The sequence below is a fragment of the Raineya sp. genome, assembly GCF_053497555.1.
The window spans coordinates 57672-115342 of sequence record NZ_JBRCWE010000060.1; the positions used below are offsets into that span (position 1 = coordinate 57672).

Below are 57671 nucleotides of genomic sequence, written 5' to 3' on the forward strand. Positions count from 1 at the left end.
TTTCTAAAAAACGAAATTTTACGGAAATGCAAATTTAGCGAATTTCAATAAGAAAAAAAGTTGGGCAGAGAAAGAGTAGTTTATTTTTTGCGTTTTTCTTTTCGCCATTGCTTAATGCCTTCATACACACGCAAAGCACGTAAGAAGCTGTAAGCTATCATTACCCAGCCCAAAACTTCGGCAGGGCGAGGCTTTTCCATTAGCTTTTCGGCATACATAATCACAAAAACTCCACCAAAAAGGTAGATAAGCACCATTGTAGAGCCAAAAATCAAATTTACTTTTTCGTGAGGACGCATAGGGGCATAAACGATTTTGCAAGTATAAGCAAATTTCTTGGTTTACTGCTCGCCCTATTAAGCCCAAGTTAAAAAAAGTTTATTTTTTGAATTTAGTGAGAGCTTAAAATATTGAAAAAAAGCTACTTGTGAAGATACTTTTCTAATTTAGACAAATTTTTCAAAATTTTATGCTTACTTTTGCTTTCGGTTTTGTATAAAACGAAAAAAATGTATGAAAAAACTTTTACTTTTCTGCTTGATTGTATGCTCTTTTACAGCATACGCCCAGCCTCCTGCGGGTTATTATAGCACTGCTACAGGTACAGGTTATACCCTGAAAACTCAGCTTTACAACATTATCAAAAACCACACGGTAATTCCTTATAGCTCGTTATATGCGTGTTTTGAAGGAACTTACAATGGTAATGCTACCGATAAGAAATCTAATGGTAAAGTGTGGGATATGTACTCAGACATTCCGAGTGGCACGCCACCCTATGAATACAACTGGTCGCAGAAATGCGGCTCTTATAGTGCCGAAGGACAATGTTTCAATAGGGAACACTCTTTTCCGCAGTCTTGGTTCAATTCCCAATCGCCAATGCAGTCGGATTTGTTTCATATTTATCCTACTGATGGCTATGTAAATGGAAAGCGTAGCAATTATCCATTTGGTACGGTTTCAGCACCTACTTGGACAAGCCAAAATGGTAGCAAGTTGGGCAACTGCTCTTTCCCTGGCTATACAGGCATTGTTTTTGAGCCCCGCGATGAGTACAAAGGTGATTTTGCAAGAAGCTATTTCTATATGGCAACCCGCTACGAAAATGTGATAGCTTCTTGGCAAAATAATGGCAATGCCGATAATGTACTCAATGGTACATCTACGCAAGTTTTTGATACTTGGCACTTAAATTTGCTTTATCAATGGCATATCCAAGATCCTGTGAGTGCCAAAGAAATTGCACGCAACAATGCTGTGTATTCTATTCAAGGCAATAGAAATCCCTTCATAGACCACCCCGAATGGGTTGCGGTGATTTGGGGTTTTGGACCTGTTAGCCCACAAGTGAGTTTTTCTGTACCTAACTCTACGGTACAAGAGCCCAATTCAGGTACTATTACTCATACGGTAAATGTAGTGGTCAATACCACAGCTAATAATCCTTTCAGCGTAAATGTTTCTGTAAGCGGCACAGGTACTACTGCCACTTCGCCTGCGGATTTCACTTTGCTTACTACTTCACTGACTTTCACAGGTACAGAAACCATTAAACCTGTACAAATTACTATTCAAAGCGATGGTACTGCCGAACCTGATGAAACCATACGTTTGGTGATTTCTTCACCGACCAATGGCGTAGGTTTGGGAACTTCTACCCACAATATAACCCTCCGAGATGCCTCGGCTTCGTCTAATGTTACAGAAACTTTTGACCCCTGCAACAATCTAAACACTTGGACACAATTCAGTGTAACAGGTGCCCAAACTTGGCAATGTACTACTTTTGGGCGTAATAGCTCCAATGGAGTGCAGATGAATGGCTATGCAAGCGGTCCCGTAGTAAATGAAGATTGGCTTATTTCGCCACCACTCAATTTGAGTGCTACTTCTAAAATGTCTTATTGGTCAAGGACAAAGTTTAGTGGAAATACTTTGCAACTGAAAGTTTCTTCCAATTATACAGGAACAGGCAATCCTAATGCCGCTACTTGGGTAAATGTATCAGGAGCTACTTTCCCTGCTATCAATTCTGACGTATGGACAGAAACGGCAAATGTTGATTTATCGGCTTATGCAGGTAGCAACCGCTATGTGGCATTTGTTTATACTTCAACGGCAACAGCGGCGGCACGCTGGACTTTGGACGATATTTCTTTTACTGCGGTATCGGCTCCGCCTATCACGCCGCCTGCTATCAGTGTTTCAGGTTCGCTTGTGCCTTTTGGGAATGTAAATTTTGGTGGTGTTTCAGCTACGCAGACCTTTTCAGTGGCAGGTAGCAACTTACAAGGTAACGTTACGCTGGAAGCCCCTGAAAATTTCCAACTTTCCAAAGATGGCTCTACGTATGCCAGCACCATTTCTTTTGTGGCAGGTACAGATTTTACCCTTCCTACAATGACCTCCAAGACCGTTTATGTTCGCTTTGCTCCTAATTCAGGAGTAGATGGCGATAAAGACGGCGACATTGTAATTACTACTCCGCAACTTGCCTCGCCTGTGGGTGTGTATGTAGAAGGTGCTGAAATAGGCAATGGCTTTGCCTTGATTGAATTTACGGGTATTTCTTCGCAAGTTCCCAAAGGAGAAAATACTTTTATCAAAATGAATATCCAGCCTGCTACCAAACGCCTGACTTTTGTAAATTTGAAAGCTCGTTTGCTCAACGCTACTGCTCTTGCCGATTTTTCGCAAAGCCCCGTATTGCAAGCAGACACAACTTTCCGTATCAATATCCCTGCGGGTGCTACCGAAACAGCCTTTTTCTTGCAACCTATTGCTGAAAACATTACAGACAAAGGTGTTGAATTTACCATTACCAGTACGGGAGCGGGGCTGGGCATAGGCTCGCAAAAGGTGCATAGAGTAGATTTTACAGAAATTTCGGCTATTTCAGGTTTTGATGTAGAAAATACAGTGCTTTATCCTATGCCTGCTCAAACTGAAATTTTTGTACGTACTCCTTTACAAAATTATGATTTGAGCATTACTGATGTTACAGGCAGAGTAGTGAAAAAATTGGGGAATTCCCCTCGTACTATTATACTAAACGATTTGGCAAGTGGTGTGTATTATGTGAATTTTAGAAATGCACAAGGTTCTATTACCAAAAAAATAGTGGTAAGTAGATGATATTTAGTGTAAGCAGTGGGCAAAAATGATGGCTCACTGCTTTTTTCTTAACAATACCTTAACAGGCTTTCAATGAAAAATTTTTACCTTTGCAATGTTTTTGGTTGAACAATAAACTTTGGATTTTATGAAACAAAATTTTTACACAAAAATATTTTTCCTATTGCTCTTGTTTTGGGGTGTAGGAGAGCGTGTGATGGGGCAAGTTACACTACCTCATTATGAGGCATTTAATTATACGGCGGGTACTCCATTACAGACACAAGTTGGTTGGACGGCAATAAATACTGGAGATAACATTGATGTCTTATCTGGTAATTTATCGTATACAGGTATGCCCGCCCCAATAGGTAATAAAATTGGTTTTGCAGGTATAGGCATTGATGCATACAAATCTTTTACAAATCAAACTAGTGGTTCTGTTTATTACTCTTTGCTATTGAATGTAAAATCTATGGCAGGCGTAACTGATCCTAATGGTGGTTATATTGTTGGATTCATAGACAATGCTTCAACTACAAACTATGGAGGAACGTTATGGACAAAGCGAGTAGATGATAACACGTATAATATAGGAATAGAAGTAAGAACTGCAACAGGTACAGCTACGACTTTTACAACAACTAATTATACGACAAATACAACATACTTAATTGTTGTAAAATATACTTTTGTTACTGGTACCAATAATGATGAAGTTAGACTTTGGGTAAATCCTGCTATTTCACCAACAGAGCCAACACCTACTTTATTAGATACTCATACGGGAACTGATTTGGTAGATATTGCAAAATTTTTAGTTAGACAGGACTCTAATACAGAAACACCTGATTTAGAAATAGATGAGTTAAGAATAGGTACTTCTTGGAGTGATGTTATACCTACAACTCCTTCTTTATCTGTTTCTCCTGCTTCTTTATCGGGCTTTTCTACTACTGTGGGTTCGGCTTCCAGCTCACAAAATTATACTTTGAGCGGAGCTAACCTTACTCCTGCTTCGGGTAATATTACAGTTACAGCACCTGCCAATTTTGAAGTTTCTACGGATAACTCAACCTTTTCGGGTAGTGTGAATGTGCCTTACAACAGCGGTACATTGGCTTCTACTACCATTTATGTACGCATAGCAGCTTCGGCACCTGCGGGACCAGTGAGTGGTAATGTAACCCATTCGGGCGGAGGTGTTACAAGCCCTCCTACGGTAGCGGTGAGTGGTACGGTAAACCCTCTTACGCCATTACTAACGGTTTCGCCTGCTTCGCTATCAGGTTTTAGTACAACAGCGGGTACGCCATCTAGCTCACAAACTTATACTTTGAGCGGCACAAGTCTTACTCCTGCTTCAGGCAATATTACGGTTACAGCACCTACCAATTTTGAAGTTTCTTTGAATAATACAACCTTTTCGGGTAGTGTGAATGTACCTTACAACAGTGGTACTTTGGCTTCTACTACCATTTATGTACGCATAGCGGCTTCTGCACCTGTGGGACCTGTGAGCGGTAATGTGAGCAATGCAGGTGGCGGAGCTACTACACAAAATGTGGCAGTAAGCGGTAATGTTTCTGCTCCTTTTTCACCTATTTACGAGCCTTTTGCTGGAACAGGCAATCTCAATGGGCAAAATGGTTGGGCTACCCATAATGGTACGGTTGGGCAAGTACAACGTATAGCAGGAAACTTGAACTATACAGGACTTGAAACAGCCACAGGAAACAAAATTCAGTTGCTTTCAACACAAAGCGAAGATTTGAACAAAGGATTTAGCTCTGTAACCAGTGGTAATGTATATGCTTCTTTTATAATTCGTGTGAGTGATGTTTCTAAATTTCAAACCAATACCAATGTAGGGGCATATTTTATGCACTTTGCAGAAGAAGCAGGAGCAACCTTTTCTACGTTCAACTATGTAGCAAGGGTTTATGTTCGTCAGGGTAGTGCTTCCAATACGTATCAGTTGGGTATATTGACCAAAGGAGGTGGCTCGCCAACAGCGGCTGATATTTATGGTACTTCTCCTCAGGACTTGGCAATCAATACCAATTATTTTGTGGTTATTAAGTATAATATTGCTACTCAAGCCTCAAGCATTTTTATCAATCCTGTACCCGGCTCACCTGAACCTACACCTACATTTACTTCCACTTTTGGAACTTCTACACCTACCGATTTAGAAAGTATTTGTCTTCGCAATGCTAATACCAGCGGCGTAGGTACGGGTGATATGGAAATAGACGAGTTGCGTGTGGGTATTACTTGGGCACAAGTTACGCCTGCCAATACCAGCCCTGTGATAAATGTAAATCCTGCTACGCTCAATCTATTTACTACCAATGCCAATACGGCTTCTGCTGTTCAGGATTACATTGTTTCAGGTAGTAATCTTTCTTCTAATCTCGTAATTACCGCTCCTGCGGGTTTTGAAATCAAACAAAGCACCTCTTCTACATATGGCAGTAGCGTTACGCTCACCCCTGTAAGTGGTAATGTTCCGAATACCACTATCAATGTTCGTTTGGCGGCAAGTAATACAAATGCTAAAATATTGATAGCAAACATCACCAATACATCAGGAACAGTTTCCGAAAACGTTGCAGTAAGAGGGGTTGTAAATGCGACACTCGCTAATTTCCCTGATACACCCAAAGACCAACTCGCCACTCCTCAAACTTATACTTTCTCGGCGGTAGGTCTTACTGAAAATGTATTGATAACCAATAGCGATAACCAAAACTTCTCACTTTCCAAAGACGGCACAAACTTCGCTTCAAGCATTTCTTTCACACCTGCCGAAGTAAATAACAACAATGTAACGATTTCGGTACGCTTTGAGCCTAAATCTGATGTGAATGGCTTAAAACCTGTAAATCTGCAACATTCAGCCAACTTGCTTACAGCAATTGTAAGCACCGAAGGCAGACAGCTTGCACCACTTTCTATTGCTGATGAACTTGCCGCTCAAACGATTGTGTTCCCCAATCCTGCGAGCAAATTCGTACAAGTTCAGACAAGTGGAGTATATCAGGTAGCATTGCAAGATGTAACAGGTAGAAAAATAGGACAATTCACAAGCAACGAAACCCTCAATGTAGAAAACTTGCCCAATGGCTTGTATTTCTTGCAATTCAGTAACGAAAATGTAAGATTTGTAAAACGTTTGGTGCTTCAAAAATAATTTACTTCTTTATCCCCTCTCTTTTATTCTTTTTTCGGAATAGAGAGGGGATAGGAGATAGGCAAAAAAACAACCGATATGAAAAAAATCTATCTATTTCTCACGCTATTTATTGCAAATTTTGCACTATCGCAAACCATTGAGCCTATCGGTACGGCTCGGCTGAAAGCCAATGGTGAAACTGTTACGGTTACAGGTATTGTAACCAATGATGCTCTTTTTGATAACCGTAATCGTACGCGATGCTTTCAAGATGCCACAGGAGGTATGAATATTTTTGCTCAAAACTCTCCTTCGGCTCCTGCCTTGCAGGCTCTAAAACCCGGTGATAGCATCGTGATTACAGGGGTTTTGGCAGAGTTCAATAGCTTAAAACAACTCGTTGAACCTTTGAATATTCAAGTGGTAGCAACCAATCGCCCTGTGCCTGCTCCTATTGTGGTGAGTTTTGCAGATTTGCAAAACCCTGCGGTTGCCGAACCATTGGAAAGTATGCTGGTGCGTTTGGAAGATGTACTCATAGATACAGGCGATAGAATTTTTGGCAGTGGCTCTGCGGGCAGAAGTTATGATATTGATGAACCCAATAACAGAGTGGCAGGAAATTGTTTCCCCGTATCAGCAGATTGTAATGCGGGACCCGTAATGCGTATCAACCCTGGAAATAGCTTAGTGGGTGTGGAAGTGCCTCGTGGTCTAGTAAGTATTACAGGAAATTTGGGGCAGTTTGCCGCCGCTTATCAGATTGTAGTAAGAGGCATCAAAGATTTTGAAGTAGGTTTGGCTTTGGAAAAAGTAGAGCAAACAAACATTCAAACTACTTCTTTTGAACTCAAATTTTCTACAAACCAAAGTGCGAAATCGCGTGTGCGTTGGGGTAATATTTTCTTGGTAAGTGTTAATACCTCTGACCCTAATAACTTCATCGCTGATTACGACACTACTTTTGTGGGCGAAATTGTAGATAACAATTTCAAATTAGACCACATTGTTCGCATTACAGGTCTGAATGTTGCCACACCCTATTTTGTGGAAATTTACTGCGAAAACCAAAGAGGAAAAAGTGTAACCTATACTGATGTGTATTCTACTGCTTCAGAATCTACGGGAGAAATTAAAGTGTTTTTCAACAAGCCTGTTGATGCTTCGCTTTCTCGTAATGGGGCAGTGGCTACCGTAGTAAATAATATAGACGAGATTATCGCAAGCTACATTGATAGGGCAAATACTTCTGTAGATGTAGCCATTTACAACTCCAACATAGCAGGAGGAGCAAAAATAGCTACTGCCCTGCAAAATGCTAGAGCCAGAGGCGTTCAGGTGCGTTATATCTTTGGTGGAGAGCTTGCCAATTTAGTTCACCCCTTGCTCAATAATATTCCAAGAATGAGAGATAGAAACGGTACCACAGGAGCTTTGGGTAGAACAGGTACAGGAAATCACAATAAATTTGTGGTAATAGACCCCGATAGCCGCTTGAACTCTTTTGTTATTACAGGTTCCGGAAACTTTACTAACAATGGGCTTTTTGACGACCCCAATAATTTCCTCATTATCCAAGACCAAGCACTTGCAAGAGCTTACCGAATAGAATTTGATGAAATGTGGGGCGAAGGTCCTGTAAATCCGAATAGTACGCAGGCAAGTCCTAGCCATCCTGATTTTGATAGACAGCCTCGTTCTCGTTTTGGTGGGCAGAAAATTAAAAATACTCCTTCTAAATTTTTAATAGGCGATAGACTCGTAGAGCTATTTTTCTCGCCTACCGATGGACCTACCAATGCTATTCGTAATGCCATTTATAGCACCGATAACGATTTGCGTTTTGGTTTGCTTATTCTTACTGCTGATGAATTGAGAGTACCCATAGACTCTATGCAAAATGTAGGCTGGGACGTAAAAGGCTTGATTGAAGATGAAAATGCTGTAGCGGATAATGTTGTTTCGGGAAGCGATTTTATTTGGCTTCGTGATAGAGGTGTAAATGTTCAATCGTACCCAAGCGGAGTTACACGTCAGTTCCACCATAAGTACGCTGTAATTGATGCAGTACGTACCACCTCCGACCCTATGGTAATTACAGGTTCATTCAACTGGACAAGTTCTGCAGAAAATAGCAACGACGAAAACTTGCTCATTATTCACGATGCCAAAATTGCCAATATGTTTCGACAAGAATTCGGAGAGCGTTGGTTTGAAGCTACCAACTTCCGTGATGCTTATCTGCTGGCTCTTGATGAACCCAACGACATCAGTGGAGCAGTAGTCTATCCCAACCCTTCGCAAGGTAAATTTACCATTCGTCTGAGTGATAATCTTTATACTTCTGCACAAATGCGTATTGTAGATTTGCAAGGAAAGGTAGCGTGTGAGCAAATGCTTGAAATCAATGGTAAAAACTTGCAAGTAGATACTCGCTTGCCCAAAGGAATGTATATTTTGCAACTAAATATGGAAGGAAAAACCTTCACAAGAAAGTTAGTTATCACTGAATAAACCTAAAACCTGTGAGTTTTATAGAAAACTCATCGGTTTTTCAAAAATAAAAAATTGATTTTCAAAATTTTAAGGCTTATGAAAAAAAATATTTTGCTGATTCTGCCTCTTTTTGGATTACTTTTTGCTTGTAAAAAGTATGAATTTGTAGAACCTGTAAGTCTGCGAGAAACTATCCAAAATCTTTGGATTTTGCAGAAAGTAGAAGTTACTGAAAACGGCTTGCCCGCCGATGATGTAGCCAAATACAATGGTTTTACGATTGCTTTTGAAGGAGAAAAGTATTTTGTAAGCAACGGATACGAGGCTTTCCCACTTCCCGAAGGGCGTTGGGGATTTGATGATGCGGCGTTTTCTATTATAGATTTTGATGGACAAGTGAAAGCTACCGTAACCAAATTAGACGCAAGCAACCTACATTTTACTTTCACTCGCAAAGGAAGAACCATCAATGGCAGAATACCTGATAGAACTTTTAAGTTTGAACTTGTTGCGTTCAGATAATACAAAGTGCCTTCCAAGAAATAAATGACGGGTTTTGTAAAAAAAATCAAAATTTTTTTTGGTAGTTTTCAAAAAAATCGCTTATATTGCACTAATAATTTGTTCAAGTAAAACCTTAAAACTGGTAATTTTATGAAAAGCACGAAAATTCTACTCTTTGTAGCTCTCTTGGGGATAGTTTTCTCAGCTGGAAAATGTAAAAAGAAAAATGGAGAAGACCCTACTCCTAGCCTTAGAGGAAACTGGAAAATTGTTTCTGTAACTAACTCTGCGGGCAATACACCTGCTAACCTTGCCGATATGGTAAATGGTACAGCTATGTTTGGCGATACCAATTATGAGTTCAAAAATAATAATAATACAGGTGCTAACGCAGAAACAGGTACTTATGTATATGATGCTTCTGCTAAAACTTTGACTGCTACGCCTTCTGGCACTTCTAAATTTACCAATAGCAATGCTCCTTATACTTTCCAAGCAGATTTGGCTTCGCCTAATCTTACTTTGAGAGTAAATATTGCTGCAGCAGGTAAGCCTGAAAACATTATCACAGTTCAGTTGCAAAAGCAAGAGTAATACGCTTGTTGCAAATAATCTTTCAAAAAAGGCAGAACTACACTTGTTCTGCCTTTTTGCCTATTAGATAGCTTAAAAACAAAAATTTTATGAAAAAACTATTACTTCCTTTATGCTTTTTTTCCCTTCTTTTTCGCTTTTCCTTTGCCCAATTTGGCAAGTTAGGCTCGCAAGTGATTAGCTCACCAAGTACGGTGCTAAATCAGTACGCTATTCTACAAGTAAATGCTCCTTCGGGTAGCACACAAATTACGGTTACCAATGTTGCAGACCTTAATAGCCCTCAACCACTTGAAAGAGGCGATTTACTGCTGATTATCCAAATGCAAGGAGCTACCATAGATAACACCAATACGCTCAACTACGGCAATATCATTAGCCTGAATGGAGCAGGAAATTATGAGTTTGCTTACGTTACACAAGTAGTAGGGAATGTCATAAGTCTTTCTTGTCCTTTGAGCCAAAGCTATACCACAGCAGGAAGAACACAAGTTGTAAAAGTTCCTCAATACCAAAATCTGACTATTTCAATAGGTGCTTCTATTACTGCCCCTGCTTGGAATGGCACAAGAGGGGGAATAGTTGCCATTTATGCTGAAAATTTACAACTCAATGGAAATATCAATGTTTCCCATTTGGGTTTCAGAGGCGGGGCTTTGGATAATAGCACCGCGAATAACCAAACCATTTACTTTTCGCCCAATGCTACCGCAGGAGCAGAAAAAGGTGAAAGTATTGCGGGTTATCAGACAGAATACACCGCTTTGGGAGGACGTTTCGGGAGAGGGGCACCTGCCAATGGTGGGGGTGGAGGTAATGGAAACAACGCAGGTGGTGGCGGTGGTGCAAATGGAGGCACCCCTACAAATTGGTTTCGTGGAGCGGGGGTAATGTGTAGTGCTTGCGTAGGCAGTGCCGCTTGGAGCTTAGACCCCGATTATATTGCTAATGGCAATGCTCTTACCAATTCATCAGGAGGAGGGAGGGGCGGTTATACTACTTCTACTTCTAATCAGAACGCTTTGGTAGTTGCTCCGGGTACAACCTCTTGGGCAAGCGATAACCGCAGACCTCACGGAGGGCTTGGGGGCAGACCTTTGAACACTAATCCTGAAAATAGAATATTTTTGGGTGGTGGCGGCGGTGCAGGCGACCAAAATAATAATGCAGGGGGCAGAGGTGGAAATGGAGGAGGCATTGTGTTTTTAGTTGCTAACCAAATTTCAGGAAACGGACAAATACTCGCTAATGGCGAAAATGGCGAAAATACCCGCAACACACACGCCGATGGTGCGGGTGGAGGTGGTGCTGGGGGTACCGTAATCGTGAAAGCAAATAATGTAAGCAATATCAACATTCAAGCAAGAGGCGGTAATGGGGGAAACCAACTAATTACGACCAATCAAGCCCAAGGACCAGGCGGTGGTGGTGGCGGTGGAGTGATAGCGGTTTTAGCTACTTCAGACCTTTCAAGCAAAAATGTTGCAGGAGGTAACAACGGAACAACTACTTCTACTGCCCTTACCGAGTTTCCTGCGAATGGAGCTACATTGGGCAATACAGGAAGCCTTTTTTCTGCTATACCTAATTTTATTCTTTCTTGCAATTTGCCCCCAACACCTCAAAATGATAACTTTACTACCCCTGAAGATACTCCTTTGAGTGGTAGTGTAGCAAGCAATGATAGCGATTTGGAAACGATAAACCTTGCGTATCAGGCGGGTACATTTACCACTTCGCAAGGTGGAACAATTGTCATCAACACTAATGGCACTTTTACCTACACACCTTTACCCAATTTCAACGGAACAGATACCTACCTTTACACGGTTTGCGATAACGGACAGCCCACTAACCAGTGTGCAACGGCAACGATTACAATTCAGGTTTTACCTGTAAATGACCCTCCCATAGCCCAAAATGATAGCTTTACAATGAATGAAGATGAAGTTTTGAATGGTAATGTGAGTTTGAATGATAATGGCGGCGACCCTGAAATTGTACAAACATTAACATATACACTGGTAAGCGGTGGCACAGCATCGGCAAATGGCACTTTGGTACTCAATGCAGACGGCACATTTACCTATACGCCCAATTCAAATTTTAATGGTGTAGTGGGTTTTGTGTATCAGGTTTGCGATAACGGCATACCTGTACTTTGTGCAACAGCAACCGCCACCATTACCATAAATCCTGTAAATGATGTCCCCATAGCCCAAAATGATAGCTTTACAATGAATGAGGACGAAGTTTTCAGTGGCAATGTAAGTTTGAATGATGATGACGGCGACCCTGAAATTGTACAAACCTTAACCTATACGTTAGTAAGCGGTGGCACGGCATCGGCAAATGGTACTTTGGTACTCAATACAGACGGCACATTTACCTATACGCCCAATGCCAACTTTAATGGTGTAGTGAGTTTTGAGTATCAGGTTTGCGATAATGGCACACCTGTACTTTGTGCAACAGCAACCGCTACCATTACCATAAATCCTGTAAATGATGCCCCTGTGGCTCAAAATGATAACTTCACCACACCTGCCAATACACTTTTGAACGGAAATGTAGCCCTGAACGATACAGATGTAGATAATACCCCTGCTGAACTGACTTTTTCGCTTGTAAGTGCATCCTCTGCGGGGGCAAATGGTACGCTTATTTTTAATGCAAATGGTACTTTTTCCTATCAGCCCAATGCTAATTTTACAGGGATTGTAACTTTTGTTTATCAAGTTTGCGACCCCAGTAATGCCTGCTCGCAAGCAATGGTTACTATCAATGTACAAAGCCAGCCACCGGTGGCAAATGCCGATAACTTTACAATGGACGAGGATACCCTTTTGCAAGGAAATATATTGAGCAATGATACCGACCCCGATAGCCCTCCAAACGAACTATCTTGCAGTTTGGTAAATGGAAATACTGCTGTGCAAAATGGTAGCCTGACATTGCTACCCAATGGCAATTTTACATACGTACCCAATCGCGATTTTAATGGTGTAGTGCAGTTTGCTTACAGAGTTTGCGATTTACAAAATAATTGCTCACAGGCTAATGTGAGTATTACGATACGTCCTATCAATGATGCTCCTGTGGCTCAGAGTGATGAATTTACCACTACACAAAGTCAGCCTGTTTCTGCTACTTTGGCTGTAAATGATTTTGACGTAGATGGTGATAGGCTCAGCTATCAGGCAGGTACTTTTACAACACCAGCACAAGGTACTATAAAAATTGAACCTGATGGCTCTTTTACCTACACGCCTGCTTATGGTTTTGCAGGCACCGATTGTTTTGAATACGGCGTTTGTGATACACAAAATGCTTGTGCCAAAGCTAATGTTTGTATTGTAGTACAAAGTAGTGATAAGATTTTTATTCCCGAAGCCTTTTCGCCAAATGGGGACGGCTTGTACGATACGTTCAAGATAGAAGGCATTGAAGGCAAAAAAGTAAGTGTAAAAATTTACAATCGTTGGGGGAATTTGGTGTATCAGAACGAAAATTATAGAAACGATTGGAACGGAACAGCTAACATAGGCTTGCATACAGGCGAAAATTTGCCTGATGGCACTTATTATTATGTGATTGACTTCAACGATGGCTCAAAGCCTGTAAGTAACTATTTGGTTATCAAGCGATAAAGTTTTAGATTATGCCTCAAAATGTATAAAAGTCTATTTCAGATAGCTAATACTTAGAGGCTTCGGAATGGGCTAGCCTAAGCAAAATGAAATTAGCAATTCAGATAAAGAAAGTAAAGTCAATAAAATTTTACACCATATTTTTACACCCAAATCATTTTTTTTACATTTGCCAAAGCAACCACTCTGTTTATGAACGAAGTCATTAGCCATTTATTTACTACCGAGTCGCTCATTGCGATTATCTCCCTTACACTTATGGAAGTGGTGCTGGGGATTGATAACATCATTTTTATTTCTGTGATTGCCAATAAGCTGGAAAAATCGCAACGCAAGAAAACTACCAATATCGGGCTAATCATTGCGATTGTTCCTCGTGTGCTTTTACTTTTTTTACTTTCTTTTATTATAGGGCTTACCAAGCCGCTTTTCCATTGGCAAGTGCCACTTATTGGCTACGATTTTCACCCCAGTGGCAGAGATTTGATTCTTTTGGCAGGTGGGCTTTTCCTTATCTATAAAGCAACTTCTGAAATTCATCACAAGTTGCAAGGACACGAAGAGGTTATCAAGGCAGATGGCAAAGGAACTTCTCCTATTGGTGTGATTGTGCAGATAGCCCTATTGAATATTGTCTTTTCTTTTGACTCTATTCTGACAGCTATCGGTATGGTAGATGCTTCCAAGCCCGAAAACTTGTGGATAATGATTATAGCCGTAGTGCTTTCTATGGTGGTAATGATATTTTTTGCCAATCCTGTCAATGATTTTGTAAGCCGAAATCCTACCGTAAAAATGCTTGCTTTGGCATTTTTAGTAATGATTGGCACGGTACTCATTATGGAAGGATTGGAAAAAGAAATTTCCAAAGGCTATGTGTATTTTGCTATGTTTTTTGCCTTGCTTGTAGAAATGCTGAATATGCGAATGGTAAAAAAAGCCCAAGCCGTTCGCTTGCGTATGCGATACGTAAAAGATATTGAAGACGATAACGCCGCCGAATCGCAACTGATAGATACAGAAATGACACGTAAGCATCTCAATGTGAAACATCTCAAAGGCAAACCCAAACAAGAATGAATAAATTAGCTTTTCTTTTAGCTCTTTTTCTTCCTTGGGTGGCAAAAGCCCAATTTTCTCGCAAAGATAGCCTTTTGGGATATTTGTCTTCGGCTCGGGCTTGTTATGATGTAAAGCATTATGATTTGCACTTACGCATTCACCCTGAAAAAAAGTTTATTTCGGGGCAAAATACGATTACTTTTTTACTCAATGCCGATACGCAAGAAATACAAATTGATTTAGCCCCCGAATTGCAAATCAAAAAAATTTTATGGGGAAAAAAATCTTTATCTTTCAGAAGGGAAGAAAGAGCGGTTTGGGTTCGCTTGTCTAAAAAGCAAAAAAAAGGTAGTACAGAAAAAATTACAATTATCTACGAAGGAACGCCCCAAGAAGCAAAAAAAGCTCCTTGGGACGGTGGCTTTGTATGGCAAAAAGATAAACAAGGCAACCCTTGGATTGGTGTAGCCTGCCAAAATGTAGGGGCAAGCATTTGGTTTCCGAACAAAGACCACTGGTCGGATAAGCCCGATAGCGTAAAACTTACTTACGAAGTTCCCAAAGGGCTTGTAGCAGTGGCTAATGGCAATTTGCTAAAAACTGAAAACCTTTCTGATAACTTTACCCGCTACATTTGGAAAGTAAGCTACCCCATCAATAATTACAACATAACGCTGAATGTTGCCAAATACGCTCATTTCACTGATACTTATACTGCTCAAGATGGCTCAAAACTTGCACTGGACTATTACGTTTTGCCCGAAAACGTAGAAAAAGCCCAAAAGCAGTTTGAACAGGTCAAGCCTATGCTTGCCTGTTATGAAAAACTTTTTGATAAATATCCTTTCTGGAATGATGGCTTCGCACTGATAGAAACGCCTTATTTGGGTATGGAACATCAAGGGGCGATTGCCTATGGAAATAAATATCTGCAAGGATATTTGGGCGGCGACCTTACGGGTACAGGCATTGGCAAACTCTTTGATTTCATTATTATTCACGAAACAGGACACGAGTATTGGGGTAATAGTGTTTCCGCTGACGAGCGTGCCGAAATGTGGATACACGAAGCCTTTTGCACTTATACCGAAGCTCTCTACGTAGAATGTATGTGGGGAAAAGCCAAAGCCTATGAATATGCCAATGGCTGGAAAAAAATCATTCAAAACGACAAACCTATTTTACCGCCTCGTTATGTAAATCAGGAAGGCAGTGGCGATATGTATTTCAAAGGGGCTTTGATGTTGCACACTTTGCGAAATATGATTGCTAATGATGAAAAGTGGTTTGCTTATCTGAAAGAGTTTTATCAGAATTTCAAAGGGAAAAACACAAATACCGATGAAGTGATTGCTTTTTGGAATAAAAAAACAGGTATGGACTTGCTACCTTTTTTTATGCAATACCTCAAATTTACGCAGATACCTACTTTTGAATACAAAATAGAGGGCGGAAAATTTCAGTATCGCTTCAAGGCTGATGTAAAAGATTTTCGTATGCCTATTGTGGTAAAATTTGGCTCTACCGAAATGACGCTCAACGCTTCAACAGATTGGGAAACTATTATTTTTGATGCCCGAGGTGGAAATAATTCGCTCCTCAATGAACCTTTTTCCGTCAGAACAGATTTATTCTTTGTGAATGTGCAAAAAAAATAATTCTTTAAGGCTATGAAGTTGCGTTTTCTTTTTGTTTTAGCAAGTTTATTCTGGAATATTCAGCTTTTCGCACAAAACAATTGTGCTACTTGGCAAGTAGAAGCTTTACCCAAAGAAGCTAAAATTGGTGATGTAGTTACCATTAGTTTCTTTGTAACGCCCAAACCTGATTGGTATGTATATTCTTCCGATTTTGAAGAGGGAGGTCCCCAAGTAACTAAATTCAAATTCAAGCCAAATGCTTCGTATGCGTTGGTAGGCAATTTGGAAGCTATTGGTGCAGAAAAAAAATACGATAATATCTTTGAAATGGAAGTTCGTTTTTTCAAAAAGAAAGGCGAATTTCGGCAAAAAGTAAAAATTCTAAAAAAAGATTTCCAGCTTGCCGGCACCGTAGAATATCAGACTTGTTCGGATAAAACAGGGCAGTGTATTCCTTGCGAATATGATTTCAATTTTAGCAACCTGACTATCAAAGCCGAAAACACCTCTGAAAAAAAAAATGACGATACCCAAGCCCAAAACCAAACCAAGCCAGAAAATAATCCTGAAACAAAGCAACAGCTAAACCCTGATAGCACAGGAAAAACTATTGTTCATACTTCAAATACGGAAAATCAGGCAAGTAAGAATAATCTGAAAACGGAAAAAACTACCGCACCGCTAAAAAATACGCAAAAACAAGACGGGGGAAGTATATGGTTATTTGCTTTGGGGGCATTTTTTGCAGGTTTTTTGGCTTTGCTTACACCTTGCGTGTATCCGATGATACCAATGACGGTATCTATTTTTATGAAAGGCGATAAGCCTATCAATTTACAAGCCGACTTTGCCGAGCAACAAACTCAAATGAAGGCAAATCGCCGAAAAGGGGTAGTAAAAGCCTTGATTTATGGCTTTTCTATCATTCTCATTTATGGTATCTTGGGGCTTCTTACTTCGCTGGCATTTGGGATTGAGTTCAATAACGATTTCAGTACCCATTGGATACCTAACCTCTTGTTTTTTGCGATTTTCATTGTATTTGGAATGTCTTTTCTTGGAATGTTTGAAATTATGCTTCCCAGCAGTTTTGTAAATAAAATTGACCGCAAGGCAGATGGAGGTGGTTACGGGGCAGTATTTTTTATGGCTTTTACTTTGGTATTGGTGTCTTTTTCTTGTACTGCACCTATTGCGGGAAGCATTATTTTGCTTTCAGTACAGGGGGAAGTCGTAAAGCCTTTGGTAGGAATGGTAGCGTATTCGCTTGCTTTTGCTATTCCTTTTACTTTTTTTGCACTTTTCCCTACGGCAATGAAAAGTTTGCCCAAATCGGGGGGCTGGCTCAATACCGTGAAAGTATTTTTAGGGTTTTTGGAACTAGCCTTGGCATTTAAGTTTTTAAGCACAGCCGATTTGGCTCACCATTGGGGTATTTTGAATAGGGACATTTTTTTGGCAATATGGATAGCAATTTTCGGGACACTGGCTTTGTATTTGTTTGGCTTTATCCAATTGCCTCACGATAGCAAAATAGAACGCCTTTCTGTGCCTCGCACTTTGGTAGCCATTTTAGCTTCTGCTTTTACGATTTATATGTTACCCGGTTTGTGGGGGGCAAATTTGAAACTTTTGAGTGGCATTATTCCACCCGAAACCACCCAAGATTTTAGTTTAGATACGCAAATTGAAAAAATTTCTTACAATGCAGAGGCTTCCGCAACCGATGATTTCCCAAAATCGGTGAAATATGGCGATTTTTTGCATTTGCCCTACGGCTTAAAAGGTTTTTTTGATTACAAAGAAGGTATGGCTTATGCTAAAAAAGTGAATAAACCCGTTTTTTTGGACTTTACAGGACACGGCTGTGCCAACTGCCGTAAAATGGAAGAATACGTATGGGTAAAGCCCGAAATTCTTTCTATGCTCAAAAACGACTACGTGATTATTTCACTTTATACTGATGATAAAACCGAACTCCCTGAAAGTGAGTGGGTAGTTTCCAAAGTTGATGGGAAGGTGAAAAAGACCATTGGAAAAATAAACTTGCATTTTGAAGCAGAGCGTTTTGATAATATTGCCCAGCCTTATTACTGCCTTTTAGATACTGAGGGCAATCTGCTTGTTAGCCCACCCAAAGGCTATGAGCCTGATGTAAAAGAATTTGAAAAGTATTTGAAAGCAGGTTTGGAGGCTTTTAAGCGTTCTAAAAAAGAAGCATTGTAAATTTAGACTTGCTATAAATTAGCCTTTGTGAGTAATTTTTTGAAACTAAATTGCGAGCAAACTTGTATTATTGCCAAAAGTTAAACATTGTAAGTGTTATGAAAGATGTAATGCGTTTGAAATCTTCTTTGAAAGAAGATGTAGAAAAAGCCCTCAATGCTCAAATTGCTATGGAAGCCTTCAATTCGGCTCATTATTTGGCAATGGGTTCTTGGTGCGACAGAAACGGCTACGACAATAGTGCAGAATATTTTTACAAACAAGCCGAAGAAGAGCGTGAGCATATGCTCAAAATATTCCGTTATGTAGCTGATATGGGTGGTACGGCTATTTCCCCTGATGTAAAAAATGTTCCTAATGATTTTGATTCTTTCAGAAGTGTCTTTGAAAAAGCATTGGAATCGGAGGTGGAAACAAGCCTTGCTATCAATCGCCTCATTGATGTATGCCGTAAAAATCACGATTATATGACTGAAAAGTTTTTGCACTGGTTCTTGCAAGAGCAAATTGAAGAAGAATTCAAGGCTCGCCGTGCATTAGAACTTTTTGATGTAATCGGCGAAGAAGGTGTAGGTAGATTTATGATTGATGAGGAGGTTACCAAAATCAAATATGAGGGCTAAAAGCAAGGGCAAATGCAAATTTGCCCTTTTTTAGTTCGTTTTTTCCAACAAAGCCATAAAAAAGCCGTCAAATCCATATTCAGAAGGCAAGAGATGCTTGCTTTCAAGAAGGCGAAAGTTCTTATTTTGCGATAGAAAGTTATTTACTTGTTTTTCATTTTCCAAAGGCAATATACTACACGTAGCATATACCAAAAATCCGCCTTTTTTTAGCATTTGTGAGTATTGCTGTAAAATCTGACTTTGCTTTTCTTGTACTTCTGCCAAAAATTTTTCCGATAATTTCCATTTGGCATCGGGGTTGCGACGAAGCACTCCTAAACCACTGCAAGGCACATCTAAAAGCAGTTTATCCGCCGAATTGGCTAATCTTTTGATAGTTTTACTACTTTCAATAAGGCGAGTTTCTACAATGTTTACGCCATTGCGTTTAGCTCTTTTTTTGAGTTCGGCAAGTTTCCACGCTTCGGTATCCATTGCGATAATTCTGCCTTTGTTTTGCATAATACTTGCCAAATGCAGGGTTTTTCCACCTGCACCTGCACAGGCATCTACAATACGCTCGCCTGCTTGTACTCGTAAAAAACGTCCAATTTCTTGCGAACCCACATCTTGCAGTTCAAAATATCCTTCTTTGAACAAAGGATTTTGAAAAATATTCTGCCTTGTGGCTAAAATAAGGGCATCGGGGCTGTATGGGGTAGATTTTGTTTCTACTTTTTGTTCTTGTAAGAGCTTTTGGAGCTGGGGAGCAGAAATTTTGAGTGTATTGGCTCGTAATATTACTTCGGCGGGTGTATTGAGTGCTTTCAATTCTTTTTCCCAAGCATCTTTTCCAAGTTCTTGCTCGCCGAGCTTATCCAGCCAATCAGGAATAGAATACAAAACGGCTCTTTCACGAATATTTGCCGCTTTTTGCTCAATTTCTTTCAGAGAAAGATTTTGCCACTCTTGCCAAGTAGGAATATTTTTGTACTGCAAAAGCAAATGCACCCCTAAAACTCGCCAAAAAACTCTATTTTCGTAGTTAGAGCCATTTTCATAATAAGTTTCATTCGCCAAAAATAGTAGCTTTCGCCACCAACGCACTATTTCGTAGGTATTTTCGGCAATAAATGCTCTATCTCTTGCTCCCCACTTCGGATTGCTTTTGAGCAGTTTTTCTAAAACTTTATCGGCGTACTGCTTTTGGTTGAAAGTGGCTTGCAAGGCTAAAACTACTGCTTCGCAAAGATTGCGATGAAGTTTCATAATTTTTGAAAGTTTAGGTGGGCTTCACAAAGCCCACCCTGACAAAATATTCAAGAAAAGTGTTATTTCTTTTTGGAAGGGGGGTATTTTTTCATATTTTCTTCTGCCGTAGGTTGTACGTACTTAGGCGGATTGTTGTTGCGACGAGCTACAATGAGGCTTGCCCCATCTGTTTTCCAATGATAACCATAACGGAAATCAATTTTTTTCACTTTACTGCTATCTTTGAAAGCGTCGCGTAGGTCAGGTTGGTGTGTATAACTACCGAAATCGGCAACAGGACGCGAATATTTGCCATAAAGTTGTATATCCCAGTTGCCTGCGGCTACAAAATCGCGGTAAGGCACGCCTGTATCGTCTTGGAAAATGATGCCCGTATCTTCCAAAAGAATTTTCTTAACTATCTGAAAATTAGGATTGAAAAGCACATAAGAGGCAGATTTCAAATATCCCACTTTATTGGGGAAACTGCGAATGAATTTATCAAACTGAGGCTTTTTCACAAGGGCAAAATCGCTCACGTCACCCCAGAAATAGTAAATTTTTTGCGTTTTTTTACGATTTTTGTTTTTTATCTCAAAGAATAGCCCAAAATAGGTAGTATCGGGTTTGGAGCCATAAATATCTTTGAAAATAGGTTTGGCGTCTTTATCTATGCCTACCCTTTGGATACTTACAATTTCATTGCCTGTGCGAGCCAAAAACACACACATCAAGGGAGCAACCCCATTGGCACGCCGATACAAGTCTGAACCCATATAGCTGGTAATAAAGTAATTGCGAGCAAAAATATCTTCCAAAGCATTACGAACATCAGCAAAATAGGCATTGATAAATTTATCATCTTTGGCGTACAAATCTTTTTCCAAAAGTCCGGGCATTTCCAAGCCAAACATTATGAAGTTATCCGCATTGGGAAAGAGATTGTAGGCATTGAGAATATCAGGACCGCTGAATGGATAAAATACCGTTACGCCCTCTTTGTTCATATCGGCAAGCTCTTTATCTCGCCAAGGGCGGATTTTGCTCAAATATTTACTTTCCAAATTTTCCCAACCTTTGTTGAAGGCTTCTTGGTGTTTTTTGAAAATATCGCTATTGACAATTTTCCCGTATTTTGTGGTATCTTGGGGGGTAAGAGCCGCCAAAATTTCAGCTTGGCTGGTAGCAAGTCTATCAATTTGGATAGATTTTTCCTCTATTTTTTGAACTTTGCTACTATCGGTTTTCTGATTTTTTTCACTATCTTTTTCTTTACAAGAAAAAACAAACAAGGCGGTAATGGCAAGCAAACCTAAATATCGCATATCTTTTTTGAATTTTTGAAAAACTTTGCGAAAGTAAAGTTTTTTTGAATATCTTATGTTCAAAAGCCCAAAAAAATCTTTTATTTTTGCGAAATTACACTTGCTAAATAACCAAAAATATGCCTACTATCAAAGCCAATAATCCTGCTCTTCGTTCTTGGATAGCAGTTCCCGAGCAAAGTGATTTTCCTATTCAGAATATTCCTTTTGGTGTTTTTTCTTTTCAGAAAGGTACGCCACGAGCTTGCACACGCATAGGCGATACGGTCATAGATTTGAGCGTACTAGTAGAGCAAGGCTATTTGGATAGTCTGCGATTGCCCGATGTCTCTGTTTTCCACGCCGAAACGCTCAACGATTTTATTGCATTGGGCAAACCCTTTTGGCGTAAAACACGCGATTTGCTCTCTTCACTTTTTCAGAAAGAAAATGAAACACTGCGAAAAGATAAAGAAACGCAGAAATTAGCTTTCTACAATATAAAAGACGTACAAATGCACTTACCCGTGCATATTGGCGATTACACCGATTTTTATTCCAGCAAAGAACACGCAACCAATGTTGGTTCAATGTTCAGAGACCCTAAAAATGCACTTTTGCCCAATTGGTTGCATTTGCCTGTGGGTTATCACGGCAGAGCTTCGTCTATTGTGGTTTCAGGTACGCCTATTTACCGCCCCAAAGGGCAAGTAAAACCAGCTGATGCCGAAAAGCCTTATTTTACCCCTACCAAACTTTTGGATTTTGAATTGGAGGTTGCTTTTATTATTGGTAAAGAAACTCAGCTTGGCGAAAGTATCAGCACTGCCGAAGCTGAAGATTATATTTTCGGCTTAGTGCTTTTCAACGATTGGTCGGCAAGAGATATACAGCAATGGGAATATGTACCGCTGGGACCTTTTTTAGCTAAAAATTTCGCTTCAACCATTTCGCCTTGGATTGTAACCCTTGATGCTCTGGAGCCTTTCCGTGTAGCTTCGCCCAAGCAAAAACCCGAAGTGCTGGATTACTTGAAGTTTAAGGGTAAAAAAAGTTACGATATTCATTTGGAAGTATATTTGAAACCTGAAAAAGCGAAAAAAGAAACGCTTGTTTGTCAGAGTAATTTCAAGTATATGTATTGGAATATGTGCCAGCAACTGGCTCACCATACTATCAATGGGTGCAATGTACGTGTAGGCGATATGTGTGCTTCGGGTACTATCAGTGGCAAAGAGCCTAATTCTTATGGCTCTATGCTTGAGCTTACTTGGAAAGGTACAAAACCGCTCAAACTCGCCGATGGTTCGGAGCGAAAATTTATTGAAGACGGGGATAGCGTAATTATTCGGGGCTTTGCCGAAAAAGACGGCATCAGAATTGGCTTTGGCGAGTGCGAAGGGAAAATTTTACCTGCTAAATAGTAGTTCTGTAAAAAACTATTGGCTACCTCAATAAATGGTCGGCATTAGCAATTTTACAACTTACTACTCAATACTCTTTACTCTATACTCAATACAAACGAAAAATGCTTTCGGCAAAGGAAAAAAAGGAAATCATACAAATTACTCGTAAGTGGGTAGAAACTTTTATCATAGGCTTAAATTTATGTCCTTTTGCCAAAATGCCTTACGAAAATGGGTCAGTTCGTTTTGTAGTGGGCGAATCAAGCACAATGAAAGGGTTTTTAGAGGTTTTTGCTAAGGAAATAGAATTTTTAGAGAAAAATCCTGATATAGAAACAACGCTTGTAGTTTTGCCTGCTTTGGGTAAAATGGAGCAGTTTGTGGCTTTTATGCAATTTTGTGAGGAAATGATTGTGCTGAATAGTTGGGTGCAGAAATATCAGATTGTTTCTTTCCACCCTTTGATGCGATTTGAGGGTATCCCTGCCGATTCGCCTCAGCAATTGCCGGGCATAGCTCCTTATCCTATTTTACACATTTTGAGAGTGCCTTCGGTAGAAACATTGGGGGCTCAAATCAAGAAAGATGTGCAAACAGAAAACAACAAAAGACTTTCGCAACTCAGCAAAGATGATGTAAAAAAACTTTGGGAAAAAGTTTTGAAAAAATAAAACTCCCGATGAAATTTCGGGAGTTTTGAAAGGCTATTCATAAAACGCTCTGAATGTTTTTCCACTTTGGGCGATTTCTCGGAGGCGAGCCGTAGGGCGGAAGCGTTCGCCGTAAGTATCGGCGAGTCTATCGGCTTCTTTTACAAAATTTTCTACCCCAACATAATCAATGAAAGACAAAGCCCCTCCTGTATAAGGTGGAAAGCCCCAAGCCAAAATAGAACCTACATCAGCATCGCGAAGCGTTGTAACAACGTTTTCCTCAAAACATTTCACGGTTTCAATTACTTGTCGGTACAGAATGCGTTTTTTCAGCTCTTCAATATCAGGCTGAACGGGTGCAGGTGGGAAAACATCTTTCAAGCCACTCCAAAGGCGTTTGGGTTCATCTTCGGGATATTCATAAAAGCCTTTTTTAGCTTTTTTACCTACTCTGCCAAGTTCTTCTACAAATTTTTTCACTACTCTGCCGTCAGGGGTATCGGTAACCTTAATTCCTGTATCTTTTTCGGTTTGTAGATAAATTTTATACATCAAATCCAAGGCAACTGCATCAGAAACATCAAGCCCACCCACAGGCATACCTGCGGCTTTTCCTGCCGCTTCAATGAGAGCGGGCAAAATCCCTTCGGAAAGCATCGTAATACTTTCGGCGGTATAAGTGCCAAAGACTCTTGAAGTATAGAATCCTCGGCTATCATTGACTACAATAGGCGTTTTCTTGATTTTTTTCACATAATCAATGCTTACCGCCAGTGCGTAAGGTGAGGTTTTTTTGCCCATAATAATTTCTACAAGCATCATTTTATCCACAGGCGAAAAGAAATGCAAACCGATGAAATTTTCAGGACGCTTGGAGGCTTCGGCAAGTCCTGTAATAGGCAAAGTAGAGGTATTGGAGGCAAAAATGGCTTTTTCGCTCAAAAAGGCTTCTGTTTCTTGGGTAACTTGGTTTTTGAGTTCTCGGTTTTCAAAAACGGCTTCAATAATCAAATCACAGCCTTGCATATCTTGGGCAGAAGCCGTAGTATGAATACGAGCCAAAATCTCTTCGGCTTGTGCTTGCGAATACCTGCCTTTTTCTATTTCCTTTTTGAGCAAATTGCGGGAATAGTCTTTGCCTTTTTCGGCATTTTCTACACTGGTATCTTTTAGCACTACCTCAATGCCTGCTACCGCACTCACATACGCAATGCCTGCTCCCATCATACCTGCTCCTAAAATACCTACTTTTTTCACATCGGCAGTGGGAATATCTTTGGGGCGAGCCGCTCCTTTGTTGGCTTCGTTCATTGCAAAAAAGAGCGTTCTTATCATATTTTTGGCTTCGGGGGTTTGACTGATACGAGCAAAATGCTTGGCTTCAATCAGCAAGCCGTCATCAATAGAAACTTGCAAACCTTCATATACACATTCCATTATGGCTTGTGGGGCGGGATAGTTGCCTTGTGTTTTGCCTTGCAAAAGTGCTGTTCCTGCAATGAACGTTTGTACGCCTTTGGGCGATTGGACATTTCCACCGGGAACTTTATAGTTTTGCATACCTACTACATTGCCTTTTTTATCAATTTCGTCCCAAGGCTGTAAAGCACGTGGATTAGCCAAAATCCAATTTTTAGCTTTTTCTAAAAGTTCTTCTTTGCTTTGGGCAAGTTCATTGATAAGTCCTTCTTTCAAAGCACGTTCAGGGTTGAGCTTTTTACCTTCCAAAAGCAAAGGCAAGGCTTTTTCAATGCCAATCATACGGGGTAAGCGTTGCGTACCACCGCCGCCAGGGAAAAGCCCTATCATTACTTCGGGCAAGCCTATTTGTATTTTGCTATCATTGAGGGCAATCCGATAGTGGCAAGCCAAACATAACTCATAGCCGCCTCCCAAAGCCGTTCCATTGATAGCCGCTACTACGGGTTTTTTACAAGTTTCATACTTCCTGAAAACTTTGTGTAGATAGCTTATCATTGTATAGCTTTGCTCCAAAGAAGCATTTTTGAGTAGCATATTCAGGTCGGCACCAGCCACAAACTCCTTTTTATCCGAAGTAATGATGATACCTTTCACGTTGGCATCACCGATAGCCTTATCAATGGCTTCCTCAAAGGCTTTGATAGAATCTTCGTTGAGAACGTTCATAGGAGCATTTTCCATATTGAACGCAATGGTAGCAATTTGGTCTTCTACGGTGTAGCGAATCATAAGCATTGGTTTTTGGGTGTTAAACGTTTTTAGCAAAATTTTGTTTATGTTCTTTTCAAAGTTGTATTTGTCCGTCTTTTATCAAAAGGCTTCTATCTGCCATTTGAGCAAGCGTGTGACTATGCGTAACTATCACAAAAGTAGTTTGAAACTGCTCACGAATTTGAAAAAAAATGCGGTGAAGTTGCTCGGCATTATGGCTATCCAGATTGCCGCTGGGTTCATCTGCAAAAATGACTTGTGGCTGATTGATTAAGGCACGAGCTACGGCGATTCTTTGGCACTCCCCGCCCGATAGTTCGCTGGGCAAGTGTTTCATTCTTTCAGCCAATCCGAACATTGCAAGCAATTTTTCGGCTTCCTGATAGGCTTCTTGGCTTTTTCTGCCTGCAAGCAAGGCGGGCAAAGCTACGTTTTCTTGTGCCGAAAATTCGGGCAAAAGATTGTGAAACTGAAATACAAAACCAATTTGGGCATTACGAAATTGTGCGAGTTTTTTATCGGAGAGCTTTTGAATTTCCTCGCCTGCGATACGGATTGTTCCCGAATCGGCTTTATCCAAAGTGCCTAAAATATGCAAAAGGGTGCTTTTTCCTGCACCCGAAGCTCCTACAATCGTTACGATTTCGCCTTTTTGTATCTGCAAACTAATGCCTTTCAGCACTTGCAGTTTGCCGTAACTTTTGAAAATATTTTCTGCAACAATCATTCTTTACTTGAAATGTTTGTCATCAATAGTAAGATACTTGGTAGGAGCAAAACCTGTTCGTGGAATTTGGCTGATTTTATCCATCAAGGCACGAGCCTTGTTAGACCTATCGGATTTGCTCTGATTGATGATGAGTTTGATAACCTTGATAAACAAAGCCGATGCCGCACATTGCTGTTTGCCAAGCATACGGATTTGTCTTTGTACGCTACCGAGCAGTTGGGTGAGCAATTCGTTTTCTTTGTTGATAGCGTATTGCAATGCTAAAATCAATTTTACTTCAATGAGTGCCAAAGGATATTTCTTGATAGAAACATCATTGAGTAAGTTGTTGAGCAGGCGAGCCGCTTCTTCGTGCCTTTCGGCATAATGGCAACCCAAAGCCCGATACACTACGTAGCTCACATAGTTGGGTATATCTTCGCTATCCATTTCTAGATCTTCAAAAATATGGATATTTTCGGCATAAAGGTCTTTTTGCAAGCCCAAGCGTAATGCTCTTTCAATTTTGGTATAAAGAAAGCGAGCAGGGAAAGTGTAAATGGTATAGTTGGAAAGAAGCGTACTGATGGAATCATTGACTTCGTCGTAGTAGTCTTCGGCTTTACGATACAATTTATAGCTGTTGTAGTATTCAAGTTTTAGGAATTCAAACACAATTTTGAGATGATGATAGGTGGTATCCATCGGATACATACCAAAAATTCTTTCTACTTTGGCTATGGTGTTTTCAATGGCTTCTTCGTCCATTGAGTCTTTGCCTTCTACAAAAAGCAGATGAAAAATACCTACGCAACTCTGATAGACAAACAAGCGATGCGAATCGTAAAGGTTGCGAATAGATTGAAGTTCTTTGTGAATGAGTGTAAGTTCTAATTTTTCGGTTTCGTTGCCCGAAAAGAAAAAACTACCAAACTTACGGAAATACTCCGTAATGAGCGTTTCGGCTTTATCCACCGAAAGCATATAGGCAACGTGTTTGTTGTAAAGTTGGGAATAAGTGAAATAATCGGAAGTGTGGGCGTGGAGTCTTTTGAGCGTTTTATAGACAATGGTAAGTTCGTTAGAAAGGTCGTAATCCAATAGCTCTTTTTCAAGTTTTTTGAGCGTGGCTACTACAATGGTTCTTTTTTTGGTAAAAACAATTTCAGGGATATTAGCAACTTTTTTGAGCAAATCGGCACGTGGGTTTTCTACTTGCTCTAAAAGATATTCTTCTATACGCTGATTCAGGCGAGAGCGGAGTGTGTAATAGGCATTGCTATTTACATCTAAACGCTCCATAATTTGCGAATCAGACATTTTTTCTTGATAAAGCATTTGAAGTAAGTATGCTGATTTTTCTGCATTACTTTCCATCAAGCTATTGAAAATTACGTCAAAATCTTGTTTTGTGAGTTGTTTGATTATGTTTTTTAGTTTTGCCATTGTTCAATAAACGTTTTTGCGTACAATGATAGAGAAAAAGATTAGAAAAAGCAAAAAAATTACATAAAAATTACATAATAGCTTGCTTTTGCAAAAATAAAATTTTACTTTGCAGAAAACGAAAATTTATGAAAAAAGTTGTGCTAACTCTGATTTTTGTTTGTGCTTTACTGGGTATGGCACAGGCACAAAAAGTGTATGAAACCAAATACGCGTCGCAGGCAGATATTAAAGTGTTTGTTACCAAATACGAAAGCCAAGCAGATTTGAAGGTGTATAAGGTGCAATACGAAAGCCAAGCCAATAAAGATGGCAAGTGGTTTTTTGTAAAATATGAAAGTCAGGCGAATAAAAAAATCTACTTTGTGGATTATGAGAGCCAAGCAGACTTGAAAATATATTTTGTAAATTACGAAAGCCAAGCAGGCTGGCGAAATAGCTCAAAAGCTCGTTTGCTGAAATAAGCAAATTTGTTTAGGTAAAAACAGGAAACAAGAAGCAGGAAATAGGATTTAGAACAATTTTAGACAGAGTAAAATTTTTATCTCAAACGCTCGAACCTTCAAACTTTTTGAACGTGAATAATTAAGCAAATTTCACGAAGCCAAAAATGCTTTGATAAGCTCAACTGTTTGGGGGATAGCCTCTAAATTAAGGGTGTGTCCTACGTTGGGTATTTCTTTATAGATTGCATTGGGCATAGCTTTTACAATTTCTTGGTGCATTTCGGGGGTGCATAAAATATCTTCTTCTCCGCAAATAACAAGCGTAGGGATTTGAATTTCTTGCAAATTAGGGCGAAAATCCTCGCTGATAGCGGTGGCTGTCATTAGTTTGGCGAGTCGGTCAATGCTCAAATCATTGCTGATACGCATTTGTTTGAGCGTTTCAATGGGAATAAGTGGATTTTGGAAATAATGTTGTCCAAGTACGAAAGGAAGCATAACATCAAGCATCAAAGGGTAGCCGCCTACTTGTAAAGCTCTCTGCCAAGCATCGCCTATGGCATCAAAAAAAGGCGTTTTATGGGCAAAAGTAGCCATAAGAACGCCTTTATAGATATTCTGAGGAAAATAGTACATCAAACGCATTGCCACTGCCCCTCCATACGATATGCCAATGGGTACAATCTTATTACTTGAAAGACTTTGTAAAAGATGATGGAGGTCTTCGGCGTGTTCTTTGAAAGTTCTAAACTGCGAAGGATTATCCGATTGCCCTTGAAACATCAAATCTACAAGCAAAATTCTATAATTTTCTGAAAAAGCGGGCAAGTAAGCCTGCCAAGCCATTGTAGATTGCGAAAGCCCGCCCAAAAATATAAGTGTGATTTCTGCATTCGTATTGCCGTGTAGCTCGTAATACAGCTGACTACCGCAAGGGAGTAGGTGTTTCATATCCAATACTAATCTTGTGAGCTTTTCTAAAAAATTTATGAGGGCAGTTTTGAAGGGTTTGAGGTTGCAAAAGTCCGAATTTTGAACAAACTTCTGAACCAAAGAAACCTTGTTTGCAAAGGAATACAAACACTACCAAAAACAAATGTAAGCAAAATTTGCATTTTCTACTTTTTTATTTGTTAAGTTTTTGTTAAATTTAGGAAATAAAAATTTAACATTAAATTAACATTGAGGTTGCTTGTTACCATATTGCTTTGCATAGCTGTTTTTATGGAGGCTTTTTCGCAAGAGTTATCTTGGAAACAACTATGGGCATTTTCTCAGGTTTTTACTTCTAATGAACAAGTAACAAATTGGCAAAAAAAGTTAGAAAAAGATGCTCAAAGGCTTCATCGCAAACGGCTACGCTTCAAGAATGAAAAGGCTTTTTTGAGGTATTTATTTCACTTTTTACATCAAAAATATTTGAAAACTTACGAAAAAAACGCCTCTTGGCATCATATTTTTCAGAATGGTACTTACAACTGCGTAGGGGGGGTGGCACTTTTTGCCTATTTCCTTGAAAAAACAGATTTTGCCTATCAAATGTATGAAACAGATAACCACGTTTTTTTGTGTGTGATTGGCGAAGCAGGGGAGGTTTTTATGATAGAAACCACGGCATTCTTTTCGGAAGGTTTGCTTTCAAATGACTTAAAAATCGGAGATTTTGCTTATCTTTCTACTATTTCATTGGAAAATCTGGTAGGTATTTTTTACTACAATGAGGCAGTAAAAGCATATACAGATGAAAACTTTGTAGCCTCACTTTCTTTTGCCAACAAGGCTTATCAGTTTTATCCTTGCTTGCGAAACAAAGAAATATTTGTTTTGAGTAAAGAAAAGCTGGAAAAACAAGTGGTGTATCTGCCGAAATAAAAACATTTTTTGTACATTTTCTAAAAAATGCTTAACTTTGCCCAAATCAAATCGCTTTTATATGCAAGCAAGTCTTTTGTTTTTAGGATTACAGCCCACCGAGATTTTTCTCATAGTATTCGCTTTGCTACTCCTTTTTGGAGCAAAGAAAATCCCTGAATTGGCACGTGGGTTGGGGCGTGGTATTCGTGAGTTCAAAGATGCTACCAAAGAAGTAGAAAAAAACATTAAAGAAGAAATTTCCGAAACCCCCGCCAAAGAAAAATAAATTTTTCAACAGGCAGATTTTTTAGAGGCAGTTTGCTATAAGCAAATTGCTTTTTTATTGAAATTTTCTAAAATTTTTAAAAGCAGGTTTGAAAGGGTTTGCAGTTTGAGCTTCAAAATACCTTGCACACAAAAATTAGACTAACGCTATTTTAGGAGCAGTCTTTTCGTCTATATGAGCTTTTTTCTGCTTTCCAAAATAAAACCCGCAGGCTTTCGTTATATTTGTGTTTCCAAAATTCACTAAATCGTACAGAAATGAATAAAAATTTGGCAGTATCGCTTATTTTGAGCCTTGTTTCTTTGGGGGCAATTGCCCAACCTGACCGCTGGCAACAGCGTGTTCAGTATATTATGGAAATAGATATGGACGTGCAAACCAATCGTTTCAAGGGGAAGCAAAAATTAGTTTATTTCAACAATTCGCCTGATGTGCTTCATAAAGTTTTTTATCATTTGTATTTCAATGCTTTTCAGCCCAATAGCCTAATGGACGTCCGCTCGCGTACTATCGCAGACCCCGATACACGTGTGCGTGATAGAATCTTCAAGCTCAAAGAAAATGAAATGGGTTATCAGAAAATCCTTTCACTCAAACAAGACGGAAAGCCTTTGCAATATAAAGTAGAAGGTACAGTGCTGGAAGTAGAACTTGCCAAACCTATTGCTCCCAAATCGCAAGTAGTTTTTGAAATGGAGTTTGAGGCACAAGTCCCTATTCAAATTCGCCGTACAGGCAGAGATAATGCCGAAGGAGTACGCTATTCTATGGCTCAATGGTATCCTAAAATGGCTCAATACGACTATCAGGGTTGGCACGCTCACCCTTATATTGGTAGAGAATTTTATGGAATTTTTGGTGATTTTGATGTGAAAATTAGCATAGATTCTTCGTATATGGTAGCGGCAACGGGTGTTTTGCAAAATCCGCAAGAAATAGGCAAAGGCTACGATACCAAAGGCAAACCCGTAAAGCGTCCTAATTCACCCAAACTTACTTGGCAATTCAAAGCCAGCAACGTTCACGATTTTGTTTGGGCGGCAGACCCCGGATTTTTGCATACTATTCGCAAAGAAGCTGATTTACCCGAAATGCACTTTTTTTACAAAAATGAGCCTCAAATTGTAGAAAAATGGAGAGAGCTACCCAACTATATGGTTCGTTTTTTTAGAATTATGAACGAAAAGTTTGGCAAGTATCCTTACGAGCAGTTTTCTTTTATACAAGGTGGCGATGGTGGTATGGAATACCCTATGGCAACGCTCATTTTGGGCAGGCACAAAGAAATGGGAGGACTCGTAGGAGTTGCCGTTCACGAAGCCGCTCACAATTGGTTTTATGGCATTTTGGGAACTAATGAAAGTTTATATCCTTGGATGGACGAAGGCTTTACTACTTTTGCCGAAGATTACGTAATGGCTGAAATTATGGGCGTCAATAAAGAAAACCCTCATATTGATAGCTATCGAAGTTATTTTGCACTTGTAAAAGCAGGACAAAACGAGCCTTTAAGTACCCACGCCGACCACTACCGTACCAATAGAGCTTATAGTGTGAGTAGCTACTTTGCGGGTTCGGTTTTCTTAAATCAGTTGAGTTATGTTATCGGAAAAGAGGCTTTTGAAAAGGGAATGTTGGAATATTTTAATACCTGGAAGTTCAAACACCCCAATCCGAATGATTTTATACGTATTATGGAACAAGTTTCAGGTTTGGAATTGGATTGGTACAAAGAATACTGGATTTACACCACTAAAACTATTGATTATGGCATAAAAGCTGTAGTAAGCAAAGTAGGAGGCGAAACCGAAGTAACCTTGGAACGTAAAGGAGAGATGATTATGCCCATTGATGTATGGGTAAGCTACAAAAATGGCAAGAAAGAAATTTACAACATACCCTTAGATTTGATGAGAGGTGAAAAGAAAGAAAACATAAACAACATTCCTCTGATTTTAATTTCAGATTGGGGCTGGACTTACCCTGAATATACTTTCAAAATCCCTGCCAGCCTTGATGATATTGAAAAAATTGAAATAGACGCTACCGAAAGAATGGCAGATGTGGATAAAGCTAATAATGTGTATCCTTTTAAGAATGTTTCTTTGAAGGGGGAAAAGAAAAATTGATAAGTAAATTTCCGGCTTGGCACAAATATCTTTACGGGTATTTGTGCTTTTTTGTTTGGCAAATTCGGTTTAATTTGTAAATTGCCGTGCAAAAAGAAAAAATCAAAAATTATGGCTCTTGTAGAACTTCTGATGCCCAAAATGGGCGAAAGCGTTATGGAAGGAACTATCCTGAACTGGCTCAAAAAAGTTGGCGATAAAGTTGAACAAGACGAATCCATTTTGGAAGTAGCCACTGACAAAGTTGATACTGAAATCCCTTCTACCCACGCAGGAGTGTTGAAAGAAATTCTTGTCAAGGAAGGGGACGTAGTGCAAGTAGGCAAACCTATTGCTATCATTGATACAGGAGGAGGCTCTACCGAACCTACATCAAGCCCCGAAATAGAGGTGATTGCTAACCAAATTGCTGAAATTTCTGAAAAAATACAGGCTCAACCTGTAAGTAGCGAAGGGCGTTTTTATTCGCCTTTGGTGCTTAGCATTGCCAAAGAAGAAGGTATTTCAATGGCAGAACTGGAAACTATACAAGGTACGGGGCAAGAAGGCAGAGTTACCAAAAACGACATTTTGGCGTATGTAGAAGCTAAAAAATCTCAAAAAATAGCTCCACAGCCACAAGTTACTGAAACCAAAAAAGAACCTATTGTAGAGGCAAAGCCTATGGTAGAGGTAAAAATAAGCGAGCCTGTACAAGAACTTAAACCTGTGGAAACGAAAAAAACTTCTACGCCTGTGCCTATTTATGAGGGTGATGAGATTGTAGAAATGGATAGAATGAGGAAAATCATTGCCCAAAGAATGGTTGAATCCAAACATACAGCTCCTCACGTTACTTCTTTTGTAGAAGCCGATGTAACCAATCTGGTGTATTGGCGTAGAAAAGTGAAAGATGAAATGTTGCAGCGAGAAGGCGAAACGCTTACCTTTATGCCAATGTTTGTAGAGGCTATCGTGAAGGCTCTCAAAGATTATCCAATGATGAATATTTCTGTTGATGGCGACAAAATCATCAAGCGTAAGCAAATCAATATCGGAATGGCAGTAGCTTTGCCTAATGGCAATTTGATTGTACCTGTTATTCATAATGCCGATCAACTTAATTTGGTAGGGCTTACCAAGAAAATCAATGATTTGGCTCGTAGAGCAAGAGATAACAAACTCAAACCCGATGAACTTGCAGGCGGTACTTACACGGTTTCTAATGTTGGTTCTTTTGGTAATGTTTTGGGTACGCCTATTATTATGCAACCCCAAGTAGGCATTTTGGCTTTGGGAGCTATACGCAAAATTCCTGCTGTAATAGAAACACCTTTCGGCGATACTATTGGCGTAAGACATAAAATGTTCCTTTCTCATTCTTACGACCACCGTGTAGTAGATGGTGCTTTGGGAGGAATGTTTGTCAGACGCGTTGCAGACTATCTGGAAGAATTTGATTTGAACAAAAGTCTGTTTTAGTCTTTCGGCAAAAATAAAGCGATAATTTCACTGCAAGTGAAGTTATCGCTTTGCTATTGTATGAGGCTCATCATAAAAACTAAAAAATCCACAGAAACCGCTTTCTTTTAGGTTTCCCGAGTTTTTTTTCGGTGTAGGGTTGGAGTTGGGGAAGCATTTTTTCTTTGGGATAGCCGAGCTGATACGCCGAAAGAACATCTTGATGATATTCTTGCGGTGTTTTATTGAGCAAAAATTTCAGCTCTGCCACTCGGTAATGGTTTTCGGGGTTTTTCTCTTCTTGTTGGGCTAAAAAGGTATAATCGCAAAGTGCCTCTTCATAGCGTTTGAGCTGGTAGTACAAAAATGCTCTTTGGCGGAAGTATGAGAGGTCTTCGCCGTCTAAGGCTATGGCTTGTTCGGTATCTTGCAGGGCTTTGGAAAGATTTTTTTGCAAAATGTAATAAGTAGCTCTCTCAAAATACCATTCGGGGTTATCTTTGTCCAAATTTATTGCTTTACTGATAGCTTCTACGGCTTTGGGATATTGTTTGAGTTGGGCAAGACTATACGCATAGAGGCTATAATCTTGGGCGGTAATTTTTTTCTTGTCGGGCTGTTTGGAAAAATACATTTGCCACGCTTCGGTACTGGCTTGGTCTTTGCCTTGCTTAAATAAAATTTCGGCTTTGAGCTTATAGGCTTTCCAAAAACGAGGATTAAGAGCAAGTGTTTTTTTTACGTCTTCCAAAGCCTCTTTCCATTCTTCTTGCATAGCCCAAAAATTAGCCCTCAAAAAATAAATGTCAGCATCATTGGGTTTGAGGTCTATGGCTTTCTGATAGGCTCTGGAAGCCTCTTTTTTCTTACCCAATTCTTTGTAAGTTTCTGCCAGATGTACGTACAAAGAGGCTTGTAGGCTATCTTTGGGGGCTGTCTCTTCAAATTTTTCAAGATAATTTAAGGCTTTATTGTACTCTTGTAAGCCAAACCAACTAACCCCCAAGTACAAATCGTGTTCGCTATCTTTGTAGCCCAAACTATCGGCGGTAAGCAAATCGTTCAGGGCATTGTCATACTTTTTGAGTTGAACCCAAGATTTGGCTCTTTTGAAATAAGCCTCTGCTCTGCTGGAATCTGCCTTAATAGCCTTGTTGAACCAAGCAATAGCATCTTGATAGTTAGAGACTTCCCATTCGGCTTCACCTTGTTCTATCCATTGCTGTATCTGTTCGGAAGTATTGGGTTTGGCTTTTTTTTGGGCGAAAGCAAAATATACATCTGCAAGTATCAAGTAAAAAACAAAAGGTAAAAACCGCATAAAAAACATAAACCGATAGCGTTTCTGAAATGTTAATGTACAAAAAAAGTGCAAATCTGCAAAATTTGGCAAATAATTTGCTCAAAAATATTTGCTTTTCTTATGGATAGTCCTCAAACTCTATCTTTTATGAAAAAAATCTTTTGGATAGCTTTTTCTGTACTGATTTTGCTCAATGTGTATAGCGTTTTGAGCCAACAGAACTTGGATAGCAAAGTAATTTTGAAAGAAAAACTCATTCGTCAGAAATTACTGAAAAAGGGGTATGCTCCTTCTTACACGATTATTTCGGGGCATAGGAGCGAGGGTTTCAATAAAATTTTACCCCTTTCGGCAAAAAACTCTTTTCATTTGTATGGCAAAGCCATTGATTTCTGGCTTGGAGATATTAACCAAGACGGCAAAACCAATACCAAAGATGTAGATGATTTTGTGCAAGTAGTACGAGAAGTAGAAAACGAAAATCCTCAAATTATCGGAGGCATTGGGACATACAAAGGCAAGTTTTATTCAAAAATGATGGTGCATATTGACGTAAGAGGGTACAGAGCCTCGTGGAACTACTAAAAAAAACGCAAAAAACTTGTGTAATAATTTTTTTTATCCGAACTTAAAGGCTTGGTGCAAAAAATCAACCATAATTTTTGAACACAATGAAAAAAATAGGGCTTTTATTTAGCTTTCTTTTGTATAGCTTGCTGTTATTTGCCCAAGAACCTGTGGCTATTCCCGAAAAATTTGAAAAAATACAAGTAGGAAAGAAGTATTTGCGAATTTTTAAGGATAGCACTGCCTTTATGACTATCAAAGAGGTTTTGCAAAATACTGATAAATTTTTGCCTCCTAATGAAGAAAGCCCTAATTATGGATATAGCAAAGCGGCTTTTTTTGCAAAATTTCAGCTTCAAAACCCTCACAATCGTGAAAAGGAAATTTTTATAGAAATAGACTATGCCGTATTAGATGAGGTTCGTTTTTACGTTTTCAATGAAAATGGCGAAATAGTAAAAGAATTACAAACGGGAGATTGGTTGCCGTTCCGACAGAGAGATTTACAGACCAGAAATTTTGTTTTCCAAGTCAATTTACCCGCTTTTAGCACTTACAACGTGCTGATGCGTATCAAAAACGATAGCACTGTTTCATTTCCTATTTATGTATGGCAACCTGATAAGTTTATCCAAGCAGAAAGCCTTTCAATGTGGGTTTTTGGCATTTACTATGGAATAATGATAGTGATGTTGCTTTACAATTTATTTATTTACAGCGTACTCAAAGAAAGAAGTTACCTGCTTTATATTTTCAATATTTTAGCGATTTTACTTTTTCAATTTGCTTTCAACGGCATAGGCTTTCAATTCTTGTGGGGCAATTTTCCCGGCTTCAATCATTTTAATATGCCAATGGCGGCAAGTTTGCTTATTATTGCGGGGATAGCCTTTTCAAGAGACTTTTTGAGTACAGCTACCAAGCAAAAAGTTTTAGATAAAATTCTACTGATACTCATAGCGATTTCTCTGGTAGGTCTGATTTTATCTTTTGTACTTACGCAGCGTATTGTTTTAAGAGTTGCTACATTTTTTGTTTTACCAAGTTGTTTGGCTCTGCTGTATGGAGGATTTTCTTCGCTGAAAGCGGGTTTTCGTCCTGCACGCTTTTTTGTAATAGCTTGGATTGTGTATCTGATAGGTGCAATTTTGGTAGCTTTACGAGGTTTAGGACTTGCCCCCACAAGTTTTATTACAACGTATTCTATTCAGATAGGTTCGGCAATGGAAGTGATTTTGCTTTCTTTGGCTCTTGCCGATAAAATCAACACGCTTCGCCGAGAAATAGCTCAAAGAGCCTTGGAAAAAGAACGTTTGGAAAAAGAACAAGAGCGGGAGCGTAGAGAAATGATGGAGCAACAAAATGAAAAATTGGAGCAGTTAGTTGCCGCACGTACCCAAGAGCTTTACGAACAAAACAAACAAATTACGGATAGTATTCATTACGCCCAACGTATCCAGCAAGCTATTTTGCCTTCTAAAACACAACTTACACGCGTATTCCCCGAAGCCTTTATTTACTTTAAGCCTCGCGATATTGTGAGTGGCGATTTTTATTGGTTTGCCGAAAAAGATAATAAAGCCATCGTAGCGGTAGTTGATTGCACAGGACACGGCGTTCCTGGGGCTTTTATGAGTATGATTGGCAATACTCTGCTCAATCAGATTATTTTGGAAAGAGGGGTTACGCGTCCCGCTGAAATTTTGAACCAACTTCACGAAGAAATCAAATTTGCTCTCAAACAAGATGATTTAGCTGAAGAAAGTGCCCGAGACGGAATGGATATAGCCATAGTAGTTTTTCACGAATTGCATAATATTTTAGAGTTTGCGGGAGCGAATAATTCCTTGTATCTTATCAGAAATGGAGAGCTTGAGGAAATACCCGGCGATAGAATGGGGATTGGTGGCGTAAGAAAGTCCAATCAGGAGCATTTTCATAACCGAGTTATCAAATTAGGGGAAGTAGATACCTATGTTTATTTAGCTACTGATGGCTATGCCGACCAATTTGGTGGGGCAAAAGGTAGAAAGTTTTTAGGTAGTAATCTAAAAAAACTATTTGTAGAACTATCCAAAATGTCTAATTTCAAGGCTCAACACCTACACCTGAACAAAACAATGGAAGAGTGGAGGGGCGAAGAACGCCAACTTGATGACCAACTCATTATTGGGTTCAAAATTTCGGCGAATGCCAGCAGACAATTTGCCGAAACGCGTAAAGGCAAAGAATGGGCAGAACGTAAAACTACGCAACCCTTCAAATTTACAAGATGATAAAAAAAGCTATTGCTTTCGTTTTGACATATATTTTTTTTACCACCTTCGGCTTTACCCAGCAAGATAGTATTACCTACAAACCTAAACTTAAATTTCTGACAGATACTTTGCTTTTGGGTAAGCCCGTGCCTGTGGCTTTTTCTTTTGAATATCCTAAACATTGGCAGGTGGTTTTTCCTGATACAGCTTATCAATACAGCCCTTTTGAATGGCACAAAAAAGATTTCTTTCCTACCCAAACCCAAGGCTCAATTAGTAAAGATAGTGCTATTTTTTGGCTAAAAAGTTTTGAAATTGAGCCTGTACAAAAATTGCGTTTGCCAGCTTTTTACATACAACCCAATGGAGATTCTGTTTCAATTTTTTCTAACATAGACTCTATTTTTTTGAAGCAGTACATTCATTCTACTCGTTTAGATACCATTGCTCTCAAAGCAAATACGCAATATGCTGTACTGCCTACCAAACCCAATTTTCACGCTTGGGTGATAGGGCTGGTTACTTCCTTTTTTGTTTTGGCTATTGTTTGGCTTTTTTTTGGCGATTGGATAAAAAAACAAATCATTCTGCTCAATCTCAAACGAAAGCAAGTGCTTTTTGAAGATAACTTTGAGAAAGAAATGCTTAAAATTCGTACCCGAAAGCGACTGAAAGATATTGAGCAAGCTCTTATACTTTGGAAAAAACATTTAGAACAAATTGAGGGAGAGCCGTATAGCTCATTTACTTCCAGCGAAATTGTTGAAGTGTTGCAAATAGAAAAACTTGCCGAAAGCCTGCAAAACATTGATAGAGCTATTTACGGAACTATCGTGGAAGAGAGTTTGGATAAAGATTTGGCTTTTCTCAAAGCTCTTGCCAAAGAACGCTATCGCCTCAAAAAACAAGTCATCAAAAATGGTTAATCTTGTGCAAAAAGTCTTTAACTTTGCCAAAAAACGCTTATGAGCCTACTGCTTACCAACTGCCAAATTATCAATGAAGGTAAGATTTTTTCAGCGGATATTCTGATAAAAGATGGTTTCATTGAAAAAATTGCCCCACAAATTTCTGCTCATTTAGCCCAAAAGGTGATTGATGTAGCAGGAAAAGCTCTCTTGCCCGGTGTAATTGATGACCAAGTGCATTTTCGCGAGCCTGGGCTTACTCACAAGGCTACTATTTATACTGAAGCCAAAGCCGCCGTGGCAGGAGGAACAACAACTTTTATGGAAATGCCCAATACCGTTCCCAATGCCCTTACCCAAGAGCTATTGGCTCAGAAATATGAAATAGCTCGTCAGACTTCTCTTGCCAATTATTCTTTTTATATGGGAACTTCCAACGACAATTTGGAAGAAATCCTCAAAACCAATCCTCGTGATGTGTGTGGCGTAAAAATATTTATGGGCAGTTCTACGGGAAATATGCTCGTGGATAATCCCAAAACTTTGGAAGCAGTATTTAGCCAAAGCCCTATGCTGATAGCTACTCATTGCGAAGATGAGGAAACAATCCACAAGCAAAGCGAAATATACCGAAATAAATACGGCGACAATGTTCCTGCCGCTTGCCACCCCGAAATTCGTAATGTAGAGGCTTGCTTGAAATCTTCAAAATTTGCCGTAGAACTTGCTAAAAAATACAATACCCGCCTGCACGTGTTGCATATTACTACTGCCGATGAAGTAGCACTTTTCCGAAATGATATTCCTTTGCACCAAAAACGTATTACTTCCGAAGTGTGTGTGCATCATTTGTGGTTCAATAAGCAAGATTATGAGCGTTTGGGGCATCAAATTAAGTGTAACCCTGCTATCAAGGAGGCTTATCATCAAGAGGCTCTTTGGCAGGCACTTCTGAACGATAACTTTGATGTAATAGCCACCGACCACGCCCCTCATACTTGGGACGAGAAATCGCAAAACTACTGGAAAGCCCCTTCAGGTCTGCCACTGATACAATTTTCCTTGCAAATGATGTTGGAGTTTTACAAACAAGGCAAAATTTCTTTGGAAAAAATTGTAGAAAAAATGTCGCATAACGTAGCTGTTTGCTTTCAAATAGAAAAACGCGGCTTTATTCGTGAAGGCTATTGGGCAGATTTGGTTGTGGTGGATTTAGAAAAACCTTGTGCGGTAAAAAAAGAAAATTTACTCTATAAATGTGCTTGGTCGCCTTTGGAAGGATATACTTTCCAAACTTCGGTAGAAAGTACAATTGTTTCGGGGCATCTGGTGTATCATCAGGGCGTATTTGATGAAAGCAAAAAAGGCGAAAGATTGCTGTTTGAAAGAAATTGAGTAGGATAATTATGCGAAAAAAAAAGCAGAACAAAATAATACTTGAAAAAATATTCATAGAAAAACCTGTTGCTGAGGGGCGTTGTTTGGCTCGTTATGAAGATAGGGTGATTTTAGTAGAGGGCAATATCGCCCCGCAGGATATTGCAGACCTTGAAATTTTTAAGAAAAAATCTAATTATTGGCTGGCTAAACCTACGCATATTCATCAGCCCTCACCTTTTCGTCAGGAGCCTTTTTGTAAGCATTATGGCGAGTGCGGAGGTTGTAAATGGCAACATCTACGCTATGAAAAGCAATTGGAACAAAAACAACAAGAAGTAATAGATGCCCTTGAAAGGATTGCCAAAGTGCCTTTTCCTGCTGTAAAACCAATTTTGGCTTCCCCGCAAACACAATTTTATCGGAATAAATTGGAATTTACTTTTTCCAATAGTCGTTGGCTTTCTAATCAGGAAATTGCCACAGGTCAGATTTTTGAAAAAAATGCTTTAGGCTTTCACGTTCCTGAACGCTTTGATAAAATCGTAGATATAGAAACCTGTTATTTGCAAGATGATTTTTCCAATCAAGTTCGGAATAGTTTGCGAGATTTTGCCCTAAAGCAGAATTTTAGCTTTTATGACCTCAAAAGTCATAGAGGCTTTCTGAGAAATTTGGTTGTTCGCAATACCAATACGGGGGAGTGGCTTGTACTTGTAATTTTTGCAGAAAAGAACTTGCCTGCCATTGAGCAAACAATGCGGTTCTTGCAGGAGAGATTTCCGCAAATTACTTCTTTGCAATATGCTATCAATCAGAAAAAAAATGATAGCTATCACGACCAAGAAATTCAAGTTTTTGCGGGAAAATCTTATATCAGGGCTACAATGGAAGATTTGGAGTTTCGTATCAGTCCCAAATCTTTCTACCAAACCAATTCTGAGCAGGCTTACAGGCTCTATTGTGTGGCAAGAGATTTTGCAGACTTGCAAGGCGATGAAGTGGTGTATGACCTCTATACGGGTACAGGCACAATTGCTAATTTTGTGGCTCGTAAAGCCAAAAAAGTGATAGGTATTGAGTATGTTCCTGATGCCATTGAAGATGCAAAGATAAATTCGGAAATAAACGGCATAAGCAATACTGAATTTTTTGCAGGAGATATTAAAGATTTGCTCAACGAAAATTTTGTACAAAAGTACGGAAAACCTGATGTAATTATCACAGACCCGCCCCGAGCGGGTATGCACGAAAGCGTAGTGAAAACCATTTTAGAACTAGAGCCACAAAAAATTGTATATGTAAGTTGCAACCCTGCTACTCAAGCTCGTGATGTGGCAATGCTTGCCGAAAAATACCAAATTACGGCTGTGCAACCTGTGGATATGTTTCCGCATACTTATCACGTAGAAAATGTTTTGCAAATGAAAAGAAAAGTAAAGTTTTAGGGGGGAATTTCTGAAGTCGTAATATTATTTACGTTCCAAAGATTCATCGTTTGATGTTTAAGCCTTTAAGGGCTTTATCTCTCATTTTTTCTTTCTCTATCCGACATCTTTTTTCTAAAATCCTGTTTCCTGTATCTTACTTCCAATTCATCTTGTCTTTTTCGGAAAAATTACTTATCATTGCATAGTTTTACACCAAACCTTTCGCTATGGCTACTAAAACCATTCTTTTGATAGAAGATAACGAAGAAATTCGTGAGAATACAGCCGAAATGCTGGAACTTGCAGGCTATCGGGTACAAACTGCCGAAAATGGTAAAATAGGAGTAGAGAAAGCTCTTGCCGAAAAGCCTGATTTGGTAATCTGCGATATTATGATGCCCGTAATGGACGGATACGGGGTTTTACAAATTTTTATGCACAACCCTGAACTCTCACCTATTCCGTTTATATTTCTTACCGCTAAAACGGAGCGTTCTGATATTCGTAAAGGTATGGAAATGGGGGCAGACGATTATCTGACCAAGCCCTTTTCGGAAGCAGAGCTATTGGGAGCGGTAGAAAGTCGTCTCAAACGCAATGAAAATCTGAAAAAAAATACGACCACCGAACCCGAATTTGAAGCCTTTTGGAACGAAACTAAAGCCGATTCTGAGCTACAATCATTGATTTCGGATAGAAAAATTTTTCATTTTAAGAAAAAGCAAATCATTTATGCCGAAGGCAATGAGGCAAATAAATTGTATTATGTGCAGAAAGGCAAAATAAAGACCTATCAATCTACTGCCGATGGCAAAGAGTTTATTACGGCTATTTTTTGTGAAGGAGATTTCTTTGGTTACATACCTATATTAGAAGATACACCACATACCGATACTGCCGAAACCTTGGAAGAGAGTGATTTGGTCGCTATCCCTAAAAATGAATTTCTGACCATTTTGCATAAAAAGCAAAGCGTAGCACAGAAATTTATCCGTATGCTGGCTGGGGCGGTGGCAGAAAAAGAAAAATTCCTGACCTCAATGGCATACAATTCTTTACGTAAGCGTATTGCCGAAACTTTGGTAATGCTAAACGAAAAATATAAAAATCAGGCGGGAATGTATATTTCCCGTGATAACTTGGCTTCGGTGGTGGGTACAGCAACCGAATCGCTTATTCGTACATTGAGCGATTTTAAGCAAGAAGGCTTAATTGAAATTCAGGAAGGGAAAATTGTCTTGAAAAACCCGCAGAAACTCGCAAGTTTGAAATATTAAGCAAAAAAGCGATAACATCATTTCATATGTTATCGCTTTTTTTAGTTTAATCAGTAAAGGCTTTTTCAAAGATTTGAGTGAGGGAGTACTCTTCCATTTCTTCCAAAGTTACGGTATCTACTATATCCAGAGCCGCACCTGCCTTCGTGAGGTCATCGTCGAGGGTTTTAAGAAAATCGGTAGCGGCGGGGTCTGTGCCTACTTGGATAAAAGAAATAGCCAGCTCACTTCTATCCTTGATTTTATGCGACATTTTCGCTATTGCCTGAGCAACCGTTTCACGATTATCAGGTTCGCCATCAGTAACTACCAGCACCAATTCGGGTTCGGTACTGCCTTTGGCTTTGCGGTCTGCAATTTGGCTAAACAAATCTTCCAATACTTCCCCTAATTCTGTACCTCCTCCGGGTTCGTTTTCGTCATAGATTTCCGTAACTTTGGCGGCAGTTACTTTCTCATATTTTTTGAAACGCCCCGCAAACATATACAAGGTCATTCCTTCGGGGTCTTTCTGTTCGGCTTTGTAGGCAAGAGCTGTGATAGCTTCTTTGCAAGCCTCCCAGCGAGAACGTCCATTTTTTTGGTCGCGTATGGTCATTGAGCCACTTTTATCCAGTATAAGCGTACATTTCATAAATTTTATGCAAAAGTTTGACTTGCTATTTTATACAAAACATTTGAAACCACCAAAAAAAGCGATTTATTTGCGTGTAATTTTTTCAATAAAAAACTGATTATCAGAGTTTAATAAAAAAAACTATACTTTACTGACTGCTACTTTTACTTTGAGTTCGTCAATTTCTACTTCATCGGCATTACCATTAAGGGTGGGTGTCAAGCCAAAAACAACGGCTTGCACTTCGCCTGCGATATAATCTTTGTGCTTTTCAAGAGCAGTGTCAATTTCGGGAGTACTGCGTTCAATAAACACCTGGATTTTATCAGCTACTTCCAAGTTCTTTTCTTTGCGTAAATTTTGCAAACGATTTACCATTTCGCGAGCAATGCCTTCGTAACGCAAGTCGTCTGTAACCGTAATATCCAGAGCCACCGTAAGACCTTTTTCGCTTAGCACCGACCAGCCTGCAATTTCACTTGCTTCAATAATTACATCGTCCATTGTGAGTGTAATGAAACCATCTGAAATTTGAGCTTCAAAAAGTCCTTCACGCTCCAATTGATTTATATCGGCTTGGCTAAAATTCTGAATAATGCCAGCTACTTCCTTCATTTTAGCCTTGTAAATCTCGCCCAAACGCTTAAAGTTCGGCTTGATTTTCTTAACAAGCACCCCCGAAGTATCATCAACGTATTCAATGGCTTTGATATTTACTTCTGTCTTGATGAGTTCGGCTACCTGACTGATTTGCTCTTTCAGTTTAGGATTTAGCACAGGAATAAGAATACGGCTCAAAGGCTGTCTTACCTTGATTTTTTCTTTTTTACGCAAGGCGTGTGTGAGTGAGCAGATTTGTTGAGCCAGCTCCATTTTTTGCTCTAAATCTTTATCAATGAGCTTTTCGTTGGCTTTTTGCCAGTTTGTGAGGTGTACAGAAACCTCACCTCCCAGCCTCCTCTCCAAAGGAGAGAAGTAGTTTCCAGCTTCCTCTTCTTTGGGGGCAGTTAAGTTTCTATACAAGAAATCGGCGTAAAAAGGGGCAATAGGCGACATCATTTGGGAAACCACTTTCAAACACTCAAAAAGAGTTTCATAAGCGGCTTGCTTATCGGCTGTCATTTCGCCTACCCAAAAACGCTTCCGAGAAAGACGTACATACCAATTGGAAAGATGTTCTGTTACAAAATCGCTCACGGCACGAGCGGCTTTGGTAGGTTCGTACTCTTCGTAAGCCTTTTCTACTTCTAAAATGGTTGTTTGCAGTTTGGAAATAATCCATTTGTCAAGTTCAGAAGCATTTTGGGGGAGTTCAAAATTTTGTTTTTTAGGAATAAATCTATCCAGATTGGCATAAAGAGCAAAGAAATTGTAAGTATTGTGTAGCGTACCAAAAAATTTATTTCGTACTTCTACTACGCCGTCCAAATCAAATTTCAGATTATCCCAGGGGTTGGCGTTTTCAACCATATACCACCGCACTGTATCGGCACCGTATTTTTCAAGGGTTTCAAAAGGATTGATAACATTGCCTTTGGATTTGGACATTTTTTCGCCATTTTTATCCAAAACCAAACCTGTGGAAACTACATTCTTGAAGGCAACGCTATCAAAAAGCATCACAGCAAGAGCGTGAAGGGTAAAAAACCAGCCCCTTGTCTGATCAACCCCTTCGGAAATAAAATCGGCGGGGAATTGCTTCACTCTTTGCCCTTCTTCTTTGGAAAGTGGAGAAAAAGGATAATGCCATTGAGCATAGGGCATAGCTCCGCTATCAAACCAAACATCAATCAAATCTGGCTCACGATACATTTTTTCGCCTTTTTCAGAAACTAAAACAATTCTATCCACATAAGGTCGGTGCAAATCGGGCAGTTCGGTAGGTTGTTCTAAACCTAAAACTTGATTTGCTTTTTCTATTTCTGATTTTAATTCGGCAAGTGAGCCAATACATTTTTCTTCGCTTCCGTCTTCGGTTCGCCAAATAGGCAAGGGCGTACCCCAATAGCGTGAGCGTGATAAGTTCCAATCTACCAGATTTTCCAACCAACTGCCAAAGCGTCCCGTTCCTGTACTTTCGGGCTTCCAGTTGATAGTCTTGTTGAGTTCTACCATTCTATCTTTGAGGGCAGTGGTACGAATAAACCAACTATCCAAAGGATAGTACAAAACAGGTTTGCCTGTACGCCAACAATGCGGGTAGCTGTGCAGATATTTTTCTACTTTGAACGCTTTGTTTTCTTCTTTGAGAATAATAGAGATAATAACATCAGTAGATTTGTAATTTTCCAGCTTTTCGTCTTCGGAAAGATAATTTTTTACGTAAAAATCATTTTCTCCAAATTCTTTATGCGTTTTGATGCTGTACTTTTTAATGCCTTCGGCTAAATGCTTGCCTACTTCTTTGACAAACTTTCCTTTTTTATCTACAAGTGGCGAGAGTTTGCCGTTTTCGTCAAGTACCAGCACCGAAGGTACGCCATTGGCTTTACACACACGGAAGTCGTCAGCCCCAAACACCGAAGCCGTATGCACTACGCCTGTACCATCTTCGGTAGTTACAAAATCGCCTGCAATTACCCTGAAAGCATTTTTCTGCAAATCTTCATTGCATACATAAGGCATTAGTTGCTCGTAGCGAATTTCCAGCAGGTCTTTTCCCTGAAATTCTTTTACAATTTCAAAAGGAAGGAGTTTATCGCCTGCTTTGTAGTCGGAAAGTTTGAGGTCTTTGGCTTTATCAGAAAAATATTTGGGTACTAAATCTTTGGCTAAAACTACCGAAACAGGCTTGTGCGTGTAAGGGTTGAAGGTTTTAATTTTGACATAGGTAATTTGCTCGCCTACTGCCAAAGCACAATTGGAAGGCAATGTCCAAGGGGTGGTTGTCCAAGCTAAAATACGGACATCTTCGCTTTCCGTTTCAAAGAGAAAAGAGGATTTTTCATTCAAAATAACCTTAAATTGTGCAACAATTGATGTATCGGAAACATCTTGGTAGGTGCCTGGGTAATTTAGCTCGTGAGAGCTTAAACCCGTACCTGCGGCGGGTGAATAGGGTTGCACCGTGTAGCCTTTGTAGAGCAAACCTTTTTCGTAGAGTTTTTTGAGCAGATACCAAAGGCTTTCTATGTAAGTGTTTTCATAGGTAATGTAAGGATTTTTCAAATCTACCCAATAGCCCATTTTTTCGGTAAGGTCGTTCCATTGGTCGGTATACATCATTACGGTTTCTCGGCACTTTTGGTTGTAATCTTCAATAGAAATTTTTACACCAATATCTTCTTTCGTAATGCCCAAAGCCTTCTCTACTTGCAACTCTACGGGCAAGCCGTGTGTATCCCAACCACCTTTACGCTCTACACGAAAGCCTTTGAGGGTTTTGTAACGGCAAAAAATATCTTTAATGGTGCGAGCCATTACGTGATGAATACCGGGTGTTCCATTGGCAGAAGGAGGTCCTTCATAGAAAACAAATTCAGGGGCTTTTTCTCTTTGAGCTATGGATTTTTCAAAAATATGGTTTTCTTGCCAAAATTTCAGCACATCTTGGGCTACTTCGGCGTAATGCAAATTTTTGTGTTCGGGATACAACATAACCAAATCAAATTAAACATTCAGAGCTGATTGGAGAGGCAAAATTAGGAAAAAATTGTAAGTCTGCAAATTACAATTCTGTTTTGAGGGGTTATTATCCTACTTTGTAATTATTTACGTTCAAAAAGTTTAAGTGTTCAAGCGTTTGAGATAAAAGCTAAATATCCAAATGTTCTAAATCCTGTTTCCTTACCGAAAACTATACCTAAACAATTATCCTACTTTTTATTTTACCCCTATCGCAAAATAGTCCAAATATTTACAAATTTTTTTTGATATGTTTTTGGTTTTTTCGTCTAAAATGTTGAACTTGTAAGAGTTTTTTAAGAAATCAAAACAAAATTCTAATGGAAAATCTATTTCAAAACCTAACAGGGCTATTGCAGGGCGATACGCTCAAAAATATGGCTCAACAATTTGGCGTAAATGAAGAAACGGTTCAGAAAGTGGTGGCTATGGGCTTACCTATGATAATCGGCGGTTTGAATAAAAATGTTCAACAAGAAGAAGGAGCAAAGTCTTTGGATAAAGCCCTTGAAAAACACGATGGAAGCCTTCTGAACAACATTACTTCGGCATTGGCAAGCAACTCTCAAAATATTATCCAAGACGGAATGAAAATTTTGGGACACGTTTTGGGCAATACCCAGCAAAATGCTCAAAACCAAATCAGTAAAACTTCGGGAGTGAGTATGGAAACCGTAGGCAATATTCTGGCTACTGCCGCTCCTATTGTTTTGAGCTTCTTGGGGCAACAGAAAAAACAGCAAGGTTTAGATGTAAAAGGAGTAGTAAATATTGTAAATACTACGGCACAGCAGGCCCCTCAGCAAGAAATGAGCCTTGTACAAAAGTTTTTGGATAGAAATGGTGATGGCAATATCTGGGACGATGTTGTGGATATTGGTTCTAAATTTATGAATAGCTTTTTCAGCAATAAAAACGAGAAAAAATAAAATCTTTTTGGCTAAATGCTTATATTGCCAACAAATTCTGAAAATGAGTTTGTTGGCTTTTTTACAAAGATATGAGAGTTTTACAATTACTATTTTTTTCGGCTTTGTTCGCTTCTTGCCGCATTTACAACCAAAATATAATGTTCAAAACCAACGGCGATTTGATTTACGACAAGATGCTTCTTGCCAAAATGAACGCCGAGGACAACTATCGTATTCAGCCTTTTGATAGATTGGTTTTTCGTCTTTACAGCAATCAGGGGCAACTTATTCAGTATATTGGTGCGTTGGAAGGGATAAATCCGCCAGACCCTACCACAGGCACAGGCAACCCTAATTTACTAAACCAACAGCAACAACAGCAAAATCCTAATAATCCTGTAAATTTTACAGCTTACACCGTACAAGTAGATGGCAATGTATATTTGCCTGTGGTGGGGGCAGTACCGCTGGAAGGACTTACGGCTCGCCAAGCCGATAGTTTGCTTTCTATTAAATATGCGGTTTTGTATAAAAATTGCTTTGTCAGAACGCAGTTTCTCAATAAAAGAGTAATTGTTTTCAAAGGGGCAAAGGGCGAAGTAGTGCCTCTGCTCAATGAAAATACTACACTTGTAGAAATTTTGGCTCAGACAGGCGGTATGCCCAACGATACACGTGCTACCAATATCCGTCTGATACGTGGCGACTTGAAAAACCCGAATGTTTTTGTGATTGACCTCTCTACTGTGGAAGGAATGAGAAGGGTTAATTTGCAACTACAGCCCGATGATATTATCTATGTAGAGCCTATTCGTAAAACCTTCATAGAGGCGGTTAGTGATGTTTCGCCTGTTATTAGTCTTGTTACGAGTATGGCAACTTTTGTGCTGACTATATTCTTACTGACGCGTTAGTTTGCGTTGTTCCAAGAAGTCTTGTAGTATAATGGTCGCACTGATTTTATCCAAATTTCCTGTTTCTTTGCGGCGGTCTTTCTTTTTGCTACCTGCCGAAAGCATTGTTTGCATAGCCATTTTGCTCGTAAAACTCTCATCTACAAAAAAAATCGGTATTTGAGGAAATTTGCTTTCAATTTTGCTAACGAAACTTTCTATGGCGAGCGTTCTTTCGTTCTGAATGGTAGCATTGGGTTTGCCAATTACAAAAGCCTCAACTTGTTCTTTTTGCAAATATTTTTCTAAAAAATCAAAAATTTCGCTTGTAGCTATGGTTTCCAGAGCCGTAGCAATGATTTGCTCATTGTCCGTAACGGCAAGTCCTACTCGTTTGGAGCCATAATCTATGGCAAGAATACGGGGCATAAAATTGGGAGTTTTGTGCTAATAATGTGAGCCTGAAAATAAAATTTTTGATAAGTTTTTGCAAAAAATTGGGCGATAAGTTATTTTTTTGTAGCTTACGCCTGAAAACTTAATCCCATTATTTTATGGAAGAATTAGTAAAAAAACTTGTCGCCGAAGCAGGCATTACAGAAGAGCAAGCCAAAAAAGCTGTAGAAATTTTCAAAAAAGAAGCCCAACAAGAGGGTTTTATGGAAAAGCTCGGCGATTGGGCGGAAGATGCCAAAGAAAAATTGGAGGATTTGGCAGAAGAGGCGGGAGAGGCTCTGGGTAAAGCCAAAAATTTTGTAACAGGGGTGTGGAATAAAATGACAGGCGGCGAAGAGAAAGAAAAGAAACAAGCTGAAGAGAAAAAGGAAGAGGAGAAAAAATAAAAAAATCCAAAAAAGTTTTTTATTTGCCAAAAAATCTCTAATTTTGCGTCCTTAATTAGAGCAAGGTGGATATTTTGCAAGAATATACCATTGAAATTGCCCGACTTCAAAATAAAGATTATCATTACTCTTGGAGTGGAAATGATGCTTTTTTTGAGTCTTTTGAAGAGGCTTTGGTGCAGAAAGGCAATTTTGAGGCGAAAATGAGACTTCGAAAATCTGACGCTCTTTTGCAGTTAGATTTTGATATTCAGGGAAATCTGGAACTTGTATGCGATAGAAGTTTGGATAGCTTTTTGTACCCTTTCCAAACCCAAGGCAAGCAAGTCTTGCAGTTTTCCGACCACAACGAAGTGCTTGACGATGAGTTTGAACTTATTGCCAAAGGTACGCCGCAAATCAATGTAGCTCAATATATTTACGAGCTAATTATGCTTGCCGTACCAATGAAAAAACTTCACCCTCGTTATCAAGAAAAAACTAACGAAGGGGACATCAAGCTCGTGTATAGCAGTGAAGAAAAGGAAATACAAAAAGAAACAGAAGAGAAAAATGCAGAAATAGACCCTCGTTGGGCAGAACTAAAAAAACTTTTAGAGAATAAAAAATCATAAACCCAAAATCTTACGACTATGCCACATCCTAAGCGAAAAATATCAAAAACTCGCCGAGATAAGCGTAGAACGCACTATAAAATTACGGCTGTGCCTCTTACTACCTGCCAAGAAACAGGAGAAGTTCACGTAATGCACCGTGCTTACGTTGTAGATGGCAACTTGTATTATAATGGCAAATTGATGATTGAAGGCTACGAAAAAGTGTAAATTTTTTCACCTTTAATGCTTTGAGTAGCCTTATGAAAATTGCCATTGATGCAATGGGAGGCGACTTTGCCCCCCAAGCTACCGTAGAAGGTGCTGTACTTGCGGCAAAAAAGTTTTCAGATGCACAAATCCTACTGATTGGCAAGCAAGAGGAAGTTCAAGCCTTGCTAAATCAGTATGGCAGAGCATCTAATTTGCAAATTATTCACGCCGAAGAGGTAATTGAAATGGGCGAACACCCCACCAAAGCCCTTCAACAAAAGCAAAAATCTAGTATTGCGGTAGGGTTTTACCTTCTGCAAAATCAGAAAATTGATGCCTTTTGTGGTGCGGGCAATACAGGGGCAATGATGGTAGGAGCTTTGTTTAGCATCAAAGCCATAGAAGGTATTTTTCGCCCGCCTATCATTAGCCACGTTCCACAACTCAATGGCAAAACAGCTCTTATTTTAGATGTAGGGGCTAATACCGACTGCAAACCCGAAGTGCTTGCTCAATTCGCCATTTTAGGAAAAATTTATGCCGAAAACGTTTTGCAAATTGCAAACCCCCGCGTAGCCCTGATGAACGTAGGCGAAGAGGAAGGTAAAGGCAATTTGCAAGTAAAAGAAGCCTACAATCTTATCAAAGAAAACAAGCAACTGAACTTTACAGGCAACGTAGAAGGTCGAGATATTTTCTTTGATAAAGCCGATGTAATAGTTTGCGATGGCTTTGTGGGCAACGTGATACTCAAAATGGCTGAATCTATTTACGATATTGCTCAAAAACAGCAAATCAACGATAATTTCCTCAATCAACTCAATTACGAAGCTATTGGCGGAAGCCCTATTTTAGGCTTGAATGGAAATGTTGTTATCGGACACGGCATTTCTTCGGCTGTGGCTATTCAGAATATGATAGGCATAGCCAAAAAAATGGCAGAAAGCCAAGTTCATCTAAAAATCAAAAACGCTTTTCACGCTTAATATTACGTATGCTATGCAAATAAGAGCCGCTATTACAGGAATTGCTACCTATGTTCCTGATGATGTACTCACTAATCAAGATTTAGAAAAAATGGTAGATACCACCGATGCGTGGATTACCGAAAGAACAGGTATCAAAGAAAGGCACATCTTGAAAGGCGAAGGATTAGGAACTTCTTATATGGGTGCAAAAGCGGTTCAGGCTCTTTTAGAAAAAACAGGTACTTCCCCCGACGAAATAGAGTTGCTGATTTGTGCTACGGCTACTGCCGACTTTGTTTTTCCCGCTACTGCCAATCTCATTGCCAACGAGGTAGGTATCAAAAAAGCCTTTCATTACGACGTAATGGCGGCTTGTTCGGGATTTATTTATGCTCTGCACACAGCTTCCAAATTCATAGAGTCAGGCACATACAAAAAAGTAATTGTAGTAGGTGCCGATAAAATGTCCTCTATCATTGATTACACGGACAGGGCTACTTGCATTATTTTTGGAGATGGGGCAGGGGCAGTTTTGCTGGAGCCTACTACCGAACATTTGGGCATTATTGATGCTTGGATGCGTTCTGATGGAGCAGGCTGGGTACATTTACACCAAAAAGCAGGAGGCAGTCGCAGACCACCTACCCACGAAACCGTAGAAAAACGTGAGCATTTCGTTTATCAAGAAGGGGCAGTAGTTTTCAAACACGCTGTACAAGGTATGGCAGAGGCTTGCCTCAATGTAATGGAAAGAAACAACTTACAATCTTCCGATATAGATTGGCTGGTGCCACACCAAGCCAACAAACGCATCATTGATTCCACTTACCAAAGAATGGGGCTTCCTGCTGAAAAAGTAATGCTCAATATTCACAAATACGGAAACACTACCAATGCTACCATTCCTTTGTGCCTTACCGACTACGAAAGTCAGCTTCGTAAAGGACAAAATCTTATCCTTGCCGCTTTTGGCGGGGGCTTTACTTGGGGAGCTATCTATCTCAAATGGGCTTACGACCCTGTATAAAACTTCTAATTGTATTCATAATTGAAAAGGGGAGTTTGCTAAAATAAACAAAATTGATTAGTTTGCAATAGACAAAATTTTACTTTAAGTCTATGAATTATGGCTAATCAGAACCCGGAACAAATAGCACGAGACAATATTGACCGCCAACTGCAGGCCTGCGGCTGGGTGATACAGTCTAAATCAAAAATTAATTTGAATGCCGGTGTGGGTGTGGCTGTCAGAGAATATCAAACGGATGTCGGTCCTGCGGACTATGTGCTATTTGTTGACGGAAAACCGGTTGGCATCATAGAAGCCAAGCGGGAAGAAGAAGGACACAAACTCACCGTGCACGAAGCCCAGGCTGAAGACTACGCCACGGCAAAACTCAAATACCTGAACAATGAAAAACTTCCCTTCGTGTATCTGAGCACAGGCGAAGTAACCACCTTCACCGATTTCAGAGACCCTAAACCAAGAGGCAGAAATATATTCACTTTTCACCGGCCTGAAACCCTGCGTGATTGGCTCAAAAAAACCAAATCCCTTCGGGCTGCCTTACAAGATTTGGGCGATTTGCCCACCGATGGATTGCGGGACTGCCAGATAAACGCCATTACCAATCTCGAAAAATCATTCAAACAAAATAAACCGAGAGCACTGATACAAATGGCTACCGGTTCGGGCAAAACGTTCACCGCCATAACATCGGTGTATCGTTTGCTGAAACTAAAAGACGATAACAACAACAATGTAGTAAGGCGTATTCTTTTTTTGGTGGACACCAAAAACCTGGGCGAACAGGCAGAACAGGAATTTATGAGCTATCTGCCCAATGACGACAACCGCAAGTTTACAGAACTCTATGGCGTGCATCGCTTAAAATCCAGATACATTCCCGAAGACAGCCATGTGTACATCAGCACCATCCAACGCTTGTATGCGGTGCTGAAAGGACAAGACCTTGACGAAAGTGCCGAAGAAGAAAACCCCAATGAGCGGTGGCAACCCAAAGAGGTGCCGCCCGTAGAATACAACGAAAAACTACCAATTGAATTTTTCGACTTTATCTTTATTGACGAATGCCACCGCAGCATTTACAACTTGTGGATGCAGGTGCTCGATTACTTCGATGCCTTTCAAGTGGGACTAACAGCCACGCCCGATGCCCGCACTTTTGCTTACTTCCAACAAAATCTGGTTTCGGAATATTCGCACGAAATGGCGGTAGCCGATGGCGTAAACGTGGGCTATGATGTGTATTTGATTGATACCAAAATTACTCAACAAGGAGCCAAGCTTTGGAAAGGTGCTTATGTGGAGCACCGAGAACGCCTTACCCGCAAAAAGCGATTGGAACTGCAGGACGAAGACGAAGAATATTCAGCCAAACAGTTGGATAAAGACATCGTGAATCCAAACCAAATTCGTTTGGTTATCCGAACCTTCAAGGAGCATTTGCCGCAAATGTTTCCCGACCGATACGATGACAAGGGAAATTTTGAAGTGCCTAAAACCCTCATTTTCGCCAAAACCGATAGCCACGCTGACGATATTATTCAGATTGTACGCGAAGAGTTTAACGAAGAAAACCGCTTTTGCAAAAAAGTAACCTATCGGGCCGATGAAGACCCTAAATCGGTATTGGCTCAATTCCGTAACGATTATTATCCCCGCATTGCCGTTACGGTAGATATGATTGCCACAGGCACTGACGTGAAGCCGCTGGAATGCTTGCTCTTTATGCGAGATGTAAAAAGCCGAAACTACTTTGAGCAAATGAAAGGACGCGGAACCCGCGTCATCAGTTTTGACGATTTGAAAAAAGTTTCGCCTTCGGCAAAAATCACCAAAGACCATTTCGTAATTGTAGATGCCATTGGCGTAACCAAAAGTTTGAAAACCGACAGCCGACCTTTGGAGAAAAAGCCCGGTGTGCCGCTGAAAGATTTATTGGGTGCTGTGGCGGTGGGGGCAAGAGACGAAGATTTATTCACTTCTTTGGCAAACCGCCTCACCCGCTTAGACAAACAACTCACCGAAAAAGAAAAGAAAACCTTTGAGGAAAAATCGGGCGGCAAATCGCTTACGCAAGTGGTGAAAGACCTGCTGAACGCCTACAACCCCGATACCATTGAAGCCATTGAACAACAAGTAAGAGATGAAAAAAGGGGCGAAGCTCCGGCAGTTATTGAAGCGGAAATAAACAAACAATTAGAAAACCTGCGAAACCAAGCCGCCAAAGTATTTACCGGAGAACTAAACGAATACATTGAAAATGTGCGAAGGGCACACGAACAAAAAATTGACCTGCTGAATCCCGATGAGCTGCTCAACGCAGGCTGGGACAAAGACAATGCTTCGACAAGCTCAGCACTGGTAGCTGACTTCAAAGCGTGGATTGAAAGCCACAAAGATGAAATACTGGCTTTGCAGATTTTTTACGGGCAACCCTACCGCAGGCGTGAACTCACCTTTGCGATGATTAAAGATTTGGCAGAGAAAATCGTGCAAGAAAAACCCACCCTTGCCCCTATGCGTGTATGGAAAGCGTATGAACAAATGGATGCTTCCGCCCTTCAACAAACTCAGGGCTCGGTGGCGATTGGCAGTCCCAAAAACGAGCTGGTGGCCCTGGTATCGCTTATCCGCAGGGCTATCGGCATTGACCGGGTTTTAACCCCTTACGACAAAACCGTGGATAAAAACTTTGCCGACTGGGTATGGAAAAAACAACAAGGCTCCGGGCCCAAATTTACCCAAGAACAAATGGAATGGCTGCGTATGATTAAAGACCACATAGCCGCCTCCATACATCTGGAAGTGGACGACTTAGATTACACCCCCTTTGACGCCAAAGGCGGACGCGGCAAAATGTGGCAACTCTTTGGCAACGAAATGGAAACCATTATTAATGAACTAAATGAGGCACTGGCAGCGTAATGTAGTCAGTATTAGGATTTATAGGATTTTAGGATGATAGGATTGGGAAACGATTTTATTAGTTAAAGGATTTTGAAAAATGAAATACGAAGCATTGACACATAAAATTATCGGCTGTGCTATGAAAGTCCATTCCACTTTGGGCAATGTCTTTCAGGAGGTGATTTATCAACGGGCTTTAGCCATTGAAATGCAAAAGCAAGGTTTATCATATCAAAGGGAAATGGAAATGACCATTTATTATGAAGGCATTGACATTGGCACACGAAGAGTAGATTTTTTTGTGGAAGATGTAATAATGGTAGAACTGAAAGCCCTTACAAAGCTCGAAGACGTGCATTTGGCACAGGCTATGAACTATTGCCAGGCATACAAGCTACCGATAGGGTTGCTGATAAATTTTGGTGCAAAAAGCCTCGAATTCAAAAGAGTGTACAATCTTACGCACCCTGAAAATAAAGACTACATCACCAATAATCCTAAAATCCAATCATCTAAAAAATCCTAATACAGACAAAGGAGGCAGCATTATGAGTGAAGAAAAAGTATTACCGAAAGGGTGGAAAATAGCAATCTTGGAAGATTTATTGGACTACATCCAGCCAACAGAGTTTATTGTGACTTCAACCGAGTACGATGATAATTATAAGACGCCTGTATTAACTGCAGGTAAAAGTTTTTTATTAGGGTACACAAATGAAACATTTGGAATATTCACAAAACTACCCGCTATAATATTTGATGATTTTACAACAGCAATAAAATGGGTGAATTTCCCATTCAAAGTAAAATCTTCTGCTATGAAGATTTTAGTTCCAACACATCAAGACGTGAATATGAAGTATGTTTATTATTTTATGGAAACACTTCGTATTAACACTGACACTCATAAGCGATATTGGATTTCAGTTGGTGCTAAAACGAATATCCCCCTCCCCCCCCTTCCCGAGCAGCACCGCATCGTAGCCAAAATAGAAGAGTTGTTCAGCAGTTTGGATAAAGGCATCGAAAGCCTGAAAACTGCACAGCAGCAACTCAAAGTGTATCGGCAGGCGGTATTGAAACACGCATTCGAAGGGAAATTAACAGTAAAATGGCGTCAACAACAAGAAATGGGCGCCCGCCTGCCGGCTGGCAGGTTTGAAGGGCGTTTCACCAACAAAGACATAAAAGAAGGCAAATTGCCGGAGGGGTGGGTGTGGAAAACTATTGAGGATGTTTGTAATATGAAAGCTGGATTTTTTGTGAAAGCTTCAGATATAAAGGAAAATTTTGAAGATGGGTTGTTCCCTTGTTATGGAGGTAATGGTTTAAGAGGATATGTAAAGTCTATAACACACGATGGAACTTTTGTTTTGGTTGGCAGACAAGGAGCCCTTTGTGGGAATGTTCATTTAGTAAAAGGTAAATTTCACGCGACTGAACACGCTTTAGTTACAAAAGCAAAAGAAAATGTTGATATTCAATGGCTTTATTATAAGTTAATTTCAATGAAATTAAATCAATATTCATCAGGTGTAGCTCAACCCGGTCTTTCAGTTAACAAACTCTTGCCAATTGAATTATCCGTTCCAACTCTCCCCGAACAACACCACATCGTCTCCGAAATCGAAAAACGCCTGTCGGTAGCCGATAAGCTGGAAGAAAGCATCGCTACCGCCCTTCAGCAAGCCGAAGCCCTGCGGCAAAGCATTTTGAAAAAAGCCTTCGAAGGCCGTTTATTGAGCGAAGCCGAACTCAACGAGTGCCG

Annotated in this window: 44 protein-coding genes (1 of these 44 only partly in view); 33 read left to right on the top strand and 11 right to left on the bottom strand. The window is 39.8% G+C overall.

Features of this window, described 5'->3' with window-relative positions; all coding sequences use genetic code 11:
- Positions 1-80: 80 nt before the first annotated feature.
- Entirely contained in the window at positions 81-299 is a 219-nt protein-coding gene (locus tag ACWITO_RS07615; RefSeq protein ID WP_448529395.1) for a hypothetical protein, read from the bottom strand.
- Between the two features lie 214 nt (positions 300-513).
- On the opposite strand from ACWITO_RS07615, the gene ACWITO_RS07620 reads away from it, so the two are divergent.
- The 10 genes from ACWITO_RS07620 (at position 514) to ACWITO_RS07665 (ending at position 19090) form a co-directional block, all read left to right on the top strand.
- Entirely contained in the window at positions 514-3138 is a 2625-nt protein-coding gene (locus ACWITO_RS07620) for an endonuclease (RefSeq protein WP_448529396.1), read from the top strand.
- Positions 3139-3265: 127 nt separating this feature from the next.
- Positions 3266-6313, top strand: a complete 3048-nt coding sequence (locus tag ACWITO_RS07625) for a T9SS type A sorting domain-containing protein (RefSeq protein WP_448529397.1) — start codon at positions 3266-3268, stop codon at positions 6311-6313.
- Positions 6314-6391: 78 nt separating this feature from the next.
- Positions 6392-8809, top strand: coding sequence for a phospholipase D-like domain-containing protein (locus tag ACWITO_RS07630; protein ID WP_448529398.1), 2418 nt, complete (start codon positions 6392-6394; stop codon positions 8807-8809).
- Between the two features lie 78 nt (positions 8810-8887).
- The gene (locus ACWITO_RS07635) at positions 8888-9313 is read left to right on the top strand and encodes a hypothetical protein (protein ID WP_448529399.1); all 426 of its coding nucleotides are present in this window, start codon (positions 8888-8890) and stop codon (positions 9311-9313) included.
- A 132-nt stretch (positions 9314-9445) separates the two neighbouring features.
- On the top strand, positions 9446-9889 hold the full coding sequence (locus ACWITO_RS07640; protein WP_448529400.1) for a hypothetical protein: 444 nt from the start codon (positions 9446-9448) through the stop codon (positions 9887-9889).
- 89 nt (positions 9890-9978) lie between these two features.
- Entirely contained in the window at positions 9979-13539 is a 3561-nt protein-coding gene (locus ACWITO_RS07645) for an Ig-like domain-containing protein (RefSeq protein ID WP_448529401.1), read from the top strand.
- 192 nt (positions 13540-13731) lie between these two features.
- Positions 13732-14619 carry a TerC family protein gene (locus ACWITO_RS07650; protein ID WP_448529402.1) on the top strand — a complete coding sequence of 296 codons (888 nt, stop codon included), beginning with the start codon at positions 13732-13734 and terminating at the stop codon, positions 14617-14619.
- Positions 14616-16259, top strand: coding sequence for a M1 family metallopeptidase (locus tag ACWITO_RS07655; RefSeq protein ID WP_448529403.1), 1644 nt, complete (start codon positions 14616-14618; stop codon positions 16257-16259). Before ACWITO_RS07650 ends, ACWITO_RS07655 begins: the two co-directional genes overlap by 4 nt.
- Before the next feature lie 12 nt (positions 16260-16271).
- Complete coding sequence (locus tag ACWITO_RS07660) at positions 16272-18467, top strand: cytochrome c biogenesis protein CcdA (RefSeq protein WP_448529404.1); 2196 nt, start codon at positions 16272-16274, stop codon at positions 18465-18467.
- Positions 18468-18565: 98 nt separating this feature from the next.
- Complete coding sequence (locus ACWITO_RS07665; RefSeq protein WP_448529405.1) at positions 18566-19090, top strand: ferritin; 525 nt, start codon at positions 18566-18568, stop codon at positions 19088-19090.
- A gap of 30 nt (positions 19091-19120) precedes the next feature.
- Here ACWITO_RS07665 and ACWITO_RS07670 read toward each other — a convergent pair whose 3' ends face one another.
- Positions 19121-20341, bottom strand: a complete 1221-nt coding sequence (locus ACWITO_RS07670; RefSeq protein ID WP_448529406.1) for an RsmB/NOP family class I SAM-dependent RNA methyltransferase — start codon at positions 20339-20341, stop codon at positions 19121-19123.
- 62 nt (positions 20342-20403) lie between these two features.
- The gene (locus ACWITO_RS07675; protein WP_448529407.1) at positions 20404-21648 is read right to left on the bottom strand and encodes a hypothetical protein; all 1245 of its coding nucleotides are present in this window, start codon (positions 21646-21648) and stop codon (positions 20404-20406) included.
- 119 nt (positions 21649-21767) lie between these two features.
- Here ACWITO_RS07675 and fahA point away from each other — a divergent pair, with 119 nt between their 5' ends.
- Together fahA and ACWITO_RS07685 are read left to right on the top strand one after the other, a co-directional pair.
- Positions 21768-23051: a fumarylacetoacetase gene (gene fahA / locus ACWITO_RS07680; RefSeq protein WP_448529408.1), complete on the top strand. Its 1284-nt coding sequence runs from the start codon at positions 21768-21770 to the stop codon at positions 23049-23051.
- 104 nt (positions 23052-23155) lie between these two features.
- A complete protein-coding gene (locus ACWITO_RS07685; protein ID WP_448529409.1) occupies positions 23156-23704 on the top strand; it encodes a DUF1415 family protein in 549 nt (182 codons plus the stop codon).
- Between the two features lie 33 nt (positions 23705-23737).
- Here ACWITO_RS07685 and ACWITO_RS07690 read toward each other — a convergent pair whose 3' ends face one another.
- Genes ACWITO_RS07690 through ACWITO_RS07700 form a run of 3 tightly spaced genes read right to left on the bottom strand, consistent with a single transcriptional unit; the run spans position 23738 to position 28034 of the window.
- On the bottom strand, positions 23738-25897 hold the full coding sequence (locus tag ACWITO_RS07690; RefSeq protein ID WP_448529410.1) for a 3-hydroxyacyl-CoA dehydrogenase NAD-binding domain-containing protein: 2160 nt from the start codon (positions 25895-25897) through the stop codon (positions 23738-23740).
- Positions 25898-25952: 55 nt separating this feature from the next.
- Positions 25953-26606 (bottom strand): ABC transporter ATP-binding protein, encoded by a 654-nt coding sequence (locus ACWITO_RS07695; protein ID WP_448529411.1) that lies wholly within the window; start codon positions 26604-26606, stop codon positions 25953-25955.
- 3 nt (positions 26607-26609) lie between these two features.
- A complete protein-coding gene (locus tag ACWITO_RS07700) occupies positions 26610-28034 on the bottom strand; it encodes a hypothetical protein (RefSeq protein ID WP_448529412.1) in 1425 nt (474 codons plus the stop codon).
- Positions 28035-28162: 128 nt separating this feature from the next.
- On the opposite strand from ACWITO_RS07700, the gene ACWITO_RS07705 reads away from it, so the two are divergent.
- Positions 28163-28498 carry a DUF6150 family protein gene (locus tag ACWITO_RS07705; RefSeq protein ID WP_448529413.1) on the top strand — a complete coding sequence of 112 codons (336 nt, stop codon included), beginning with the start codon at positions 28163-28165 and terminating at the stop codon, positions 28496-28498.
- A gap of 132 nt (positions 28499-28630) precedes the next feature.
- On the opposite strand, the gene ACWITO_RS07710 is transcribed toward ACWITO_RS07705, so the two are convergent.
- Positions 28631-29431, bottom strand: a complete 801-nt coding sequence (locus ACWITO_RS07710) for an alpha/beta fold hydrolase (RefSeq protein ID WP_448529414.1) — start codon at positions 29429-29431, stop codon at positions 28631-28633.
- 231 nt (positions 29432-29662) lie between these two features.
- On the opposite strand from ACWITO_RS07710, the gene ACWITO_RS07715 reads away from it, so the two are divergent.
- The 4 genes from ACWITO_RS07715 to ACWITO_RS07730 all read left to right on the top strand — a co-directional run bounded on the left by ACWITO_RS07715 (position 29663) and on the right by ACWITO_RS07730 (position 34210).
- Positions 29663-30352 (top strand): hypothetical protein, encoded by a 690-nt coding sequence (locus tag ACWITO_RS07715; protein ID WP_448529415.1) that lies wholly within the window; start codon positions 29663-29665, stop codon positions 30350-30352.
- Positions 30353-30413: 61 nt separating this feature from the next.
- Positions 30414-30620 carry a Sec-independent protein translocase subunit TatA/TatB gene (locus tag ACWITO_RS07720; RefSeq protein ID WP_448529416.1) on the top strand — a complete coding sequence of 69 codons (207 nt, stop codon included), beginning with the start codon at positions 30414-30416 and terminating at the stop codon, positions 30618-30620.
- A 257-nt stretch (positions 30621-30877) separates the two neighbouring features.
- Entirely contained in the window at positions 30878-32749 is a 1872-nt protein-coding gene (locus ACWITO_RS07725; protein WP_448529417.1) for a M1 family metallopeptidase, read from the top strand.
- 111 nt (positions 32750-32860) lie between these two features.
- On the top strand, positions 32861-34210 hold the full coding sequence (locus ACWITO_RS07730) for a dihydrolipoamide acetyltransferase family protein (protein WP_448529418.1): 1350 nt from the start codon (positions 32861-32863) through the stop codon (positions 34208-34210).
- A gap of 79 nt (positions 34211-34289) precedes the next feature.
- Here ACWITO_RS07730 and ACWITO_RS07735 read toward each other — a convergent pair whose 3' ends face one another.
- Positions 34290-35564 carry a tetratricopeptide repeat protein gene (locus ACWITO_RS07735; RefSeq protein ID WP_448529419.1) on the bottom strand — a complete coding sequence of 425 codons (1275 nt, stop codon included), beginning with the start codon at positions 35562-35564 and terminating at the stop codon, positions 34290-34292.
- 75 nt (positions 35565-35639) lie between these two features.
- On the opposite strand from ACWITO_RS07735, the gene ACWITO_RS07740 reads away from it, so the two are divergent.
- From ACWITO_RS07740 to ACWITO_RS07765, 6 genes are all read left to right on the top strand, one after another.
- Positions 35640-36077, top strand: a complete 438-nt coding sequence (locus ACWITO_RS07740) for a hypothetical protein (protein ID WP_448529420.1) — start codon at positions 35640-35642, stop codon at positions 36075-36077.
- Between the two features lie 86 nt (positions 36078-36163).
- Positions 36164-38335, top strand: a complete 2172-nt coding sequence (locus tag ACWITO_RS07745; protein ID WP_448529421.1) for a 7TM diverse intracellular signaling domain-containing protein — start codon at positions 36164-36166, stop codon at positions 38333-38335.
- Positions 38332-39243 (top strand): hypothetical protein, encoded by a 912-nt coding sequence (locus ACWITO_RS07750; protein WP_448529422.1) that lies wholly within the window; start codon positions 38332-38334, stop codon positions 39241-39243. Before ACWITO_RS07745 ends, ACWITO_RS07750 begins: the two co-directional genes overlap by 4 nt.
- 39 nt (positions 39244-39282) lie before the next feature.
- On the top strand, positions 39283-40620 hold the full coding sequence (locus ACWITO_RS07755; protein WP_448529423.1) for a dihydroorotase: 1338 nt from the start codon (positions 39283-39285) through the stop codon (positions 40618-40620).
- An 11-nt stretch (positions 40621-40631) separates the two neighbouring features.
- The gene (gene rlmD, locus ACWITO_RS07760; RefSeq protein ID WP_448529424.1) at positions 40632-42050 is read left to right on the top strand and encodes a 23S rRNA (uracil(1939)-C(5))-methyltransferase RlmD; all 1419 of its coding nucleotides are present in this window, start codon (positions 40632-40634) and stop codon (positions 42048-42050) included.
- Positions 42051-42259: 209 nt separating this feature from the next.
- Complete coding sequence (locus tag ACWITO_RS07765; RefSeq protein WP_448529425.1) at positions 42260-43309, top strand: response regulator; 1050 nt, start codon at positions 42260-42262, stop codon at positions 43307-43309.
- 46 nt (positions 43310-43355) lie between these two features.
- On the opposite strand, the gene ACWITO_RS07770 is transcribed toward ACWITO_RS07765, so the two are convergent.
- Both ACWITO_RS07770 and ileS read right to left on the bottom strand, forming a co-directional pair.
- Positions 43356-43943, bottom strand: a complete 588-nt coding sequence (locus tag ACWITO_RS07770) for a VWA domain-containing protein (RefSeq protein WP_448529426.1) — start codon at positions 43941-43943, stop codon at positions 43356-43358.
- Between the two features lie 123 nt (positions 43944-44066).
- Positions 44067-47522: an isoleucine--tRNA ligase gene (ileS, locus tag ACWITO_RS07775; protein WP_448529427.1), complete on the bottom strand. Its 3456-nt coding sequence runs from the start codon at positions 47520-47522 to the stop codon at positions 44067-44069.
- 347 nt (positions 47523-47869) lie between these two features.
- On the opposite strand from ileS, the gene ACWITO_RS07780 reads away from it, so the two are divergent.
- Together ACWITO_RS07780 and ACWITO_RS07785 are read left to right on the top strand one after the other, a co-directional pair.
- Positions 47870-48478 carry a DUF937 domain-containing protein gene (locus tag ACWITO_RS07780; RefSeq protein WP_448529428.1) on the top strand — a complete coding sequence of 203 codons (609 nt, stop codon included), beginning with the start codon at positions 47870-47872 and terminating at the stop codon, positions 48476-48478.
- 71 nt (positions 48479-48549) lie between these two features.
- A complete protein-coding gene (locus ACWITO_RS07785; RefSeq protein ID WP_448529429.1) occupies positions 48550-49374 on the top strand; it encodes a polysaccharide biosynthesis/export family protein in 825 nt (274 codons plus the stop codon).
- On the opposite strand, the gene ruvX is transcribed toward ACWITO_RS07785, so the two are convergent.
- Entirely contained in the window at positions 49360-49782 is a 423-nt protein-coding gene (gene ruvX / locus ACWITO_RS07790) for a Holliday junction resolvase RuvX (RefSeq protein WP_448529430.1), read from the bottom strand. The genes ACWITO_RS07785 and ruvX overlap by 15 nt on opposite strands.
- Before the next feature lie 125 nt (positions 49783-49907).
- Between ruvX and ACWITO_RS07795 the strand changes: the two genes are divergently transcribed.
- The 8 genes from ACWITO_RS07795 to ACWITO_RS07830 form a co-directional block, all read left to right on the top strand.
- Positions 49908-50195 carry a hypothetical protein gene (locus ACWITO_RS07795; RefSeq protein WP_448529431.1) on the top strand — a complete coding sequence of 96 codons (288 nt, stop codon included), beginning with the start codon at positions 49908-49910 and terminating at the stop codon, positions 50193-50195.
- A 65-nt stretch (positions 50196-50260) separates the two neighbouring features.
- A complete protein-coding gene (locus tag ACWITO_RS07800) occupies positions 50261-50809 on the top strand; it encodes a YceD family protein (RefSeq protein ID WP_448529432.1) in 549 nt (182 codons plus the stop codon).
- A gap of 18 nt (positions 50810-50827) precedes the next feature.
- On the top strand, positions 50828-51019 hold the full coding sequence (rpmF, locus tag ACWITO_RS07805; protein WP_101358157.1) for a 50S ribosomal protein L32: 192 nt from the start codon (positions 50828-50830) through the stop codon (positions 51017-51019).
- Positions 51020-51051: 32 nt separating this feature from the next.
- On the top strand, positions 51052-51987 hold the full coding sequence (gene plsX / locus ACWITO_RS07810) for a phosphate acyltransferase PlsX (protein WP_448529433.1): 936 nt from the start codon (positions 51052-51054) through the stop codon (positions 51985-51987).
- Between the two features lie 13 nt (positions 51988-52000).
- On the top strand, positions 52001-52996 hold the full coding sequence (locus ACWITO_RS07815; RefSeq protein ID WP_448529434.1) for a beta-ketoacyl-ACP synthase III: 996 nt from the start codon (positions 52001-52003) through the stop codon (positions 52994-52996).
- A gap of 195 nt (positions 52997-53191) precedes the next feature.
- The gene (locus ACWITO_RS07820; protein WP_448529435.1) at positions 53192-55921 is read left to right on the top strand and encodes a type I restriction endonuclease subunit R; all 2730 of its coding nucleotides are present in this window, start codon (positions 53192-53194) and stop codon (positions 55919-55921) included.
- A gap of 79 nt (positions 55922-56000) precedes the next feature.
- Positions 56001-56429: a GxxExxY protein gene (locus tag ACWITO_RS07825; protein WP_448529436.1), complete on the top strand. Its 429-nt coding sequence runs from the start codon at positions 56001-56003 to the stop codon at positions 56427-56429.
- 22 nt (positions 56430-56451) lie between these two features.
- Positions 56452-57671, top strand: partial view of a restriction endonuclease subunit S gene (locus ACWITO_RS07830; protein ID WP_448529437.1) — the 5' portion only. 148 nt of this gene lie beyond the right edge of the window; only the first 1220 of its 1368 coding nucleotides appear in the window; it begins with the start codon at positions 56452-56454; its stop codon lies beyond the right edge, outside the window.

Coding starts and splice junctions, on each gene's coding strand:
- ACWITO_RS07615 (WP_448529395.1), bottom strand. CDS start 299: ATGCGTCCTCACGAAAAAGTAAATTTGATTTTTGGCTCTACAATGGTG.
- ACWITO_RS07620 (WP_448529396.1), top strand. CDS start 514: ATGAAAAAACTTTTACTTTTCTGCTTGATTGTATGCTCTTTTACAGCA.
- ACWITO_RS07625 (WP_448529397.1), top strand. CDS start 3,266: ATGAAACAAAATTTTTACACAAAAATATTTTTCCTATTGCTCTTGTTT.
- ACWITO_RS07630 (WP_448529398.1), top strand. CDS start 6,392: ATGAAAAAAATCTATCTATTTCTCACGCTATTTATTGCAAATTTTGCA.
- ACWITO_RS07635 (WP_448529399.1), top strand. CDS start 8,888: ATGAAAAAAAATATTTTGCTGATTCTGCCTCTTTTTGGATTACTTTTT.
- ACWITO_RS07640 (WP_448529400.1), top strand. CDS start 9,446: ATGAAAAGCACGAAAATTCTACTCTTTGTAGCTCTCTTGGGGATAGTT.
- ACWITO_RS07645 (WP_448529401.1), top strand. CDS start 9,979: ATGAAAAAACTATTACTTCCTTTATGCTTTTTTTCCCTTCTTTTTCGC.
- ACWITO_RS07650 (WP_448529402.1), top strand. CDS start 13,732: ATGAACGAAGTCATTAGCCATTTATTTACTACCGAGTCGCTCATTGCG.
- ACWITO_RS07655 (WP_448529403.1), top strand. CDS start 14,616: ATGAATAAATTAGCTTTTCTTTTAGCTCTTTTTCTTCCTTGGGTGGCA.
- ACWITO_RS07660 (WP_448529404.1), top strand. CDS start 16,272: ATGAAGTTGCGTTTTCTTTTTGTTTTAGCAAGTTTATTCTGGAATATT.
- ACWITO_RS07665 (WP_448529405.1), top strand. CDS start 18,566: ATGAAAGATGTAATGCGTTTGAAATCTTCTTTGAAAGAAGATGTAGAA.
- ACWITO_RS07670 (WP_448529406.1), bottom strand. CDS start 20,341: ATGAAACTTCATCGCAATCTTTGCGAAGCAGTAGTTTTAGCCTTGCAA.
- ACWITO_RS07675 (WP_448529407.1), bottom strand. CDS start 21,648: ATGCGATATTTAGGTTTGCTTGCCATTACCGCCTTGTTTGTTTTTTCT.
- fahA (WP_448529408.1), top strand. CDS start 21,768: ATGCCTACTATCAAAGCCAATAATCCTGCTCTTCGTTCTTGGATAGCA.
- ACWITO_RS07685 (WP_448529409.1), top strand. CDS start 23,156: ATGCTTTCGGCAAAGGAAAAAAAGGAAATCATACAAATTACTCGTAAG.
- ACWITO_RS07690 (WP_448529410.1), bottom strand. CDS start 25,897: ATGATTCGCTACACCGTAGAAGACCAAATTGCTACCATTGCGTTCAAT.
- ACWITO_RS07695 (WP_448529411.1), bottom strand. CDS start 26,606: ATGATTGTTGCAGAAAATATTTTCAAAAGTTACGGCAAACTGCAAGTG.
- ACWITO_RS07700 (WP_448529412.1), bottom strand. CDS start 28,034: ATGGCAAAACTAAAAAACATAATCAAACAACTCACAAAACAAGATTTT.
- ACWITO_RS07705 (WP_448529413.1), top strand. CDS start 28,163: ATGAAAAAAGTTGTGCTAACTCTGATTTTTGTTTGTGCTTTACTGGGT.
- ACWITO_RS07710 (WP_448529414.1), bottom strand. CDS start 29,431: ATGAAACACCTACTCCCTTGCGGTAGTCAGCTGTATTACGAGCTACAC.
- ACWITO_RS07720 (WP_448529416.1), top strand. CDS start 30,414: ATGCAAGCAAGTCTTTTGTTTTTAGGATTACAGCCCACCGAGATTTTT.
- ACWITO_RS07725 (WP_448529417.1), top strand. CDS start 30,878: ATGAATAAAAATTTGGCAGTATCGCTTATTTTGAGCCTTGTTTCTTTG.
- ACWITO_RS07730 (WP_448529418.1), top strand. CDS start 32,861: ATGGCTCTTGTAGAACTTCTGATGCCCAAAATGGGCGAAAGCGTTATG.
- ACWITO_RS07740 (WP_448529420.1), top strand. CDS start 35,640: ATGAAAAAAATCTTTTGGATAGCTTTTTCTGTACTGATTTTGCTCAAT.
- ACWITO_RS07745 (WP_448529421.1), top strand. CDS start 36,164: ATGAAAAAAATAGGGCTTTTATTTAGCTTTCTTTTGTATAGCTTGCTG.
- ACWITO_RS07750 (WP_448529422.1), top strand. CDS start 38,332: ATGATAAAAAAAGCTATTGCTTTCGTTTTGACATATATTTTTTTTACC.
- ACWITO_RS07755 (WP_448529423.1), top strand. CDS start 39,283: ATGAGCCTACTGCTTACCAACTGCCAAATTATCAATGAAGGTAAGATT.
- rlmD (WP_448529424.1), top strand. CDS start 40,632: ATGCGAAAAAAAAAGCAGAACAAAATAATACTTGAAAAAATATTCATA.
- ACWITO_RS07765 (WP_448529425.1), top strand. CDS start 42,260: ATGGCTACTAAAACCATTCTTTTGATAGAAGATAACGAAGAAATTCGT.
- ACWITO_RS07770 (WP_448529426.1), bottom strand. CDS start 43,943: ATGAAATGTACGCTTATACTGGATAAAAGTGGCTCAATGACCATACGC.
- ileS (WP_448529427.1), bottom strand. CDS start 47,522: ATGTTGTATCCCGAACACAAAAATTTGCATTACGCCGAAGTAGCCCAA.
- ACWITO_RS07780 (WP_448529428.1), top strand. CDS start 47,870: ATGGAAAATCTATTTCAAAACCTAACAGGGCTATTGCAGGGCGATACG.
- ACWITO_RS07785 (WP_448529429.1), top strand. CDS start 48,550: ATGAGAGTTTTACAATTACTATTTTTTTCGGCTTTGTTCGCTTCTTGC.
- ruvX (WP_448529430.1), bottom strand. CDS start 49,782: ATGCCCCGTATTCTTGCCATAGATTATGGCTCCAAACGAGTAGGACTT.
- ACWITO_RS07795 (WP_448529431.1), top strand. CDS start 49,908: ATGGAAGAATTAGTAAAAAAACTTGTCGCCGAAGCAGGCATTACAGAA.
- rpmF (WP_101358157.1), top strand. CDS start 50,828: ATGCCACATCCTAAGCGAAAAATATCAAAAACTCGCCGAGATAAGCGT.
- plsX (WP_448529433.1), top strand. CDS start 51,052: ATGAAAATTGCCATTGATGCAATGGGAGGCGACTTTGCCCCCCAAGCT.
- ACWITO_RS07815 (WP_448529434.1), top strand. CDS start 52,001: ATGCAAATAAGAGCCGCTATTACAGGAATTGCTACCTATGTTCCTGAT.
- ACWITO_RS07825 (WP_448529436.1), top strand. CDS start 56,001: ATGAAATACGAAGCATTGACACATAAAATTATCGGCTGTGCTATGAAA.